Source organism: Bacteroidota bacterium (assembly GCA_016713925.1).
In the GTDB taxonomy this organism is placed as follows: Bacteria; Bacteroidota; Bacteroidia; order AKYH767-A; family OLB10; genus JAJTFW01.
This window is the reverse complement of the sequence record JADJOH010000007.1, coordinates 412,844-470,514: the sequence shown is the minus strand read 5'-3', so window position 1 is coordinate 470,514 and position 57,671 is coordinate 412,844. Positions and strand designations below refer to the sequence as shown.

Here is a 57,671-nt window from a genome sequence, read left to right as displayed (position 1 = left end):
TCTTCGGCTAAACGCTGAAGAGTATCGAGGTTGATGCCTGCGTATTCTACACGGTTAATATTTTTAAAACCGAATTTAGGAAGACGGGCGTTGCAGGGGCATCTGACCACCTTCAAAACCTATCTTTCGGCTGTTACCGCTGCGTGAACCAGCGCCTTTATGACCACGGGTGGAAGTACCACCATGACCGGAACCCGATCCACGTGCTATGCGTTTCCGGTTCTTCGTTGAACCTTTTGCCGGCTTAAGATTGCTCAAATCCATAATCTGTATTGTTTCTCTTTTTCAGATGGATAATTAATTCTCTACTACGCGAACGAGGTGCTGAACTTTAGCTACCATTCCTTTTATCTGAGGAGTCGCTTCTACTTCTATTGTTTTATGCATGGTCAGACCGAGCGCTTTCAGCGTACGTTTCTGAACTTCTGAACGGTCGATTCCGCTCTTTACCTGTGTGATTGTAAACTTTGCCATGACTCGCGTGCTACTGGTGGAAATTATCCGTTAAATACTTTACTTAAATCAACATTTCTTTGTAGTGCTACAGCACGTGCATCGCGCATTTTCAATAATGCATCAATAGTTGCTTTCACCACATTATGAGGATTGGAAGAACCTTTCGATTTTGCCAATACATCTGTAATACCTACACTCTCTAACACTGAACGCATCGCACCACCGGCGATTACTCCGGTTCCGGGAGCGGCAGGCTTGAGGAACACACGTGCACCACCAAACTTTCCATCCTGTTCATGCGGCACGGTACCTTTTCTCAAAGGAATACGAACCAGGTTTTTCTTGGCGTCGTCAATGGCTTTCGTCACTGCGTCGGTTACTTCTTTCGCTTTACCAAGTCCATGGCCTACCACACCTTTTTCATCTCCAACTACCACGATGGCAGCGAATCCAAAAGCGCGACCGCCCTTGGTCACTTTGGTAACACGATTTACTGCCACGAGTTTATCGTGTAGTTCTGTATCGGTTGACTTAACGCGTTTACTGTTCTGAATCATTTGATATATCGTAACTATCTGTTCGTATTAAAATTGTAATCCTGCTTCACGGGCACCATCAGCCAATGCTTTTACTCGTCCATGATAGAGGTAACCACCACGGTCAAATACTACGGAAGAAATACCCGCAGCCTTCGCTTTCTCTGCCAGAATTTTACCGACAGTCACCGCCTGATCTACTTTATTTGTTTTTACATCCACTCCACTTTCACGTGAAGAAGCTGCTACGATCGTAAGACCTTTCACATCATCAATCACCTGTGCATAGATGGCTTTATTACTACGGAACACAGAAAGTCGTGGACGTTCAGCAGTTCCTTTTATTGCTTTACGAATACGGTGACGTATTTTAGAGCGGCGGATTAATTTTTGTTCTTGAATGATAAACCGTGTACTTATTCGGTTAATTAATATTATTTCTTAGAAGCGGACTTACCGGCTTTTCTGCGTAATTGTTCACCCACAAACTTGATTCCTTTTCCTTTGTATGGTTCAGGAGTTCTCAGGGAGCGAATTTTAGCAGCCACCTGACCTAACAATTGCTTATCGTGACTTTCGAGGGTGATGATCGGATTCTGTCCTTTATCCTGACGGGTAGCCACTTTAATTTCAGAAGGCAATTCGAATACCACGTGATGAGAATACCCCAACACCATATCCAGCATATTTCCCTGGTTCGTGGCACGGTAACCTACACCCACCAGTTCTTGCTCTACTTTAAATCCGGTTGAAACTCCCACCACCATATTGTTGATGAGGGCACGGTACAAACCATGCAGGGCACGATGACGCTTTTGTTCAGTTGCACGGCTCAGTACTACCTGAGTTCCTTCTATGGCAACACTGATTCCATCATCTACATCCTGAGTAAGTGTGCCTTTAGGTCCTTTAACAGAAACCTCACGGCCATTTACATTAATCTGCACCCCACTGGGTATATTGATCGGGTTTTTTCCTACGCGTGACATTTTATCGTCGTAATTTATTTAACTATTAATAAACGAAACAGATGACTTCTCCACCAACATTCATCTGACGAGCTTCTTTATCGGTCATCAAGCCGTGAGAAGTAGAAACAATCGCAATACCAAGACCATTAATAACTCTTGGAATACGATCAGCTTTCACATACTTACGCAGACCGGGTTTTGAAATCCGGCGGATGGCTGAGATAGCGGGCAGTTTAGTAACGGCGTTATATTTCAAAGCAATTTTGATATTACCTTGTTTATTATCCGAATCTTCAAACTTATAATTTGAAATAAAACCTTTATCGAAAAGGATCTTTGTCATCTCCTTTTTCATGTTCGATGCAGGTACTTCCACTACACGGTGATTTGCTTTTACCGCATTTCTGATACGGGTTAAGTAATCTGCTATTGGATCGGTATACATGGACTAATTAATTCTTTTTAAATAATGATTAAACGTGAGGATTACCAACTTGCTTTTGTTACCCCGGCAATTTTTCCTTCCAGTGCAAGTTTTCTGAACATCACACGGGAGATTCCGAACTGACGGATATAACCACGAGGACGACCGGTAAGCTTACAGCGGTTTCTTACACGTACTGGGCAAGAATTCTTTGGTAGTTTTTGCAAGCCAACAACATCTCCGGCTGCCTTTAACTCCTTCCGCTTTTCAGCATACTTTTCTACCATACGGATGCGCTTTAACTCACGCGCTTTGATCGATTCTTTTGACATCGTTCGTCAGATTATTTTGTTTGATTCTTAAAAGGAATACCAAATTCTTTTAATAATTCCAGGGCTTCGTTGTCTTTCTCTGCAGTAGTCACGAAGGTGATATCCATACCTTGAATTTTATTCACCTTGTCAATGTCGATTTCAGGGAAAATGATTTGTTCAGTGACACCGAGTGTATAATTCCCACGTCCATCAAAGCCTTTATCATTCACACCGCGGAAATCACGGATACGAGGCAAGGCAACTGCAATCAGTCTGTCTAAGAATTCATACATTCTGTCGCCGCGCAAAGTCACTCTTGCACCGATTGGAACACCGGCACGCAATTTAAAGTTCGAAATATCTTTACGGGACTTGGTAGATACTGCCTTTTGTCCTGTAATGGTTGACATTTCACTGATAGCAGATTCAATAATCTTCTTATCTGACACTGCATCACCCAGACCCTGGTTGATACAAATTTTAGTCAGACGAGGTACCTGCATTACACTCTTATATTGAAACTTATCACGCAGAGATTTAACCATCTCGGTGCGGTATTTCGTTTTCAGGCGTGGTTCGTAATTCATATCTTTTTCCCTCCCCTGTTATTTCTTAGTTTTTATATAACGAACGAGTTTCCCATCTTCCAGACGGCGGCCTACTCTACCGGGCTTTCCGGTTGCCGGATCGATCACCATCAGTTTGGAAATACGCACAGGAGCTTCCTGCTTGATAATTCCTCCCTGCGAATTTTGCGCATTAGGGCGGGTATGCTTGGTGATCATATTCACTTTTTCAACGATCGCTCTCTGATCGGCAGGAATTACTTCAAGTACTTTACCTTGCTGACCTTTTGAATCTCCACTGATCACCTTCACGAGGTCACCTTTGCGGACATGGAGTTTCTGTTGTTTATTTTTTACGTTCCATTTCTTAGAGCACCTCCGGGGCTAAGGATACAATTTTCATAAATTGTTTTTCACGCAATTCACGTGCTACGGGTCCGAAAATACGGGTGCCACGTAATTCATCCTGGTTATTCAATAACACTACCGCATTATCATCGAAGCGAATGTAGGATCCGTCATCACGACGTACTTCTTTATTCACTCGCACTACTACGGCTTTTGATACCGTACCTTTCTTCACGTTACCGGAAGGAAGTGCATTTTTTACGGTCACTACAATTTTATCACCCAGGGAAGCATAGCGTTTGCCTGTTCCTCCAAGCACACGAATGCAAAGTACCTCTTTGGCACCGCTGTTATCGGCTACTATGAGCCTTGACTCTTGCTGTATCATTTTATATCGTTACTGGATTGTGTTCTCCCCTTTCAGGAAGGATACAGATTATTTCGCTTTTTCAATAATCTCAACCATGCGCCAGCGTTTCAGCTTACTCAATGGTCGTGTTTCCATTATTTTCACTGTATCACCCACTCCGCATTCGTTCTTTTCATCATGCGCCATAAACTTCTTGGTGATCTTGATGAACTTACCATACATCGGGTGCTTCTCTCTGGCTTCTACTGAAACCACGATCGACTTATTCATTTTTGTACCGGTCACTAAACCGATACGCTCTTTTCTTAGACCTCTTTCTTCCATGATTATTTTTCTGCAGCTGGGGTTTGAGTCAAACGTTTACGAAGCTCGGTTTCGAGACGCGCAATCGCACGACGGGAAGCACGAAGCTTCATAGGGTTTTCGACAGGAGATACTGCATGCGCCATCTTCATCTTAGTGTAGCTGGCACGCTCATCTCTCATCTTTTCACGGACTTCATCCGTTGTAAGGTCCTTAACGATGGACTGTTTCATGGCAAATATTTAATATTATTCTTGATAATCCGGACGCACAACGAATCGTGTCGTTACCGGCAATTTTTGAGCTGCGAGACGCAAAGCTTCCTTAGCAATGGTCATTGGTACACCTTCTGCTTCGAAGATGACGGTTCCGGGTTTCACGGTGGCTACCCAATATTCGGGGGCTCCTTTACCTTTACCCATACGTACCTCTAAAGGCTTTCTGGTGATAGGTTTGTCAGGGAATATGCGGATCCAAATCTGTCCTTCACGTTTCATGTAACGGGTTACCGCTACACGAGCTGCTTCTATCTGACGGGATGTAATCCAACACGTCTCCAGTGATTTTATTCCAAAAGTTCCGAAGGCCAATGAGGTACCTCTGGTGGCACTGCCACTCGAAACCATCATATGTTGTTTCCGGAACTTGGTTTTTTTAGGCTGTAACATGATTCAGCTACTTTATCTAGTATTCGTCTTTAAATTAGTATTAACCTCTTGGTGATTTACCGCGACCACCGCCGCCTCCGCTACCACCACGTCCGCCTCTTCCGCCACGGTCACCACCTCTGTCACCGCGATCGTTGCGATCAGAACGCTCACTGCGCTCTTTTCCGCCTTTTGGTGTGCTTGCTATTCCAATATTCGGAGCTAAGTCACGCTTTCCGTAAACTTCGCCTTTGCATATCCAAACTTTAATTCCAATGATTCCGTAAGTTGTTAATGCTTCTGACAAGGCATAATCGATATCAGCACGGAAAGTATGCAATGGAACACGTCCTTCTTTGTACTGCTCAGAACGTGCGATCTCTGCACCACCTAAGCGACCTGCACAAATAATTTTAATTCCTTCAGCACCCATTCTCATGGTAGAAGCAACAGATTGCTTCATGGCACGACGGAAAGAAATCCTCGCTTCCAACTGACGTGCGATACCATCTGCTACTAACTGTGCATCCAGTTCCGGACGTTTGATTTCATAGATGTTAATCTGAACATCCTTCTTGGTAAGCTTCTTTACTTCTTCCTTCAACTTATCTACTTCAGCACCGCCTTTTCCGATAACAATACCCGGACGTGCAGTGTGAACAGTTACGGTGATTAATTTCAATGTACGCTCGATAACAATACGCGATACTCCGCCTTTTGCCAGTCGGGCGAGAAGATACTTGCGGATTTTTTCGTCTTCCACCAGTCTGTCGGCATAATTTCTTCCTCCATACCAGTTAGAATCCCATCCGCGGATGATACCTAAACGATTACCAATCGGGTTAGCTTTTTGTCCCATTCTTCTTTGCTTAATTAGCAGTATTATTTTCAGCAGCAACAAAAGCGTTTTTGTTGTCCACTATAAGTGTAATATGGTTTGAACGCTTGCGGATACGGTGACCGCGTCCTTGCGGGGCCGGGCGAAGACGTTTCAACTGACGTCCTGCGTCAACATTCACTGACTTCACTACTAGTTCCTGCTCCTCTATTTTCAAGCTTTCATTTTTCAATTGCCAGTTGGACAAAGCCGACAGCAATAGTTTTTCCAACCTTCCGGCTGCTTCCTTGGTACTCAGGCGAAGCATAGCCAAGGCCATGTCTACCCTTTTTCCACGGATCATGTCAGCTACCAGTCGCATCTTGCGAGGTGAGGTCGGACAATCATTCAGTTTAGCGTATGCAACACTCTTGAGTGCAGCTTTGCGCGCTGTGGCGACGTTACGTTTTCTGGCTCCCATGATTATTTAGATCCTTTGTCTTTGTTACCGGAATGCCCTCTGAAAGTACGGGTGGGAGCAAATTCTCCGAGTTTGTGTCCAACCATATTCTCAGTCACGTATACCGGAATAAATTTATTCCCGTTATGTACTGCGAAAGTGTTACCAACGAAATCAGGTGATATCATCGATCTGCGCGACCATGTTTTAATAGTAGCTTTCTTTTTGCCATCATTCATCTCAAGCACTCTTTGCTCAAGCTTGTAATCGATGAAGGGCCCTTTTTTAAGCGAACGACTCATGTTTTATATTCTTCAGAATCCTTTTAACAATTATTTCTTACGACGTTCGAGAATGTACTTGTTCGTCGGATTGCTCTTTTTACGTGTTTTATAACCTTTTGCAATGAGGCCCTTACGTGAACGTGGATGTCCACCTGAGGCGCGTCCTTCACCACCACCCATCGGGTGATCTACAGGATTCATCGCTACTCCGCGTACTCTTGGACGAATACCGATCCAACGGTTTCTTCCTGCTTTACCTTTACTTTGCTTATCGTGATCAGCATTTGATACTGAACCTATGGTTGCCATGCAGGTCACCAATACTTTTCTGGTTTCCCCTGAAGGCATTTTAAGAATCGCATAACGGTCTTCACGAGCTGCCAGCTGCGCATATGATCCTGCGCTACGGGCAATCTTTGCACCCTGACCCGGACGCAATTCAATATTATGAACAGTTGTACCCAATGGCACATCTTTCAATGTCATTGCATTTCCTACTTCCGGTGCTGCAGTTGGTCCTGAAATAATGTTCTGACCTACTTTAATTCCATTAGGCGCTATAATGTATCTTTTCTCACCATCGGTATATTTTACCAGAGCGATGAAAGAAGTACGGTTTGGATCGTATTCAATCGTCTCTACTACTGCAGGGATATCGAATTTATCACGCTTGAAATCTATGATACGGTAAAGTTTACGATGACCACCGCCCATATAGCGCATAGTCATTTTACCGGTATTGTTACGACCACCACTACGCTTCATTGAAACGATCAATGACTTTTCAGGCTCACTTGCTGTAATCTCTGAATAGTCGTTCCTTGTCAGGTGGCGCTGACCCGGTGTCATCGGACGTATTTTCTTAATACCCATTGCTCTTTGCTCTTGTCTTAATTAGATATTACTGAAGAAATCAATTGATTCACCTTTCTTAAGGGTAACGATTGCCTTTTTGATATTAGGGCGCTGACCGCTAACGAATCCTGTTTTGGTTCCGCGTGTCTTGGTTTTACCACGATAAATCATAGTATTAACAGATTCTACGTTAACACCATACATCGCTTCAACAGCCTTTTTTATCTCCAGCTTGTTCGATTTTCTATCCACAATGAAACCGTATCGAGGTTGTTTCTCGGTAATCCGGTTCATTTTTTCTGTTACTACTGGCTTCTTCAGAATTTCCATGTTACTCTATAGGTTTATCGTGCCTATGCACTTAATTTATTTTAGAGGATCAACCCGACAGGAAGTCTGTCCGTTTTACCGGACTTTTTTTCAACCGGGCTGTTTATTACTTGAGCAATGTGCTTTCGATCACCGGAAGCGAGCTCTCCGTTACAATGATGTTTGTGGCGTGTACAATATCGTAAGTATTTAAATCACTGGCTGTTACGACTTTACTGCGCTCCAAATTTCGGGACGACAAATATACATTTTTATTCGATTGAGGGAGAACCAATAAGGGTTTTTTATCGGCTACCTGCAGATTTTTTACCAAATCAGCCATTTGTTTAGTTCGTGGCTGGTCAAAATTGAAATCTTCAAGCACCATAATACTATTTCCTTTTGCCTTATGAGAAAGTGCAGAAATACGCGCCAAACGCTTCAGCTTCTTATTAAGAGAGAAGGAATAATCGCGGGGACGTGGTCCGAAAATACGACCTCCACCAACGAACACCGGGCTTTTCATAGATCCGGCACGAGCACCACCGGTACCTTTCTGACGCTTCAGCTTCTTCGTAGTACCTGAAACTTCATTGCGTTCCTTAGATTTATGCGTTCCCTGACGCTTATTCGCGAGGAATTGCTTCACATCAAGATAGATGGCGTGGTCATTCGGAACAGCTCCAAAGACCTGGTCATTCAAAGACGCCTTGCGTCCTGTTTCCTTACCTGAGATATTATAAACTGATACTTCCATGATTATTTCGTCACCGTTACAAATGAACCTTTATGACCGGGGATTGCTCCTTTTATCAGCAGCAGATTTTGCTCCGGCAGAACTCTTACTATTTTAAGATTTTGCAATTTAACGCGCTCATCTCCCTGATGGCCGCCCATGCGCATTCCTTTCATAACCCTTGAAGGCCATGAAGAAGCACCGAGTGAACCTGGAGCACGCTGACGATCATGCTGACCGTGGGTTTGTCCGCCAACTCCACCAAAATTGTGACGTTTAACAACCCCCTGAAAACCTTTACCTTTAGAAGTACCTACGACATCACAAAAGTCGCCTTCCTGAAACAGGTCACACTTCACCAAATCGCCGATTTGAAATTCCTGCTCAAAGTCACGGAACTCCAAAAGCCTGCGCTTCGGTGTTGTACCTGCTTTCTTAAAATGTCCCAGCATAGGCTGAGGCGTATTTTTTCTTTCTTCTCGCCAAAGGCAAGTTGAACGGCACTGTAGCCGTCTTTTTCGACCGTCTTCACTTGAGTTACTACACAAGGGCCGGCTTCAACTACGGTGCAGGGGATGTTTTTCCCGTCTGCATCGAAGATGCTGGTCATGCCGACTTTTTTTCCGATGATACTCGCCATCTTAACTAGGGTTTAGTTGTTTTGGACTAAATAATGATATGTTTACAAGGCAAGATGAACTTACCTGCTTTTTCTTTTTTTAATTCGGATAGGATGTAAAGAACGTTGTTGTACTCTTCCGGTTATCCCTAAACTTTGATTTCTACTTCCACTCCACTGGGAAGTTCAAGTTTCATCAGGGCATCTACTGTTTTTGCTGTTGAGCTGTAGATGTCCAGGAGACGCTTGTAAGAACATAACTGGAACTGCTCGCGCGCCTTTTTGTTAACGTGCGGGGAGCGAAGAACCGTGTAAATTTTCTTTTCGGTTGGCAGTGGAATTGGACCACTGACGATTGCACCTGTAGGTTTCACGGTCTTTACGATTTTCTCAGCAGATTTATCCACGAGATTGAAATCGTAAGACTTTAATTTAATTCTGATTCTTTGGCTCATTTTATAAGAACGAAGTTGTGACTTTCTTTTGTTGACTTAAACTTTTTCAGCTGCTGCTTTACCTTTTGCTTTTGCAATCACTTCTTCAGCGATAGCACGGGGTGCTTCAGCAAAATGAGAGAATTCCATGGTAGAAGAAGCACGTCCGGAAGTAATAGTACGCAACGCAGTTACATAACCAAACATTTCCGAAAGTGGCACCTTCGCTTTCACGACCTGAGCACCTGCACGGGAATCCATTCCTTCCATTTGTCCACGGCGACGGTTAAGGTCACCTACAACATCACCCATGTTCTGCTCTGGTGTAATCACTTCCAGCTTCATGATGGGTTCGAGGAGGATTGGTTTTGCTTTTGGCAATGACTCACGGAATGCAGTACGGGCACAAATCTCAAAGGAGAGCGAATCGGAGTCAACGTTGTGATAAGAACCATCTATCAGACGAATCTTCATCGTTTGCATCTGATAACCGGCAAGAACACCATTCACCATAGCTGCTCTGAATCCTTTCTCCACTGCAGGGATAAATTCACGTGGAATATTACCACCTGTAATTTCATTCACGAATTGTAATCCGCCATTTTTATCTGTTGGCTCAAAATCCGCATCGGAAGGAGAAATGAAAAACTTGATATCGGCGAACTTACCGCGACCACCTGTTTGCTTCTTATATACTTCACGGTGCTCGTAAGTACCTGTGATTGCTTCTTTATAGTTCACCTGAGGAGCACCCTTGTTCACTTCTACTTTAAACTCACGACGCAGACGATCAACAATGATCTCCAGGTGTAATTCACCCATACCACTGATGATAGTTTGTCCGCTATCTTCATCCGATTTCACTCTGAACGTTGGATCTTCTTCCGCCAATTTACCTAAAGCAACACCCAATTTATCCATGTCGGCCTGCGTTTTAGGCTCGATGGCGAGTCCGATTACCGGCTCCGGGAAATTCATGGCTTCGAGTACGATAGGATGATCTTCTGAGCAGAGGGTATCTCCGGTCTTAATATCTTTAAATCCAACTGCAGCACCGATATCACCCGCTTCAATAGAAGGGATCTGGTTTTGCTTGTTGGCATGCATCTGGAACAAACGGGAGATACGCTCTTTATTTCCTGAACGTGTATTCAGTACATACGAACCCGCATCCAGTTTACCTGCATAGCAACGGAAATAAGCGAGACGTCCTACGAAAGGATCGGTAGCGATTTTAAATGCAAGCGCAGTAAAAGGCTCCTTTACATCCGGACGACGTGTTACCTCTTCACCGGTATCAGGATTCGTTCCTGTAATATTATTCTTATCCATTGGTGATGGCATTAATTCCATCACATAATCCAACATCGTTTGAACACCTTTGTTCTTGAAAGCGGAACCACAAAGCATCGGCACCACTTTATTTGCAACGCAAGCCTGACGCAAAGCTGTTAAAATCTCCGATTCTGTAATTGATGCCGGATCTTCGAAATACTTCTCCATGATCTTATCATCAAATTCAGCACAAGCCTCCAGCAATTTCACACGGTATTCAGTGGCTTCTTCGAGCATATCTGCAGGAATAGGCACCTCTTGAAAGGTCATACCCTGATCGTGCTCATTCCATACAATTCCACGGAAGTTCACCAGATCAACCACACCTTTAAAAGTCTCTTCCGCACCAATCGGCAACTGAAGGGGAAGTGCGTTACCACCTAATACTTCACGCACCTGACGTACTACGTTCAGGAAGTCAGCACCGGCACGATCCATTTTATTCACAAAACCAATACGGGTCACATTATAGTTATTGGCGAGGCGCCAGTTCGTCTCCGACTGAGGCTCCACACCATCTACTGAAGAAAAAAGAAACACCAGACCATCCAATACACGTAAAGAACGATTCACCTCAACAGTGAAATCCACGTGACCGGGAGTATCAATGATATTCAGTTTGTAATTGTTTTTTCTGTATGTCCAGAAAGCGGTTGTTGCAGCAGAAGTAATTGTTATACCACGCTCCTGCTCCTGCACCATCCAATCCATGGTAGCAGCACCATCATGCACCTCTCCTATTTTGTGATTAACACCGGTATAATACAAAATACGCTCTGTCGTTGTCGTTTTACCGGCATCGATATGCGCTGCGATTCCGATATTTCGCACAAATCTTAAATCTTTTACTTCCTGTGACATCTTCTCTTGATGATATTACTCTTTAATTTTATCTTAATTTATTAAACGCGAAAGTGTGAGAAAGCTTTATTTGCATCCGCCATACGGTGCGTATCATCCTTCTTCTTCACAGCAGCACCTTCACCTTTAGCAGCAGCGATAATTTCACCGGCCAATTTATCCGCCATACTCTTTTCGTTACGCTTACGGGAATAAAGAATCATCCATTTGATACCTACTGATATTTTACGATCAGGACGTACTTCTGAAGGAATCTGGAAAGTAGCACCACCTACACGACGGCTTTTTACTTCTACAGCAGGCATTACATTATTCAATGCTGTGCGCCATTGCTCCAGTCCGCTTTCTTTAGTACGTGCTTCTACTTTATCCAACGCATCGTAGAACAATTTAAATCCTGTACCTTTTTTACCGGAGTACATGAGCATGTTCACAAAACGTGTTACGAGTGGATCGTTGAACTTTGGATCCGGTAATATTGGTCTCTTCTTTGGTTTAGTCTTCCTCATGGATCAGAATGCTATTGTCTGAGTCTTTATTATTAATTCAATTATTTTTTACCTTTTGTTGCAGGAGCAGCACCCGGTTTCGGACGCTTGGTTCCATATTTTGAACGACGTTGGTTACGACCATCTACACCGGAAGTATCCAAAGCGCCTACGTATAATATGGTAACGAACACCCGGAAGATCTTTCACCCTTCCGCCGCGAATCATTACAATACTATGTTCCTGAAGATTATGACCTTCTCCCGGAATATAAGCAGTCACTTCGAATTTGTTGGTTAAACGTACACGAGCCACCTTCCGCATCGCTGAATTCGGCTTCTTTGGAGTAGTGGTGTACACACGTGTGCAAACACCGCGGCGTTGCGGACAAGAAGTCAGTGCAGGTGATTTACTTTTATCGACCAGCGCCTCGCGTCCCTTACGTACTAACTGTTGAATTGTTGGCATTCTTAATTTTTTACGATTCTGGATCAGTGATTTAGATACACTATACCCCTAAAAAGGGAGTGCAAAGTTAACCAAGAAATTGATTTAAGCAAGATGTTTTTCAAAATATTTATGAAACAAGTGATTAACGCTATTTCTAGGCCATCCAAAATCATGTAAAACCGATACTATTAAAAAATAATCTCGCTTAATTTCAATTACTTATGATTTATCCTGGTTCTATGACAAGCAGTTAAAAACTTAACATTAATTTTAAAAAAAATACGTTCAGCCATTTTTTGAACATTTACACCATTAACCACCGATAACCTCAAATTTTAAAAACATGAAACACCTCTTCAGACTCTTTGCCATCACTTTAACTTGTTTACCTTCAATACTTTTTGGCAGTCACTTAATGGGTGGCGAGATCACCTGGAGGTGTGATGGAAACGGGGCTTTCATCTTTCAGGCAAAACTATACAGAGACTGTAACGGTGTAAATGGTCCCGGTGGAATGATTCTTCAATCAAATAGTCCGGTAACTTCTATTCTATGCTCACTAATTAGCCAAACTGACATTTCGCCTCAAGGGATAGGATGTGCAAGTTGCTCAATTCCAATGGGACTGGCCAATTCTGTTGAAGAATTTATTTATGAATCAGCCCCCATTCAATTAAATGGTACTCCTCCTGCAGGCGGTTGGTATTTCAGTTATACCGACTGTTGCAGAAACGCGGTTATTGCCAATTTAAGCCCAGGAAGCGGATGGTTTACTTTAAGAGCGATCATGTATCCTTTTTCAGGTCAAAATACGAGCCCCTGTTTTGATAACTCCCCGGCTTTTGCTGAACCACCTACTATCGGATTATGTACCAATTCACCATTGAGTTATAATCATGCAGCGTTTGACCCCGATATTGATTCTCTTACTTATAGTTGGGGAGTCCCTTTGGATGGAAACGGGTTTCCGGGTACTCCCTACCCTTATTCTCCGGGATATTCCTTCCAGTCTCCTTTGCCCGGTACTGCCCAAAATCCGCTAAACATACCCGCAACCCTTGATACTGCACAGGGAATCATTTCCTTCTTATCTTATACCCAGGGTGCTTTTGTGACCGTTACAAAAGTCTCTTCTTATAAATGTGGACAATTGGTTGCTGAAATTTTCAGAGAAGTACAAATTGCACTGCTTTCAAATTGTTTAGTCTCATCTTCACCAAATGTTTATAATACAGCACCTGATATGACTCCTGCACCTGCTGTCGAAACTTTTACCCTATTGGCGGGTGACACATTCTTTTATTCTTTCACAGCTTCTGATTTCGAATTACTACCTGTAGCAGCCGGTGGGACTCCTCAGGTGATAACGGTAGAGGCTATGGGAATGGAATTAGGTCTTGGTGATACTTCTTATACGACTGGTTGTTTAGTTCCTCCCTGCGCAGTACTTTCCAATCCTACCCCGTTTTCCTCACCACAACAGTTAACTGAAAGTTTAACCTGGCCAACGTCCTGTGCACATGCAGGTTTTTATAATGGATGTCTGCAATATCAACGAAACTTTCAATTTATATTCAGGATGGATGATAATTTTTGTCCGGCTCATGGTATAAGTATTAAAAGTTTAAATGTATTTGTAACCGGTCCTGAAGTATATGCAGTAGGAAATAGTCTTGCCGTGAGCTACCCCGGTGTATCCATTCAATGGTATCTCAACGGTGTTCCAATTCCAGGTGCAACGGACACCATTTATACACCTTTGCAAAACGGTATCTATACCATCGTTGCTACCACTTCATCCGGTTGCTCCATGCTCTCCAATCCGGTGAACAGGGTATTATCAGGGCAACAGGAAATAGTTTCAAACGAAAGCAGTTTTACTATTTTCCCAAACCCCGGAATGACGAATGGTGTTGTAAATGTATTGTTGAGAAATGTGCCAACGGGTTCAAATCTTATACGCATCTATGATGTTACCGGACGGTTGGCGAAACAGTTTCCAATTGTTATCAATAATGAAAACGAACACCTGATGCTTCAGCTTGATGATTTAAAGAAAGGCATTTACAACATCAGCATCAATGGAAAAGCAGGGATGCTCGAACAAAATTTAATTCTTAACTAACATTCACCGGGGTCTGCAGAGTGAATTAAGTCCTATTTTTGCGGCGGGAACATTAGTTTCCTTCCCTATAAAATATGACCCCTCCTACTCCTGTCTATTCTTCCGCTGAAATTGCACTTCGACATATTCAATCCGGGCAACGTGTCTTCATTCATGGCAGTGCGGCCACACCTACCTATTTAATAGACAAACTAACAGAAAGAGCTTCTGATCTTTCAGACGTTGAACTGGTATTTATCAGTGTATTGGGAGATTTTGCTCCTGCCCGACCTGAGTTTAAAAGTAATTTCAAAATCAATTCCCTCTTTGTCTCAGCACCGATTCGTGAGGCAATTCATGACGGGAGAGGTGATTATGTCCCGGTTTTCCTGAGTGAGATTCCCGAACTTTTCAAAAACAATATTTTACCCATCGATGTTGCAATTGTACATGTATCCGTTCCGGACGAACATGGTTATTGCTCTCTCGGCACTTCGGTAGATATCGCGCGTTCAGCTGTCAACACCGCTAAAAAAATCATCGCACAAGTGAATCCGCGCATGCCCCGGACACATGGAGATGGTATGGTACATGTCTCGCGGTTTGCCGCCATGGTATTCCATGAAGCTCCCTTGCATGAGTCAAAGATGGCGGAAGTTCTCTCTCCGGAAGAAAAGGCGATCGGTAATCATATTGCCGGACTCATAGAAGATAAAAGCACTTTACAAATGGGGATTGGTAGTATTCCGGATGCTGTACTGCATGCACTCACCAATCATAAAAATCTGGGCGTACATACCGAGATGTTTTCAGATGGCATCATTCCCTTAATTGAAAATGGTACCATCAACAATGAATACAAACGAAAACATCCCGGAAAGACCGTCACCGGCTTTTGCATCGGCTCCGAAAAGTTGTACCGTTATATCGATGACAATCCTTCCTTCGCCTTCCTTGATATCGACTACGTGAATGAAACCAAAGTAATCCGGGAAAATCCATCTGTTGTTGCTATCAACAGTTGTATTGAAATTGATCTCACCGGACAAGTCTGCAGTGACTCTATCGGCACCTATCAGTTTTCCGGTGTAGGTGGACAAATGGATTTTATGCGTGGAGCAGCATTATCAAAAGGCGGGAAGCCCATCATCGCACTTACCTCGAGAACCGGAAAGGGAATTCCGAGAATCACCCCCTTCCTCAAACAAGGGGCGGGTGTTGTTACGACCAGAGCACATGTGCATTATGTAGTGACGGAATATGGTATTGCCTACCTTTTCGGAAAAAACCTGCGACAACGGGCAAAGGAGTTAATTGCTATTGCCCATCCTGAGGATCGGGAGATGTTGGAGAGAGCGTTTCATGAAAGATTTAGAGTTATCTAATTACACTTTTGAAAGTGTTTCGTCTAAGATTATTAAATTTTAGATGAGTAGAGATTGCGGTAGCAATAGCAATTTTGCTTCCGGCTTCCGGCTTTGGGTCTTAATGGTGATAATGACTTAGGTTAACCGCAAAGACGCTAGGAATACGCAGGGTACGCAAGGGTTTACCATAACAAATCATAATAATCCTAACAAATCTGCGGCCCATCAGAATTTTATTATTTGCCTGCTATTTCAATGTTTTTCCGTAATTTTATTGTGATGAAAAAATTCTTTTGCGCTTTGTTGTTGATGACTGCGGTTGTTGGGGGTGGGAAGGTATTCGCCAGTTAATACCTTGGTGTTCGGGATAGTGCAGGAATTCACTTCATTAGTCAACCTACAAATTTCAAGTCAGTAATGAAGATGAGAGGCTCTTCATCCACTATCTCGGATAGTAGTGGTTTAATTTCGTATTTCTTTTGTTAAACAATATTTTTCCCTTAAATAATGTATTAGTTAATAAATATGATAGTGTAATGAGCAATGGAAGTGGGTTGTTGGTGGAGGATGGTATCACGATCGTATAATTATTCCAAACCCAAGCAATGATTCCTTGCTTTATATTTTTTCAGCAGGTGTTACCGCTAGTGGTCCTTATGGACTTTACTTTCCACCGCAAACACAGCGCTTGTCATCCAAAAAAATGTAATGTTAAATAATCTTCCTGCATTCGATGCCTTGATGGCTGTTCGCCATGGGAATGGTAGAGTTGGTGGTTGATTTTTCAGCGATGGTTTGCACCAAATGCAACGACTCCCACTAACGCATACTTTTTTTATTTAATAGACCCTTCAGGTATTTCAGGGCCATTTAACCAAAATACTGGATTAGATCATACAACAAATGGTGGGCATTTGATTTTTAGTTCTGAAGGAAATAAGTTTGCAATGGTTTCACTAGCTGGCTTAATTCAACTCTGCGATTTCGACAGATGCAGCGGTCAGATCACTTCCTTTACTGCAATTCAACCGGAAGGAGCCGGACCATTTCCATTGGTATTGACAAGCTGCGCCTTTTCACCCAATGAAAGGTTCTTATATGTTTGTGAAGCCTCACTTAGCACGCAGCCATCTACCATTTGGCAATATGATTTAACATCAAGTAATATTGTTAACTCCAAAGTCGCAGTAGGTGTTTTTACTGATCCGAATATGGGTGTTTGGTCAATACTTAAAGCACCTGACGATAAAATATATATTTCCACCTTTGATGAAAACTACGCCTGGCCTTACCCGGATAAGTTACCACCATCAACTCTAACCTCTCGCATCAACCAACCCGATTCACTCGCCTCCTTCGATTTCAGCCTTTTAGTTTTTACTTGGTGCCCACGTACTGCCTCCCAACAATCCTGATTACAACTCGGTGCCTGGGTGGGCTCGCCGTGATACTTGAGTGTGGGGTGGATGATAATGTACCGCAGCAGGAGGTGTTTTTCAGCCTGGTACAATAGTGAATGGAATATGATTCACGTCAACGCCTCCAAACTCAAAGGCAGAACGGGGAGTTTGCGGTTATTTGATATGGAAGGGAGGTTGGTGTACGAGAAAAAAATTGAGGTGATTGCGGGAGGGTATGTGACGGGAGAGATTTCGATGAATGCGGTGGCGAATGGGGTTTATTTTGTGAATTTAATTACTGAGGCGGAAAGTGTTTCGTCGAAAACTATCAAATTGTAGGTGCATAGAGATCATCGTCATCGAAGGATTTTTTCTTTTTAACCACTAAGGCACAAAGAGCACGAAGAATCACGGAGGAATTTTTTTAAAACAATAACTTTATATTTATTTCAAAATTCAACCCTTCATTCAAAACATTCATCAATTCATCAACTCATCAATTCATTAATTCCTCCTTGGTGAAGAGAAATTCGATCGCAATTAAAATTACTGATCAATGGTAAGTTTCTGATGCGACGCGTAGGCTCTCCATTTTTCGATGACGGATTGGAAATCGGGAGGGAGGATGCTTTCGAAGAACATGAATTTGCCGGTGGTGGGGTGTTCAAAGCCGAGGGACTTAGCATGGAGGGCATGGCGGGGTATCATCTCAAAACAATTTTCAACGAATTGCTTGTACTTGGTAAAAACGGTTCCCTTGAGGACGCGGTTGCCGCCGTAGGTTTCGTCGTTGAAGAGCGGATGGGCAATATGTTTGAGATGGGCTCTTATCTGATGGGTCCTCCCGGTTTCGAGTTTGCATTGGATGAGAGTGACGTATCCAAATCGTTCCAATACTTTGAAATGAGTGATGGCATGTTTACCATGTGTGCCATCAGGAAATACATCCATGACCTTTCTGTCTTTTAAGCTTCGCCCGATATGTCCGGTGATGGTTCCGGACTCTTCCGAAAAATCACCCCATACCAGCGCTAAGTAAAGCCGCTCAATGGTACGATCAAAAAATTGTTTGGAGAGATGCGTCATCGCCTGCTCTGTCTTGCCAACAACCACTAATCCCGAAGTATTTTTATCGATGCGATGCACCAGGCCCGGACGAATAGATTCTGATTTTATCGGCTGGTCGATGAGATCAGGATACATGATATGCACGAGTCCGTTGACCAGGGTACCACGATAATGTCCGTAAGCAGGGTGAACCACTAAGCCGGCCTGTTTGTTAATGACGAAGAGCTGATCATCTTCGTATACGATATCCAATGGAACATCATCCGGATACAATTCAATATCGCGTGGTGGATGTGCAAGCACAACGGTTACTGTATCCCCGGGCTTCACCTTATAACTCGACTTCACCGCTTTCCCATTGACCAAAATGGAACCTGCTTCTGCCGCTATCTGCAAGCGGTTTCGGGAAACATTCTGTAAACGGTTGATGAGAAATTTATCGACTCTCAGCAGCGATTGATTCTTATCTGCTACAATCCGATAATGCTCGAATAATTCATCCTGCTCCTGCTCACTCGCTTCTTCCGATCCCTCAGGCAAGGTATCGTCCAACTCATCTCCTGTAACGATCATTATCTTGAAATTATTAAACGGCGTTGTGCCAATATTGCTTGCTGATTGCGTACCCGAACGATATAAACACCCGGAGAAAATGCATTTGTTTCCAGACGCGTAACGAGAGAAGAGGAATGCACCAATCGTCCATCCACACTCCAAACCTCCAACTGCTCACTTCCATTCGATTTGCTGAAGATAAAATTCACCATACCATCAGCAGGGTTTGGAGCAACTGTGAAATTATAGTTGTCCGGATTCTCTTCAGGTACTCCTACAAACAACGTGGTATCGCCCATCACCGGACGCATCATGAATGTACCGGGAGTGATGGCAGTTTGTATCCAGCCCGCACCCACATTGTAAAACATTCTTGAGTTTGAAGCCGTATTCCTGTCGTAGCCCAGGTGTAATCCATCTCCAAGTACTTGCTGGAAGCCGATATAAATTGTTCCACTAACAGGGACAATCTGATCAAGGACGTATGTCGCATATCCATTGATAACACTGGTATAAGCGGGACGTTGGGCCGATTCCTGGTAGATCACCGTTTCCGGATTCAGGCTACTCCATACTTTAATTGAAAACAGTTTATTACTCACGTTAGGGCCTTGCTGAAGAAAGAAATAGCGAATGGCCCGAAGTGTATCCGGCTTCATGATTTCGAACTTCAGTGCGACTTTACCATTTGGAGCATTGATGAGATCGTACCCCACTTCCGCACTGCCATCGTCGAAACTATAATAATTATAAAACTCCTGTGTATAGGTAACGGTATCATTCGATTTTAATCCACCGAAGGCATTACCATTGGTGAAATAATTTTTTACTGTGAATCTGTTGCTGTCTGCTGCCAAAGAAGGGGTGTTCGGAAAGATGGAATCCACTCCAAAATCATATTTCAATTGAATATTATTGGGTCGGCCCGGAAATATATTTCCATTGTCGGCTCCAAAACCGGAAACATAATTCCCGTTATAGTTATATATCCTGTTGTTAAAACCCACATCAGCAGGTGATGGGTCGTTCACACGGTATTGCATAGCCGAAGAATCTCTCAATAAATTTTGCTGATCAATGGATGAGAGGGAAACAAAATGATCCCATGGAACGGATGAATATTCCTTCATGAGACTGGTGGCGGGCAGCGTCATGGCTACATCTGAGAGAACGGTATCCATTTGTCCGGTAAACTGATTGTAGGCCCTGTACATGCGAATATAATCAATATGCCAGTGATCCAGACTTCCTGTTCGGGAGCCATAGTTCCTAAACCGGAAACGAAAACCATCCTGCAGCCAAACGGCATTGGTTACCCTCACCTGCACATTGGTAAAAATGGTATCCTGTCCGCCGGAAATCAATCCACGTAAAAACCACTGACGACTCCATTGATTGGTAGAAGGATTATAAAAATCGAGCACCAATGAATCTCCTGAATCGGGACCATCGCCCCAGCCTTTCTTCTGCCAATAGAAACTCAGTGTAATACTGTCGGAAAGTGAATATACTCCCCCACCCTGGGAAGAAGGACGGGTCAATAAGCGGATATACTTCGACGTGAGTGTATCACAACCGCCCTGAATGGTAGAAGCTGAATTATCGTAGGGGTTTCCTTCCGCATTTAATCCATCAAAAGTGGCCACACCAATGGTGAGCGGATTACGAGGGAAGGTACTGTTGATATAAACATAATTATCGGTCCATAAATCGGTAGAAGGATAAACGGCAGTGGTAGAGAAATCATCGATAAACGGAAGATCAACAGTATCTGTTAAATTGGCCATTCGGAAAGAAGAGGCAGGATGATCGGTGAGATATTTCTGAATGACCGGATTATTTCTCAGCGGCACCAAACGTTCATGTTGGGAAAACACATTTGTAACACAGAGCATAGTGGCGAATAAAAATATCAGGGAGTAGAACTGCTTATTCTTCATTTCGAATTATTTTAACTTATCAGGTGTTTGGGTAAAGAAAAGATCAATGGCTTCACCCTGTTTTATATAGATAGAATCACCGGGTTCAGGAACCTGGCGATACACTTTTGCTGCTGCTGAATCTTCCACACTCTCATCATAGACCATGGCGCCGGGATTGAGTGAAGAACCTTGCAATACGAACAAGGCTTCATCAACTGTCAGCCCTTTAAGCGATGGCACTTCCACTTCTGTATTTCCAATTCCATCTCCCAAAACCAGATCAATGACAGCACCCTTGGTGATATCAGCACCGGCTTTTATTTCAGCACCATTATACATTAAGGATAAGACCGCGTTTTTTGCAAGATCGGGTTTGTAGATGATCTGTCCGACTTTTAAACCGTATGAAGCCAGAATTGCCTCGGCTTGTCGCTGCGATACATCAATGAGATTCGGAATTTTCACTTGTGGTGGAACGGTACGGGTAACGGTTACATAAATCGTTCTCCCTTCCTTCACATTCATATTCGGAGCGGGATCCTGATCGATGACTACTCCGGGAGGTTTATCCAGAATGAATACAGAAGAATCGGCCACTTTCACCTGAAACGATTTTCCTTCGAGAAATGCTTCCAGTTCTTTAAACTTCATTCCTTTTAAATCGGGAACTGTTATTGTTTCTCCATGGTTAGTATATCCATTTAGCCATTTATAAGTGCCAAATAAAATAACAAAGATGAGCAAGGTGGCCAATGTAAAATTGATGACGAAAACCCGGGAGCAGATGAATTTGAATAGCTTCTTCATGAAATTATTTATGCCGGTTGACTTTGTTTACGTTTTCTACCGAAGTCCAGAATTTTATCAATGAACTCATAAGGCCGGTAATGTGCTATGGCCGCCTGATGGAAGATACAGGTGGCGGGTGTCATACCGGGGAGGGAATTCACTTCGATAAAAATGACTTCTACTTTTTCTGGAGAAAAAATCCGCACGAAGGCATCAATGCGTGCATAGCCTTCAATTTTCAAAAGACGAGCTGCCTTTTCAAATTCACGTTTTACATAGGATGAAATCAATTTATTCTCTTCCTGATCACGACTGTACCGGGCGGAAGTGATATTCTGCCCCTGCCCTGCCAGGAATTTTTCTTCCAGCGAGAGCACATCTCCCTCTGATAAAGCCTCGGAAGCTTCAAATACTTCGTATTCCAATTGACCGGCTTCGTTGACAGCTGTGAGCATACCTCCGGTAATTTCGATAAACCGGCTTGCACCATTGGAAGTGATCAAATCTTCGAACAAGATATTTTGCTTTATCGGAAACTCTTCCTTCGGTTTAATTTTTAATATTTCCGCCAGATTTGCCTCCAACTCCTTATTGGTTCTAAAGACGAGACGCACATAGGCTTCCAACTCTTCCCTTGAACGAATAATCTTCACGGCTGAGCTGCAACCATCGTCCACCGGCTTGGCTATAAAGGGGAACGTAAATTTTTCGGAAATCGTATTTAAGAAGAGGGCGGGATCTGCCAGCCAGTCAAATTCATTGGCCAGATAATGCTTAGCTACTTTAAAATTATTCTTTCCCAGCAGCTCATTCGTCCGGTATTTATCAATGGTGATTTGAGAAGAGGCCGGCCCGGAACCATTGTAAGGAAGTCCCACTTTTTCGAGTTCCACCTGCAGGGAGCCATCCTCACCGGGACGACCGTGCAAGGCGATAAAGACTACATCGCAACGCTTCGAAAGTTCATCATAGGATAGACGTTGAGGGGCTTCGAGGTTGCGGGAATTGGCAAAGCGGTCAGTAAGTTTACTGCAACGCCCGATAATTTTTTCAATGACCGGATGAATATGGAAATCGAGGATTTTCTCGCGAATATCATCGGCATTATCCTTCAGGAGGACATTGATCGGAATGGTATAGAGCTCGTGCTGTTTTTGATTTCCGGTTAAGAAGACGGGGAGCACTTCGTACTTATCACTGGAAGCCAGTTTCTCATAAATATTTCTTCCGCTTTCCACAGAGATGTGTCGCTCTGAAGAATAGCCGCCAAGTATAACGGCCGCGCGGGTACGCTTTTCAGAAGCATGGTGATTCGTATCGATCAACTTATCGAATTTACGTAAAAGAGCAGGCCCCTTATCGTATTGTTTCGTATCGCTGATACGGTTGCGGAGAGAGGTGTAGAGAATATAAGTGATAAATTGAGAGGGATTCATTCCGATCTCTGCTGCCTGATGGAAGAAAAAAGAACTCGGCATCATTCCCGATGTGGTATTGGGATCATTGAGGAAGATCTTTCCCTGATCATTGATAAAACCATCGATACGGGCATATACATCAAAATGCAATGAAGTAAATAGCTTTTCACACAAGATGCGAATGGCTTCTATTTCATTATCGGGCAACTGGATGGGTGTGATTTTACGAGACAAACCCGGCAGATATTTCGAACGATAGTCGAAGAGTTCTTTCCCTTTACGGATCTCGGTTGGAGGAAGTGCAACAGGCAATCCCATCTCATCTTCCACCACAATACAGGAAAACTCCTTTCCCTGGATGAATGCTTCCACCAGCACTGAACTTTCTCCATCTCTTGCAACAAGCACCAGTTCCGGATCGTTTTCAGAAAAGAGGTCGAGCATCACACTCAGCAACTCCTCCGGATGGTAAAATGTACGGTTACCGATCATCAGCGGCAGCCCTACTCCTTCACGAATATCCGATACTTCCCTCACCCAGACCACCTTCGTCTGGAAGTCCATGGTATCCCATTCACATTTAGTTATACGACGAATGAAGAAAGCGCGGTTCATTGCATTCGTAAAGGAATCTATTTCGTCCTGCTGCAAGATACTAACGCCGATGGATGAACCCTGATTGGCGGCTTTCACTACAAGAGGCAATCCTGCTGTCTGCTTTGCCTTCGAATAAATTTCTTCCCGATTTCCTTTGAGCCATTCTTCCCGCTGAATGGTGCAATACTCAGGAACATCAAACCCGGCATTCTTCATCAACTCCTTTTGAATCGCCTTATTCATCCCGATAGAAGAAGATAAAATTCCGGAACCGGTATAGGGTATTCTCAGATATTCCAACAAACCCTGGATGCGACCGTCTTCTCCGTCACTGCCATGCAGGCATAAAAAAGCCATATCGATAATGGAAGAGAGTGCTGTCGGTTCAATTCTGGAACCTACTTTATTGACGAGTTTCACTTGTTCCTGACGATCGAGGTCGCCCAATGATTCTGCATAGACCTGGAAAGCATGCGCTGAAGGAGGAATCAGCTCTGCGGGGGGATAAAAATCGCGGATGCTGCCTTTGTAGATGAACTCCCAGGTCAGAAGAATGAGATTCCCGAAACTATCCACAAACAAGGGGATAGGTTCGAAGATTGACTTATTGAGATTATCATAAACTGTCCGACCGCCTGCAAAAGAAACCTCTCTTTCACGGGAACAGCCACCAAAGACGACTCCGATACGCAATTTTTCCATGGAGAACAAAGGTAGGAAATTAGAATCGGCTATAACCGGAGGCGATGAACAGATTTCAGGTATTCACTGTTGAAAATAAATTCCAAATACCCTTCAGGAAAATTACCGTTTAACGATGAAATCATGAAATAATTTCAATGCATTTGCTCTATGAGAAATCGAGTTTTTCACTTCGGCAGGCAATTCTGCGAATGACTTCTCATAGCCCTCCGGAACAAATACCGGATCGTATCCAAAGCCACCTGTCCCTCGTTGCGCGTTGGAAATTACACCCTGAACGGTGCCTTCAAAGGTAAAGACCTCTCCATTTTGAACATAAGCGAGTACCGTTCGAAAGCCGGCTCGACGATTTTGAACACCTTCCAGCTGATCCAGTAAAAAAATTACATTTCGTGCATCGTTTCGCGGGAGACCGGCAAAATGCGCTGAATCAACACCCGGCTTACCGCCAAGGACTTCCACCTCCAGACCACTATCATCCGCAACACATTGCATACCAGTCAATTCCCAAACTCTTAATGCCTTTTGAATCGCGTTACCCTCAATCGTACCGGAAGTCTCGGGTAATTCCTCTGTCACACCGGCCTGCTTTAAGTCGAGCAATTCGAAACTTTCGGGGAGGATTTTTCGTATTTCTTTCACTTTGTGCGGGTTATTTGTGGCCAGCACCAAACGGATCATATGCATACTCTTATCTTTGACTTACCAAACACCAACAAGATGAACAGAATATACGCAGTAATTATCTTCATCTTATCACTATCGGGAACTGAAATGGCGGCACAATGCCCGACTCCATCGTTCACTGCTCCCGACTCCGCCTGTAAAGGTACTTCTGTTTTATTTTCAAATGCCTCTACCGGAAGTAATTTATCCTATAGTTGGGATTTTAATGCTGCAGATACGCGTTTTGTTCCTGCGGGAGGAATCACGGGAACATATCCGACAGAAATTGCTACAAGTACAGGGATAGACTTCATGAAAGAAAACAATAATTATATTGGATTCAACTTAAAATCATTTGCAAGTTTAGTCAGGATTGAATACGGAAATTCCCTCTCCAACACTCCTGTATTTACAAGTCTCGGCGATGTGGGCGGAATGATTGGCTCCGGTAACCAGGACTTCATATTATTTCATGAAAATGGAAATTACTATGGCTTAATAAATACCGTCTTTGGACAATTGACAAGAGTTTCATTTGGAAACAGTCTTCTAAATACACCTACAGCTACTGCGGTAACATTACCGCCGGGATTATTTGCATCACCTTCCAATATGGCCCTTAAAAAAATGGGAAACGATGTTATAGTACTCATAGCAAATATTTCAGGTGGCAATGTCACGGTGATCAATTTCGGAACATCCATTACCAACAATACTCCGGCCGGCTATAATATTGCTGTTCCCGGAACCAGCCCAATAACTACTGCATTGGTGAACGACTGCGGACATATGTACGGGTATGTTGCTTATGTAAGCGCATCACCAATAACGATAATTGATTTCGGAAATGCGGTAACTTCAACACCTGTTCAAATTTCTGATTTCACGTTTAGCACGCAGTATGCTTATCGAAAAATCAATATGATCAATGAAGCCGGAAACTGGATACTGCAATGCAACACCTACGGTGGTGAGTTGTTCCATGCTTTTCATCTTGGTACCAATGCGGGAAACACAACGCCCATCTATCAAAACCAAGGAACCATTGGAGCCTTTGGATCCGGTTTTTGGACATATGCAATTAAGAAAAACGAAAGTGAAATTGGAGGTATTGCCTGTAATTACAATACCGGCGAACTTTCCTGGTTTAAATACCCACAAATAGGAAATGTAATTTCTGAAGTTTCTTCAGATGAAAACCCCATGACAATTTTTAATGATTCGGGAAACTTTGTTTATAGTTTAACTATAACCGACACGGTAAGCGGTTTTGCCACAACAATCAGGGACTCCATCTACATTAGTGAAGCACCCTCTTCTTCTTTTACCAGTACAGCTGCTTGTACCTCTGCTCCCACTTCTTTTGCCAGTACAAGCACCGGAAATCCTACTATCTATGATTGGAATTTTGGAGATGGTCAAACAGGGAGTGATAGTACTCTTTCAAATATCTATACAACTTCAGGCAACTATGATGTGACGCTGATCTCCATTAATAGTGCAGGGTGTCGCGATACAGCAACCAGTCAAATCACAGTAAATGACCCTCCCGTTTCCGATTTCCTATTTGCAAACAATTCTTGCGCTGGCGCATCTATTGTATTCACAGATAACTCCACCACTTCAGCGGGGTCACTTACCAGTTGGTCATGGGTTTTTTCACCTCTTGATACATTAACAGGAAATCAGGTAAACTATAGTTATAATTCAGATGGTTCTTTTCCTGTACAACTATTTATTGAAGCCAGTACCGGTTGCATAGATTCTACTTTAAAATATGTCAATGTTGTTCCGGGTCCAATTGTTTCGTTTTCAGTTTCCAATACTTGTCTGGGAGACACCGTTAATTTCACTAATTCTACCGTAATAACAGGTGGAATTAACATTGACTATGTATGGAATTTTACTTCAACCGATACCAGCTCACTTGTTCATCCAACTTTCGCTTTCTCACCATTACAGGCCGGTGACTATCCGGTGGTATTGACTGCAACTGCTACTAATGGATGCATCGACACCATGACGGATACTATTCATATTGGTCCTCCGGCAACCACTTATTTTCACATTGACGATGATACCATTTGTGCTAATAGTGGTGTAGTATTAACGGATTCCAGCAGTATAGCAAATGGAGAAACCGTCATTCGCAGAACATGGGACTTTGGTGATGGACAAAGCGACAGTTTACTTTCCACCATCAGTCATACCTATGCTACCGCAGGGACCTATTTCGTTACTCTTACCTTACAAACTAAAACGAACTGTTCTTCCTCTCTAACAAAAACTATTCATGTAATTTCAAGTCCGGAAGCCGACTTCAGTTTCACCGATATTTGCGAAGGTGGAACGGCAGAGTTTGTAGACCTAAGCCTTAGTGGATCGTCACTACCTATCAGTAACTGGAGTTGGTCCTTTGGAGACACCAACACCTCTGTATTACAGAATCCGATGAATCAATATACAGACACCGGCAATTATTCTGTTGCATTGACAGTATCAGACAATAATGGATGTAGCGATACTATTTCCAAAACGATCATTGTGTATCCAAATCCTACAGTGTACTTTACTACCAGCAAGGCCTGTACGTATAATGAAATCACCTTCACTGACAGCAGTACAATAAGTTCCACACAAATCATTGACTGGACATGGAATTTTGGCGATGGAACTATTTTAGGAGGCGTTCAGGATCCTCAGCATATATTTACCCAATCAGCAGCTTATCCTGTTCAGCTTATTGCCACTACAGATCAAGGGTGTAGGGATAGTATCATTAAATTAATAGCTGTAGATGAGTCGCCGGAATTTCAATTGTTAACTTCTAAAGCATGTTTTGGAAATCCCAACAGTTTCAACTTTACTCCTATTGGTAGTGTGGTAACAAACCCGGGCTACAATTGGGATTTTGGAGATTCAACTTCATCCTTGCAAGCGCAACCGTCGCATACCTATACATTCTCAGGTCTAAAAACTGTTATATTCACCTACACCAATTTAAACAATGGATGTTCTTTAAATGACACTCTTATAGCAGAAGTGATTCCCAATCCGGTTTCTGATTTCATAACCGATTCGACTTGTGTAGGTGATACCATTTTTTTAAACGACAACAGCAGTTCGGCTATAGATCCCATCAATCAATGGAAATGGAAATCAACAAATTTCCCGGTTCAGGCAACCTTGCAAAATCAATCCATAGTAACAACGACATCAGGGATTTTTAACGTACAATTAGAAGTCATCAGCAATTATGGTTGTAAGGACTCTATAAGTAAAAACGTAGTTGTTTTTAACTTGCCTCAAACCAGTTTTACCACTGACCCTGACTTTGGCTCACCCCCACATCAGGTAACATTTACTAATACTTCAGATTCCGGTTTTTATTTATGGGATTTTGGCGACGGTTCACCGATAAGCACAAATGCCTCTCCGATACATGTGTTTTCAGACACCGGCACCTTTACCATACACCTTATCACCACTTCAGGTAAAGGATGCATAGACAGTGCACAGTCCACGGTATTAGTCTTACTTCCTTATCTAGATATTGCTGTAGAATCCAGCAATTACCTGGAAACTGTGGATGCTTATGAGGTAACTGCTACGTTTAGAAATTTAGGAAATATAACGATAGAAAATTTTGATATAAATGCATTTCTCCAATCGAAGAGTCCTGTTTCAGAATACATTGATAATGTCAATATTCTTCCGGGAAATCAGACCAACATAAAATTAAAAACCAGATTCCTGAAAGATGCCAGTGCACCGGAATTCATTTGTGTAAAAGTGACCAACGTCAATCATACCACAGATGCTATAAGTGCAAATAATGAAGATTGTTCCTCTACAGCAAAATCACAAGAAATCCTGGGAGCATATCCAAATCCAAATGACGGAATTTTTATTATACCTGTAAACTCGATTGATGAAAAAGAAATAAATATTCAAATTACTGATGTTTATGGGCAATTTGTCAGAGAAGCTCAACTCTTCTCATTAGCCAAGGGATTTAATCGTCTCCAGATGGATATCAGTGATCTTCCATCAGGATCTTATATTTTAAGTATTATTGATGGAGAAGATACGTATTATCAGAAAATCATAAAAAGATAAAAACCGGGATCTTTAACTTATCATAACTTTACAGGATAAACTATGTATTTCCGTAGGTGGCGATAATATCATAATGTTCCAATCCGGTGGAATCCATTTCCTTTTCGTCCACTTTGTGAATATGGTAACCATATGAAACAATCAAGTTAATTAAATCTTTTGATGTCACTCCCTGCCTGGAAAGATTCAGGCTATTCACCTCAATGAATAATACCGGTCTGAATTTCTTACAGGAATTTACTGCGCCTTTGAGTACATTCAATTCAAATCCTTCCACATCAATTTTAAGAAAATCCAATCGGGTGATGCTATTTCTTTCCACAAATTCATCTAGTGTAATAGCTTCTACCATTCCTCCTTCCTGGTCTGCATCCTTACGCATGTAGATACCCCCACTATTATTATAAGTCAATGGATCAAAAAAAAGTTTTTCAGCTCTATCAGAAAGGGCAATATTCTCCACTTTAACGTTCGAAAAAGAGTTGAGAGCAAGGTTATCCATACACTTAGCATACGTAAAAGGCACCGGCTCAAACCCGTAAACGAATCCGCCTTTTCCAACCAAATGGGCAAAACTCATTAATGTTTCACCGATATTGGTACCTACATCGAAAATAACAAAACCGGGTTTAATGAGTGGATATAATTCATTACGATGTTCCACATTCAAATCAAAATAAATCACCCACTCCATGTACTCTGAAATATCCAAATTATAACCCACACCATGTCGGACCACCTTTCTGAATGTACGAGGTGGGTATTGATAATTTTGAGGAATACATTTGACGAAAAAATTAGTATAGCCCTTTCCACTTGTCAAAAATGGTAGTGCTCTATCCATAGAAAGCAATCTCAGGATATTCCTGAAGAAATTAAAAAAAATCAACTTTCCGGGTTTCATCTGCGTGAGTTTAAAGATTCACCATTACGATAGCAGCTCGATTTTTCGATCAAAGACCAAATAAAATCACATCTTCTTTTCATACTTTTCACCATTCAATATAACCAATGATACAATCCATCTATACAAAAATAGTAATAGCCACATTTAAAACAAAAAGACTTTCACTACCCTAGTGATAAAAGGAAGGGAAATAAATCATATTGTTTTAATTCAACTAACCACACCTGATTGACGATCTATCCCCCAAGCTTCCAGCAATGGCTCATGATTGTTTTCTATAGTATGATACTTTTTCACCCATGCAATATTTGTTTCGATCTCAGATGCTGCTAACCGCCTTTTCTCGTTAATTAATTTGGTTAGAGTTTCTTTAAGTGTAATAGCATTTACATTGATTACCGGGCAACCCGGGTATCAATACTGCTCAAGTCCACTTTCCAAATAACAAAGAACTACATCTCCACTCAAAAGAGCTTCCATACTTTGAAGTCCGTACCATCCAATCACGAGTTGATCAATCAACACATCTGATTTCTTCAGCAATTCAAACAATTCATATCTGGATACACTATACAGCTTCTTTGAATTTAATATTCTGATACCGGGTGTAATTGTCTCGACTTCTTCCCCATACTCCACTTTCAGTTCCTCCAATGCGTCATGAATAAACTTAGTACCTTTCACACGTGCGTTAGAAGGCGAATGCAAAATTGTATATTTTCTATCATTAGCATCATCCTGACGACTTATACTTAAACCACCGGACTCTCTTACAAATTTATCAAAATCTATAAGAACCGGATAATACTTCGCAGTAGGTATAATTGATAATAAGTCAGGAGTTGAAACCAAAATTTTATCAGCAAAGTCCATAGTATCCTTTATCAAAGCATCCTGCCAGGGCAATGTTAAAGGAAAACCACGATTGCCATTCAAAAATTCCACCAGGTTCTTATCCTTCCAAAACAAGTACTCAGGACTTCTGATATCCGAACCGACAAAATGCATCACTATTCTCTTCCCAAATAATTTATACATTCTAAATTCAAAGCGACGCAATTTCCTCGTCAACAATGTTTCACCGGAAAAAAAATGAAAAACATCAAAACGAAAGAGACTATAAAGAAAAAAGAAAAAAGTATAGAAATAAACGTATACTTTACTGTGCTTATCCACTGCGCATACGTAATCATAACTGGTTTTATAATGTGATTCAGCTAATTTAAACTTCGTAAAGGATTCCGGCTGTAATTGATCCGAAAGATGGGTCTGAATAAATTTAGTATACAATTCAATCCGATAACCTATATCCAATGCGGCAAATAAAATTCTCTTCTTCTTCATGAAAACAGCTTTGAGATTTGAACATATTCCCACGACAAACTCTCCAGCGCACTCTTTCTATTCAATAAATTTCTACCGGCAAGCATTTCGATTCCCAACTGAATACTTTCGGCATTTATCGACTTATAGGCCGGTGGCTCAAAGCCTACCTTTTCCTTCCTCCAGCAAATCTCTTCCGGCAAGATATTCTTCATCGACTCGCGCAATAAAAACTTTGTCCAACCGTCTCGTAATTTAAAATTATCAGGGAGGCTAAAAACAAACTCCACGAGTTCATGATACAGAAAAGGCAACCTGACCTCTACACTATTTGCCATTGCATTACGATCAGCATAACGCAATAAATTTTGCAGTCCTCCTTTAAATAGTATGAAATACAAAGATTCATTCAAGTCATTAGAATGTTCATATCTAAAAGTTATATTTCTATATTCATGAGAAAAATCGGAATGAAATTGCTTCAAATATTCTGATGGAACCCATTTATTTTTAACCTCACGTAGAAAAGGCTTTGCCTTGGGTAAAAAAGTATCCAACATCATAGAAGCATTTAAGCTATGTTTTCTGCCGTAAAGTTCTTTGAAACAACTTCTTTGTCGAAAGAATTCACTTTTATCATTTCGAAAAAGAGAACTAAAGAAACTATCAAAATAATAGAAATACCCTGCAAGCACTTCATCGGCACCTTGACCATCCATTAAAACAGTGACATCATTTTTCTTTGCGAGTTTCATCACTTCCCACTGCGCAATCACGCTCGTACTTCCAAAAGGTTCTTCCTGATAGTAACATACTTTATCCAATTCACCTATCAGTCCTTCCGGTGTCAAAAAAACATGATAAGGTTGTACGTTAATTTCTGCAAGCACTTTTTCAATGTATTTACCTTCGTCTCTCACAAACCCTTCAAATCGGGCAGAGAACGTTTTTTTGAATCTGCAGACCTGACTTCATACGATCAATAAACATTACTATAGCTTGATGAATCCAGACCACCTGACAAACTTGATCCCACAGGCACGTCAGATCTAAGTCGACGGGTAATAGATTTGGTAAAAAGTTCAGTAAATTTTAATGCAGCTTCATCGATAGAGATTGTGGTATTTCGATTTTTTAAATCAATATCCCAATACTTCTTTTTAACGATTTTATGATCCTTATCGATGAACAAACAATGCGAAGGTTCGAGTTGCCATATATCCTGATAAAAAGTTTCATCAGGTTGCTTTAAATTATGCTGCGTATTATATGCCAGATACAAATAAATCATCCTGTTATTCGGAATTTTTGGCACACCTGCTGCCCACAACGCTTTCATCTCTGAAGCGAAAAGAAACATTCCATTCTCTTTAAAATAGTAAAATGGTTTTTCACCAAAACGATCCCTGGCACAAAATAAAGAACCTGCTACATTATCATAAATAACAAATGCAAACATTCCATCCAGATCCTCGAGAAGACGCTCTCCTTTAAAATCATATAATGCGAGGAGCACTTCAGTATCTGAACTTGTTCTGAACGAATACCCTTTGTTCTTTAAAACTCTCTTAACTCAATATAATTATAAATCTCTCCATTAAAAACTATTGTATAGCGATTTAAATAGTGCATAGGTTGATTGGCCGAAACATCCAGATCAATAATAGATAATCTACGATGCGCAAAACCTAATTTCCTATCCTCTGAAATCCAAAAGCCAAATCCGTCAGGTCCTCTGTGTTTAATCTTCTCGGACATAAGTGTGAGCTTTGCTTGACTTACATCGTCTTCATTCTTACTAAATATTCCCGCAATTCCACACATAGAGTTAACTGATCACAACAAAAATATATAAAAGACATCAAATTTACATCTTAAAACAGGCATCATTGTCGCAGGCCAACTAACATAAGCCTATTCTGTCAACCTTGCATAAAAACACCTGTAATCATTCTGAATCTCATTCGCATCACAAATGAAGGAGAAACAGTAAAATTCAACAAAATTCTCGTTAACGGGTCACAACGCAATTCATCTAACTAAACCACTTTTTCAAAATCTTTTCGCGTCGGTTCAGGAAAAACTCTTCGACAGAAATGGTCATTATAACACTAATTGAAAAAGAAAGCACCAAATAAATGAGCAATCCAAGTGGGGTATATCCGAAATTATCGTAAATAAAATAGACAAAAACGGGATGCCATAAGTACCAATTATAACTGTAGTAGGCTATAAACCGGACCGGCAACCACCTTGAAAAATCCATAAAGTATACCGCCATCAGCATCAGGAAATATGCGATCGGCACAAGAGATGGAAGAAAGACACGATTGTAGAGCTCGCTATTAAACACACTTGAAATATAAATTACTACTAAAAAGAACATTAAACCAATTAAGAATATCCCTTTCAAATAGGGGTAAGACTTAATTCGATGGCCATGGTCATAAATAATCAAATTCAATAAAACTCCCCATGCTAATCCATCTAGTCGATTATGGGTAGCCGAATATGTATCTTTCCCATCCGTAAAATACCATGATAAAGCTTTAAACCCTACTCCGGCGAAATATGTAGCGACCACAAGGAGTAAACCATAATTTTTCTTTGTTTCTCTGCAACAAATCTTTGAATAAACAAAAACATCAGCGGCAAAAGAATATAAAAATGTTCTTCAACACAAGTGACCAAACGTGATCAAAACTCCAATGAAAAGGCAAACCTGTATAATTCTGATAAAAAAGTAAATACCTTTTCATATCCCAAAGGGGAATAATTTGATCCGGATGCGAATTCCTGTAGAAAAAATAAGCAAGTATAGACCCCAAAAGAAAAAACACATAGTAAGATGGCCAAATTTTAAATCCACGTTGCAGAATGAATCTAAAAAAATGTATACGACCATTGGCAAAAAATCCTTCGTCAACAATCCACCAACAAGTAATCCGGAAACCACAAAAAACAAATCCACCCCTAAGTAACCAAAAGGAAGTGATCCATTAAAATGATAAAGCACAACTGCCAGAATAGCAATTCCTCGAAACACATCAACACCCTGATTCCTTTTCTGACTTTTCAGAACCCGAACTACTTCAAATCCCCTCATAATTCTTACTATCTAAAAAAAACATCTCTCCATATTATCCAAACACCAGCTTGCAATCCCTGACCATCATAAACAAAACCCGGTCTACAAAGATCCATTTCCAACCTCCTTAAGAATTTTTGCAGGCACTCCACCAATTACCACATTTGGAGGAAATGATTTAGTCACAACAGCATTTGCACCGACCACTACATTATCTCCTAAAGTGACCCCTGCTGTAATTACGACTCCATTACCCAACCAGCAATTACGACCAATACTAACTGACCCCCGCTCAAACTTTGAGAGATCTCCTGCCACATGATTTACAGTTTGATGCAGACATTACAGGCCCAAATAGTTCCAGCCCCAACATGCAAAGAGGTTCCCCTCAAATGCTGCGATATAGGCTCCGGTACTGACACATAAGTTTGCTAATGCAATATCGTCTTCAAAATGGCAATACTGCCAACCAGTAATTTTATTTGTAAAATGAACGGAATAGGGAACTTCAGCATTCTGTCTGAAAATTCGTTGTACTATCCAATTTAACAACAAGAGTCCCCAACCAAACCGAATATAATAAGGCCTGTCAATAGACTTAAAATAATAATTAAGTATTCCTAAGCCCATTTCAACAGCTTCATTATTTTTCCTAACCTCAATTTCAAATTCTCAAGTAATGCGGGATGCAATAAGTTCAGTTTAACACCTGTAAAAAAGACAATCAGCGCATACACAGGAGCAACAAATATAATGAACCAAACTCCCTTAAAGAAATAAAAATGAAGGGAATACACGGCTAAAACCAGAGCGACTGAAACGATTGATATTTTAATAATCAATTGTAAATCAAACAGATCAGTGAATTTGCAGTTCATAATGCGTATAGATTTCCAGGTGAGTAATCCTGCAAAAATTACAAGGCAAATTATAAATGCCATGGCACTACCTTCTACACCAAACAGTTTAATTAGAACATAATTTAAAATCAAATTTAAAATTGTTGTAAATACCACTGACTTGAAAATAAATCTACTATTTCCACTCACAATCAGTACATCCTGATAATCATTAATTCGAATGAGCAAGGACAAATTAAAAATTGAAAATACTAAAACACTATTTATATACTTCTCAGAAAGATAAAAGAAACCAGAGGGTAGGAAAAGAACAAGAAGTATATCAAAACCGGGTAAACAAAAAAAACGGTGGTTGAAATAGCACTACTTTTCAATCTAACTATTTCCTTATAATTCTTATCCGCAAAGTACTTGGCTACCTCTGGCATTACAATGGTAGAAACCGCACCATACAAAGTTGCAATGAAAGGCACTTCAATCGCGCCGGCTCTGTAAAAAGCATAAGCAGTAGTACCTAACATTGCTGAAATCATGATACCATCAATGTAGAACAATGATTTCTCAATTAAAGAGGAAACGGCTAAAGGGGTTGCCATTTTAAAAAATTTCCCTGCAAGAGGTTTATTATAAAAATTTAGTTTTCGAACTTCCGTTGGAACTGAATAAAATAACAATATGACTTGTATTAAACTGGCAATGCTTAATCCTATCATCATGAGTTCAATTGAATCGAAAAATTTAATTGAGCAAAACATGACCGCTACTTTAAAAATATTTGAAAAAATTAAAATAGCTGCAGTATGCTTCACTCTGCCAAAATAAATCAGTACGGATATGAGAATAGGAATAGGAATTTGACTAAACAAATTCAATAACGACAACAATAACAATCGTGGAATTAAATCATTCGAAAAAACCAATTCAACAATAGGAATTGATACAATCATAAAAACAGAACCTAATACACTCAACAGAATGGTAATTCTAAACAAAGTTGAAAATACTTCCTTTGATTCGTAGTTTCTGTCGGAAAAGTAAATATTCGCGACCTGATTCAGATTAAAAGTGAAAACTCCTGAATCAATCCAAGAATCATTAAGACCTGTCCATAAGACCCATAATTTAAATAACTTAATGTACGTACGAGATAAGGTAGTGTCAAAAAATTAATCAGCACATTAATTCCATTGCCGATTGTAAGAATTAAAACTTTTGTTGAACGTGCTGAACTCATCAAATTGCTAGCAAATATCTAAACATCTAATTACCGTAAACCAATCCATATTTATTGCTGCAATTTTTAATGTTGAATGGAGAAAGTCCCAAATTAGATATTATTAACACCTTACAGTCAAGACATTAGTATGATTTGACCTCTGCAACTGGTGATCTATAAAGCCCTATCACGTTAAGAATTGTTAATTAATACCAGCGAAATTATACATTTAACTATAATAAACAACGTCGCCATTTTTGATCAATGGAAAACTCAGCACCCAATTTCAATTAAACGTTTATGAAACCAATGACCTCCCTGAACTTTACAAATACTTGATTTTACACCGGTTATGTAAACGAAGAACACAAAGGATATGTTGAAAATTCTATACAACCGTACTCCTGTGGTTCCGGTGATATTTCCATCCATAGAATAGATAAGTTAGAGGGGCTTTTGATACGATGCTTTTAGCGTAATTCCAATACCTGTCACAGAAAGAAAGAAATTAGCCATTCTTTTTATTAATAACATCATTCTGTTTTTGGACATAGTAGCTCTTATCGATTCATCTCTTGGTATCAATTTAACAGGAACAACAGCTGCTGAAGTCCCGGCATTTTTACTATAACTTGCGCGGTCCAGACTTATTCCGGTCGTAAGCAATTTCCGCTTTACAAAACCAGTGGCTTTTAAGGCGAAATTCAGGGTTGACTTAGTAAAATAACCGAGATGTTCGGGGTACTCAATAATATTATAATCTGCTTTAAACTTAAACCTTAAATAGCAGTTAAAATTTGGTGTTGTTAAATACAACAGCCCACCGGGACGCAGAATAGCAAACATTTGTTGAAATTGTGTACGGGGATTATTGACATGTTCAATGACTTCCGATGAAAAAACAACATCAAACTGTAAACCTTCAAACGCATCCGCTCTCAAGTCTCCTTTTGTCATCTCAATACCTGCAGCCGTACAAATCCTGATTGCTTCATCCGAAAACTCTGTCCCGTACACTTTCCAACCTCTTTTCCGCGCTTCAATTAAAAACCAACCTTTGCCACAACCCACATCAATAAGTGTATTCAACTTACGGTACTTCTCCATACCATCCAATAGCTTATTGTACGAATCAATAGTCAGGGGTGAAACGGTGCGGTCTGACGCATAGGAATATAATTTATAATGATCATGAAGTTCATCAATGCTTGGTATTCTTGACATAAACACAAAACCGCAGGACTGACATTTACTCAATTGGTGCCTTTCATAACCTTCCAATTCTGAAATATCTTTTGAATTACATAAAATACAATGACTATGGTTCATTTCGTTAAGATTTTCTCTATTGATTTGAAAATTTAATCTTTACAAATATACATTTATCACGAAAGTCTCAAGTGATAATACCAATGGCAACCGGAAAATTGGTTTACGACCATCAGCATTCGCTTTTAACCTCATAAGGTGAAATCATAATCCAATCACAATTCAAAAATTTCAACTGAATATCAACCATATATATATATAATTCAAAATAACTATCTTTGAAATTGCCAAACAACAAAATAGACAATAGAACGTACTTATTTTTTCTAATATAATATTGTGAATCAATTGTTTAAAACACACTTAAGGCTTCCTGTAAAGGAATGAAGGATAAAATTAAGATAACGTTTGTTATTTCCGGAGTTGATTATTCGCTCGGTTTTTTATGGCTTTCAAAATATATAGATACTACAAAGTATGATTCTAGTTTTATCTTTTTAAGTAAGTCATCTCCGGCACTTCTTCAGATACTAAGGAGTAAAGGAATAAAATCTACATTTTTACCCTGCAGAAATAAGTTCGATTACTTTAAAATATTTTTACGTCTGATAGTAAAATTTGTAAAAGATAAGCCGGATATCGTTCATGCACATCTGCTGGAAGCAGGATTAATTTCTCTCGCTGCAGCAAGAATAGCATTTATAAAAAAGAGGATATATACAAGGCATCATGCTACCTATAACCGGATTTACTATCCGCACATGGTAAAATTTGACAAATTCATTAATACGATCGCAACACATATCATTGCTATTTCCAATAATGTAGCTGAAGTACTGATAAAATCCGAAAATGTTCCCCCATCCAAGGTCGTTGTTATTCCACATGGATTCGAATTTGAAAACTTTATACACATCAATAAAACAAGCTCTGCTTTACTGAGGGAAAAATACAATAATAGAGGGAAGCGCCCGGTCATTGGAGTTATATCGCGATTTATTGAGTTAAAAGGTTTGCAGTATATCATTCCTGCCTTTGAAAGAATACTTAAAACTCAACCCGATGCTTTACTTATCATGGCTAATGCATCCGGTGATTACAGCAACACAATTAATGATTTACTCTCAAAACTGCCATCCGACAGTTACATAAAAATTGAATTTGAAAGAGATCTTTTTTCACTCTACAGTATTTTTGACTACTTCATACACGCTCCAATAGATCCGTCTGTTGAAGCATTTGGTCAGGTATATATAGAAGCTCTTGCTGCAGGAATTCCGTCGATCTTTACGTTATCCGGTATTGCTCCGGACTTTATAGTTGATGAAAAAAACGCCTTAGTTGTTCCATTTCAAAATTCAGAAGCGATATACAGTGCTTTGAAAAGATTATGTGAAAACAATTCGCTTAAAGAGAAATTAGTTTTACAGGGAAGAGAAGATGTGTTGAACTTATTTAGTTTTGAAAAATCACTACTCAAAATGTACAGTATTTATGAAGGATAATCTCTTTTTTTCAATTGTGATACCGACCTATAACAGGGCGGCATTTATATTAAAATCTCTTGATTCCGTCTTTCAACAAGATTATACGAATTTTGAAGTTATTGTTGTCAATGATGGTAGCACAGACAATACATTGGAAGTATTAAGAAGCATTACTGATTCCAGACTCAAAATACTAAACATTACAAATTCTGAAAGAGCAGCTGCACGCAACAGAGGCGTAGAAATTGCAAAAGGAGATTATGTGACATTTTTGGATTCAGATGATAAATATTATTCAAACTATCTTTCGAATGCGAATACTGTCCTCTTAAATAAAAACAGACCCGTATTTTATCATCAGGCGTATGAAGTGAGAAACACGAATGGAAAAAAACTCAACTATGACATCAACTATGGTGATGGCATAAAATTTCTACTGGATGGAAATCCATTAAGTTGTTTGGGAGTTTTTATTAAACGTGAGGAAGCCTTAAAATTTCCATTTGTAGAAGACCGCAGATTATCAGGATCTGAAGATTGGGAACTATGGATTCGGCTTTCTGTACATTTTGGCTCAGTAAAAGATACAACGCTTACCGCATGTTTAATTGCTCATGATAAAAGGAGTGTAATTCAAATAGAGCTGGAAAAACTACTAACCAGAAAAAAACTGCTGTTACACTATATTTTCCAGGATAAAAAAGTACTTGAAGAATTTGGGAAATATGAAAACCGCATCATTTCACATTCTTACACCTATATAGCATTACATTTAATTCTCGATGGACATCCATTTGAAGGATTTAAATTTCTTCTTAAAGCCATTGTACTTCATCCTCTATGTATAATAGACAGAAGAATGCTTGGGAATTGGAAAACATCTCCTCCTATCACTCTTTAATTTGATTTTTGCCCGAAAAATGAGCATATCCATCCTGCGATCTCAAAAGTAAAAGCACCCATCAAAATAAACTTCACTATATTTATTAATCATTTGCAAATTCAAAAAGAAAGTCTACGGAAAGAAATCTCTTAATAAATCTAATTATGCCTAAACATTCAACTTTCTTAAAGTAAAACTCAGCATGTGTGGAATAGCAGGATTTCTATATTATAATTCAGTGTATAATGAAGATCAGCTTCATACTATGACAGACAAACTTGTTCATAGAGGACCTGATGCAGAAGGATACTTCTTTGATGGCATTTGCGGACTTGGGCACCGCAGACTTTCTATAATTGACCTATCTGTAAATGCGAATCAGCCTATGTACTCTTCGAATAAGAGGTACGTAATGGTTTACAATGGGGAAGTGTACAATTTTGAAGAAATCAGCAATCGCATTTTACAACTTCCCGGCAACAAAGACTTTAAATTCGCTACTACTTCCGACACAGAAGTTATTTTAGAGGCATTCTTACATTTCGGGGTTGATTTTGTAAATCATTTGAACGGAATGTTTGCCATTGCTATTTATGATACAATTGAAAAGGAACTCTATCTTTTCAGAGATCGGCTTGGCATTAAGCCCTTGTTTTATTTTTGGAATGGCAAAAATATAGTCTTTGCGTCCGAACTCAAATCTATAGAAAGTTTAAGTGAAATAACCCTGAATATAAATAAAAATGCGATTGCCGAATTCCTCCATCTTGGTTTTATACCTGCACCTAATACTATTTATGAAAATGTATTCAAACTAAATCCGGGTTGTTATCTTCAAAATAGCAAAAATGGTTTGAAAAGAATTAAGTACTGGAATTTATCAGACAAACTACATTCAACCGTCGTTACAAACAAAGCTGAAGCCATTTCAAAGTTGAGTGATTTACTGATTAGTTCTGTTCGATATCAACTTCGAAGCGATGTTCCGTTTGGCGTTTTCCTCAGTGGCGGTATAGACTCCAGTCTCATAACTGCCATTGCAACAACTTTATCAGATAATAAAATTAATACGTTTTCCATTGGCTTTCTCGAAAGCAAAGTCAACGAGGCAGTATATGCCAAAGCGGTAGCTGCTCATCTTGGAACTCAACATCATGAATTTATCATTTCACACAAAGAAGTGATAAACTCCATTGAATTAGGTTTTGAAGCCTATGATGAACCCAATGCTGACTCCTCAATAATTCCAACTCTGCTGGTTTCAAAACTGGCAAAGGAGCATGTTACTGTTGCACTTTCAGGAGAGGGAGGGGATGAGTTATTTTTAGGATATGGTTCTTATCAATGGGCTCAACGACTTTCTTCTCCCATTTATAAACTATTAAAAAAACCTGCATCAGAAATCTTACGGCATATGTCATCGAGATATCAGCGCATTGGCAAAATGATAGACACCTCAGCCTCCTACAATTTGAGGGGTCACATATTCTCACAGGAGCAATACTTTTTCTCTAACAAAGAAATTTCTAATCTTGCGTTCACTCCATTTTCCTTTCCGGGATATCTGAATGACTTTATAGAAAATGAAAATAATTTTTCTAAACCAATTTCAGAAATTCTGAATAATAAATCTAAAACTTCCAGGCATCTCAATGCTATGGAACAACAGGCACTTTTTGATATTATATATTATCTGCCTGACGACCTACTTACAAAAGTAGATCGGGCCAGTATGCAATATTCACTTGAAACCCGTGTTCCTTATTTAGACCATAGAGTTCTTGAATATGCTCTTAATATTTCTCCTGATCTGAAATTCAGAGATAATACACCGAAATATATTCTAAAAGAAATTCTTTATCAATATGTACCTAAGCAGCTTTTTGACAGACCTAAACAAGGCTTTTCCATTCCTTTAAATAAACTATTAAAGCATGAATTGAAATATTTAATCGACGACTATTTACATCCCGATCTTATCAAAAAAACAGGATTTGTAAAAGCTGAAGAAGTGAAAATAATTATTGACAATTTTCTATCCGGAAACAATTATTTATTCAATCGCCTATGGTTACTTATTGTTCTCCACAAATGGGCCAAAGACCATCATGTTCAAGCATAAAGTTATTAAGTCAACTAAAATGCGATTTATCAACCCAATCTCTTCTTTCCAGATTTAATTTTTCGTTTTCCTTTAATTTTAAATGTCGAATTAAATACATAGAAGCTACAAAATAAGGTATACATGGTATTTTGTATCGTACAAGGCTACCGAAATTGCTTGTTGATAATCCAACGGAATATGCAAAAAATATAGAAAAGAAAAGTGAAAAAGTAAGCAAATGATTTCTGAAAAAGAACCGGAATATTCCCAAAAATCGGACAAGAATAAGAACTCGTATAGCGAAGATGAGTAATATCAGATTTTCAAGCCCGGAGAAAAACATAACGAGGTTATTACTTTCTATGATTAATGGCCGGAAAATCGCAGAAAAAGTTGCAATTGGAAATTTACCTAAAATACTGGGAAGTGTGGAATCAAATTCACCTATATCAAACGAATTCCCCTGATAATAATCACTTTTCAAGTCTCGTTGAGTCACTTTAGCTTTTTCAAGAATAGAATCCACTTGATATTCCGCCAATGAATCTCCCATAAATTGCATGATTAAATAGGCGAATCCAATACCTACCAGCATTACAAATGGAATCGCAAGGACTCTTAAAGTTTTTGCATTAATTTTTCCTACATTCAATTGCACCAACCAAAGTATCATTGCCGGAAACAACCCCACAAGTATATAAGGTTTAATTGCTGTGATTACATATCCGGCAATAAATAGAACAATGATTGAACCGAATACTTTTTCTTTACGAACCAATATATTGTATAAACTTGAAAAGAAAAAACCTAACGCACTTAATGTAAAAGTATCTTTCAGTAATCCTGATCCCCAAAAGAAAACAGAAGGAATGAATAAAAATGAAATAGCCATTTCCTTTTTTCAAGTCAGGAAACTCAGTTGCAAACACCTTAAAAAGTCTCCAAATACCTGCAAAAGAAATAGTTGCGCACAATACTGTTGTCACTAAAAAACTTTGAAGTGACGCTGCAACAATAAAAAAGGCCAGCTTCACTACAGCCCAGGCTTTTGGATCCCTGCTATAAACTGCATAACCGGTTTCATTATTAAAATAATATAAGTGAGAATTAGTTGGGGGCTCTGTCATTACATGCCAAAAGGAATCGAAATCTATAATGGCCAAACGTTGTACAGCGATTACATTACGAAAGTACTCAGTAGTATCGCCTCCCGGGTAGTAAATAGTATACACAAATGCAAGTCCCAAACCACCAACAATTTTAGCGAGCAATCCCAACATGAAATAATTATATATTGGATTCTCCTCTTTTTTCTTTCTAGCATAAATATTCGCAGCCATCAAGATAACAAGGAGATATATTGGCAATAAAATAAAGTCTAAGACCGAATAGTGCTGCATGGTTTATTTGATACGAACTTACGAAATAAAGTAATTTCCACTACTTTTGAGAAGATATAAAATTCAACCTTTCTGTGTTAAAGCCAAACATCCTATACATTTCATATGACGGAATGACAGACCCTTTAGGGCAGTCTCAGGTTCTACCCTATTTATGTGGACTGGCATCAAACGGTTACAGCATACATCTGATCAGTGCTGAGAAACCTGAAAACTTCAAAATATTAGAGAAGCATATTTCCTCCATTTGTAATGCAAATAACATTATTTGGCATCCTATTCCATATACTAAAAAACCACCTGTACTCAGCACGATTCTTGATATTTATAAAATACATCAGCTAGCGCGGAAATTGCAAAAGCATTATCATTTCAGTTTAATTCATTGCAGAAGTTATATTGCAGGGCTAGTTGGAATAAAAATTAAGAAGGAGTTTTCTATCCCCTTCCTATTTGACATGAGAGGCCTTTGGGTAGATGAGAAAGTAGATGGCAACATCTGGAATTTGAAGAATCCTTTGTATCGATATATTTATAACTATTTCAAAGGAAGAGAAAAAGACTTATTTGGAAATGCAGATGCAATTATATCTTTAACGAATAAGGCCTGCCCTGTAATCAAGGGGTTGAATCCAAACACAACTAACCCACCAATGATTCAGGTTATACCTTGCTGTGTTGACACAGATCATTTTAATCCTGCATTAATACTTGCATCAGATGCAGATAACTGGAGAAAAAAACTTGGGTTAAAAACATCAGATTTCATACTTGCCTATTTGGGAAGTTTCAGTACCTGGTATCTCCCGCTGGAAATGATTGCCTTTTTCAAACGGCTATCCTTAATTAAACCTGAAAGCAAATTTTTGGTTATTACTCACGAATCTCCTGAATTATTTAGGACTATGGCATCAACATGCGGAGTTGATTCAAGCAAATTAATAATCACCAAAGCAAACCGGTCAGAATTACCGGCGTTATTAAGTCTTGCAGATATTTCAATAAGTTTTATTAAAACCGGCATACTCTAAAATTGCAAGTTCCCCAACAAAGATTGGTGAATTACTCAGTATGGGCATTCCTGTTGTGTGCAATAAAGGGATAGGCGATACTGATGAAATCATTTTAATTTCGGGAACAGGAGTCATCTGTTCTTCAAATGATAATGAAGCGTATGATCAATCGATCCACCAAATTCTTAAATTAAAAACAAATACTTCACCTGAAAAAATACGGGAGAAAGCAATCGAATTATTTAGTCTTAAAAAGGAGTATCGCATTACCTTTCTGTGTATAAAAAGTTATTGCATCAGGAATGATGATAAGGTTCGTTTTTCAAAATCGTCATTGCCCGATACAATTGTTCTGTAAAGAACAATCTAATCATCTGATGTGTATACGTCATCTCCGACAATGATAATTTTTCGGAAGAACGGGCTTTGACTGAATCATGAAAACCGTATGGACCTCCAATCACAAAAACAATATCTTCCTGAACGGAAATGAATTTCTTATTTAACCAGGCAGCAAATTCTTCCGAACGATATTGCTTTCCCTTCTCATCAAGCAATACCACATAATCTGAAGATTTAATGCAGGCTAGAATTTTACCAGCCTCCAGTATCATTACCTCCGCCTTACCTTTTTTAGCGTTTGAATTGAGCTCAATTTCCTGCCATTCTATCTTTAAATAACGCTTCACCCGTTCCAAATAAGTTGTCAGGCCTTCTTTTAACCAGCCAGAATCCGTTTTACCAATTGCTATTATTCTGATTTTCAATTGTTTTTATATATAATAATTTTAATTACTCCTGTTGAAAACCCTGTAAGCAATTTATGTTAATTCCTTCCAAAAACCTTCTAATATTGTGTAAAATTGAATAATAATTGAATTGTATCCCGCCTTTGGCAAGAATTTTGCCAACATGCGGAAGATAAAATACCATGAAAAGTCTAATAACCATCCTAAGTTTATTTCTGTTGAGTGTAAACATTGCTTCGGCTGAACTTGACTTATTGGATGATATTGCAAATGCCTTGAGGTCCGGAGATGCTAAATCTGTTTCTAAGTATTTCGGCAACTCTGTTGATCTCACCATTATTACTCAGGAAGAGGTGTATAGCAAGGTACAAGCGGAACAAGTATTGAGGGATTTCTTCTCAAAGAATCAACCCCGTTCTTTCACAATAATACACAAAGGGGAATCTAAAGAAGGCGCACGATATGCTATTGGAAGTCTGATTACTACTCAGGGAGTAAGTTATAGAACTTATTTTTATATCAAACAGCAAGGCGGGAATGCCATCATTCAGGAGTTGAGATTTATGAAAGAATAAATAAAAACCCCCAATTAAAAGGGCTGATTTCCACAAAATTCAGCCCTTTTTTATTCGATAAACCTTAAAAATCCCTTTTAAATCAGTTATAATGGCTGTATAATATGCACTTTTGCATATTATGAATTTAGAAAATTTTATTCATGCTGCATTAGCAGAAGATGTTGGTGATGGAGATCATACTTCCTTATCTACTATTGATCCGAAACAAACCGGTACCGCACATTTGCTGGCAAAAGAAAACGGTATATTGTCAGGATTAATACTCGCAAATACAATTTTTAAGATTGTTGATCCCGAGCTTTACTTTTCCTGTGAACATGTTGATGGAAAAGCGGTGGAGAAAGGAGAAAGTATTTTTAAAGTTTCCGGAAGCATCCAGAGTATTTTAAAAGCAGAGCGACTTGTTTTAAATTGCATGCAACGCATGAGTGGAATAGCAACAACTACGCGAAAATATGTAGATGCCGTGAAAGGCACCTCTGCGAAGGTCATGGATACGCGTAAGACGACCCCCTTGCTTCGCTCACTTGAAAAACAAGCCGTATTAACAGGAGGAGGCCACAATCATCGGTTTGGTCTTTTTGATATGATATTAATTAAAGATAATCATGTGGATAGTGCCGGAGGTATATTGCCGGCTTTGGAGAAAGCAAAAAACTATCTTAAGAAGAACCATCTGCAATTGCCGATTGAAATTGAAACAAGGACACTTGCCGAAGTCGAGGAAGCACTTTCTGCCGGAATAGCTAACCGTATTATGTTCGACAACTTTACTCCACCACTGGTAAAAGAAGGAGTGGATTTGGTAAATAAGAAAACGGCGACGGAAGCTTCCGGTGGAATTACACTTCAAAACATACGAGATTATGCATTAACCGGTGTCGATTGCATCTCTGTTGGAGCCTTAACACATTCTGTAAAAAGTCTTGATCTGAGTTTGAAAATAAGAAAATGAGTGATAGTAAAATTATACGGTTTATCCTCAACAACTGGCCGGTAAAACCCCTTTTAGTTATTTCAAAACACTTGCGTCTTCCCGGATTTGAAGGCTTGCCTCTTTATGATGTTGGAGAATTCTTTTTCACCCGTTTGAATGAAGGGGAATTGCAAACAAGAGCACGATCACTGGCATTCAGTTTTTTTCTTGCCCTATTCCCTACTATCATTTTCATCTTTACTCTGATACCCTATATACCAATCGAATCATTTCCAGAAAGGTTGTTATCACTTATCAAAGATTTCTTACCGGCAAACACATTCGATAGTGCAAGAGAGACAATAGAAGATATCATTCTTCATCAACGCGGAGGCTTGCTTTCATTTGGTTTTTTATTTGCATTATTTATTTCTGCAGATGGTATTATGGCTTTGATGACATGGTTCAACAAAAGTTATCATGGAAAAGAACAACGGTCTGCATGGAAATTTCGAATGATGGCAATTGGATTAACCATTACTCTTGCATTATTAGTCTTTCTGGCAGTGGGACTTATAGTAACAACAGAGTTTGTATACTACTACCTGGAAGAAAAGCAAATATTGGCAAATTTCATGCAACTGGTATTGCTTTCCCTTGGAAAATGGATTATTCTACTGGCGCTGTGTTTTTCAGCAATATCTCTTCTCTACTATTATGGACCTTCCAAACATGATAAATTAAAATTTATTTCAGCCGGATCATCCTTAGCCACTTTACTAATAGTCTTGACCTCACTTGGATTTAATTATTTTATCACCAACTTTGGACAATACAATAAGGTATATGGATCAATAGGGACCTTAATCGTAATCTTAGTTTGGTTGTACATCAACTCGTTTGTGTTACTGGTCGGATATGAATTAAATGTCTCGATCCGAAAAGCCAGAAAAATCACTTCTCTTCCCATTCAGTGACAGTGCCCGGTAGTCTTTCAATTTCTTCCCAAACACCATTCCCATTCAGTTTTTCAATGACATACGTTTCCACTCCGGAATTCCATTGTTGATACTTGGTCCATTTTAAAATATAATCTGCCCCCATCTCTAAGCGCTGCAATAAAATAGAGGATCCGATGAAACCTTCTTTTGCTTCGACATTGCAAATATTTTGTACAATAATTTTATAATAATAATCCTGTTGATCGACTGAAACATCAAAATCAGAATATTCATGAGCAGTTCCCGGCACAGAGGCTATAAGTTGGTAATTAACTGCATCGGTTGATCTGTAAACATCAAATCTATCCACCAATGAAGGCAATATAGACGGCTCTCCCCCCTCTGTTAAAACAAATTCATCATCCACAACGGTGGAACGTACAATATCTACAAATTGATCATCCACATCGCTGGTAGGGGTTGCCGTAGATGAATTACTTGATGATTGATACAATGGGTCACCACAAATATTCAATCCCACTACTTTGTAGGCATATGGAACCGGACAACCGGCGGTAGTATCCACAAAATTATGAACTAAACTATCCACAATCGCTATCAATTGAAAAACCCCATTGCCATTATCTTCTCTATAAATTTCATACCCGGTAACTGAACATCCTCCATAAGGATTCCAGGTAAGAGCTACCTGCTGATGAGCACCCACTGCATTTAGTAAAATAGTTTCATGCGCGCGAAGAGCAGAGAAATCAACACGAAGTCCACATTTATCTACTGCCTGTACTTTATAAGCATATGTTGATGTATTCGTATTCAAGCCGGAATCTTCGAAAAACGGTATATTGTTATTCACACCGGTATTGGATTGAAACACCTGCCCTATACTATCATATACCATGGTCATCGCATTTCTTCGATAAACGACATAATAGTCAAGATCATTCACCATTGTCTTTTGCCATTCCATAAAGACTTCATCCGGTGAATTCACCGTTACACGATAGATGTCGGATACAGGAGGCGGGTTTTGATCATAAACATCAATATAGTCTGTTTTAACCAAAGTATCAGAACACCCCTGATCATTTGTAACAATCAAGGACACTGTATACACACCTTGGTTCGTATAGGTATATGAAGGATCAGAAAGCATCGAGACATCTCCATTACCAAAATCCCATTCATAAACAGGATTCGATAATCCGGAAGAGTTATTCGTAAAAGTAATTTCAACCGGACTGCAGCCTTCGAGTATATCAGCCGAAAAATCTGCTATCGGTTGAATATTGACAATGATAGTATCAGCATATACAAGTGTATCAGAACATCCTTCTGCATTAAATGCGATCAGGGTAATACTATAATTTCCCGGCTGGGTATAAGTATGTGTTGGATTATTTCCTGTAATAACCGTTCCATCTCCCATCCACCAAACAAGACTATCGGCAACAGTGGATGTATCCGTAATTTGAATGGTATGTGGTGTACAACCCACGATATTATCGACTGAATAAGATAGCACAGGACTTAAACTTACAGTTATAATTTGAGGGTAAGTGTAAATTGTAGAACACCCGGAGGAATCAAATGCATATAAAGAAACCGTATAGGTACCGGGTTCAGTAAAGACATGCACAGGATTACTGCTTGTATCCTCTGTACCATCGCCAAAATGCCATTCATAGGCTACACTATTTTGTGATACATTGGCAAAACTTATTGCATGTGGAGCACAGCCTGAAACAGATGAAACAGTAAATAATGGGACAGCACCTCTCACCAACACCAGACTATCTATTAATATACTATCTAAGCAACCAAACTTATTTTCTGAAATCAATTGCACATCATAATAACCCGGATTTGTATAAATTAAAGAAGGATTTTGATTCGCTGAATAACTTCCATTTCCGAAATTCCAATTCCATGCCACGGCATTTAAACTTAGATCAGTAAAATTAACAAACAATGGAGAGCATCCTTCCAAAGTATCGACCGAAAAATTTGCAACAGGAGTATTCACTTCGATCATCGAGTCTACGACCAGTGTATCCTTGCACCCTGATGCAGACGTAACAATTAAAGTAACATCATAATAACCGTCACTTGCATAGGAATTGGTTGGTTGTTGTACATTCGAAACAGCACCATCACCAAACTGCCAACTCCAACTCACGGCATTACTACTGGAGTCACTAAAAGTCACATTGAATGGGGCGCATCCACCATCTCCGGAAATAGAAAAAGCTGCAGCCGTCAACTGAGGAGAAGGAAGTGATTTCGTCTTGACACAGCCATACATATCCCGAACTGTCAAGGTAATTGAATCAGCAGGGTTCGTATTATAGACATGTACCGGATGTTGGAGTGAAGAAGTATCGCCATCACCAAAATCCCAGAACCAACTTACTGCATCAATACTCACATCCGTAAATTCCACAATTGCCGGAACACAATTCACACCGGATGTATAATTAAAATCTGCCACCAGTGAAGCACCATAAACAGCATTCACAATGGTCATAGTGTCACTACAAATATTCTTACTGGCGATTAAAGTAATCCCATAGTATCCCTGGAAGCCCGGTAAATAAAAATTATGAACCAAAGGATCAAACAAACTAGAGGTAGTATTGTCGCCGAACTGCCATAACCAGGAAGTGCTTCCTGTTGACAAATTTGATAAAAGTCCAACTACTGTTCCTGTTTCGCAATTTGAGAGTGGGGTTGTATATGTAAAATCCGCTTTCGGATTAAAAATCTCCACGGCATAAGACAGTGGAAAATTCTGAACACATCCATTAATATCTGTAACCTGTACGCTAACAACATAGATACCACTATCGCTATACGCGTGGAGAGGGTTCTTTAAATTGGAAACATTTCCATCACCAAAATCCCATAAATATTGATCGTAATTAATATTACCTGCATTAAAAGCGATAGAATCATTCGCACACCCTCTTCTCACATTAGATGAAAGGGGGCTGGTAGCATTTACAGAAAATGATTTCGCAACAAATGATTCACAATTAAAAGTATCCGTTATATTTAAACTTATCATATAACTACCGTTCAAATTCGGATAGGTATAAGATGCTGTCGCGGTTGTATTAGTAACACCATTTCCGAAATTCCAGAGATAATTTAATCCGGGTGTATTTGTACTGACATCCACTAATACGCCTGCACATAAATTTGTAGAAACAATATTAAAATCTGAAACCGGCTTTACAACGTAAAAGGTGTCACTAAAAATAAAAGTATCAACAACTCCAAATACATTTGTTAAATACAATACCGGCACAAAAGCTCCACTATCCGAATAAATATGCTCAGGTGAAGATAAATTTGATGTTTGACCATCCCCAAAATCCCATAACCAGGCCAGGGCGGTAATATCCGGATTCGAAAAAGATACCGTATAGGGAGCGCAATGATAAACGCGCGGAGGAGGTGGAAGTACCCCACCGCCTAATCCACCGCTTGTACCTTGCGAACTACCAAATTTTATTGGGGGATAAGTATAAGTATATACACAACTATCATTTCCAATAGTTAGTGAAATTGTAAATGGTCCTGCGGTAGTATAAGTATGAAGTGGATCACTTACGAAAGCAGAGTCGCCATCTCCAAAGCTCCAGATCCACCAAGTAGCACCTGTAGCATTTGCATAAAACTGTACATCTAATGGAAGAACTGTATCTGTACAAATTGCTGAGGCACTTGCCCCCAATCCTGTAATGACTACACTATTGTTTGCCTGTAATGTTGTAGTACATCCTAAGGGTGTAGTTACAACAAGAGTTACATTATAAGAACCCGGACCGGGATAAAAATGCGATGGATTTTGTAAAGTTGAGCTTCCTCCATCTCCAAAACTCCATTGCCAGCCTGCTGCATTTAATGATGTATCCGTAAATATAACTTCATAGGGAGGACATGGCGAAATGGTATAAGTAAAACCTGGTTCAGCACCGTCGATTCTAAAAGTTTGAAAATTTGAAATATGTTGTTCGCACCCTCCATTAGGCATCCATGTTGTTAAGGAAACCACATAAATTCCCGGTGCAGTATATACATGATACGGATTTGCAGATGTCGATGTTGTCCCATCACCAAAATCCCACAAAAATGAGGCAGCACCTGAAGCATCAGAAAAATTCACAGGGTATGGAGCACATCCGTTTATATCAGGTGGTGTTTGATAATTAACGGTGGCTGCCGAAACAGTAATTTTATTCACCACGATTAAGGTGTCCTTACAACCTCCCGCGTCAGATGCTATCAATTTAACAGTGTATGTTCCCGGCGAGGTATACACATGGGTTGGATGAATCTGAGTCGATGTTGTCCCATCTCCAAAGTCCCATTGATAACCGGAAGCCATAGTAGAATTATTACTGAAATTAACGGATAAAGGAGGACAACCTGATGAAACATCTGTAGAAAAAGCTGCATTGGGAGAAAACACATTAATTTTCAAACTCTGTGTATAGGAATAAGTACATCCGTTGACACTTGTCCCTGTTAAGTTGACACTATAAACTCCTTGCGCTGTATATACATGAGACGGAACCTGCTGAGTAGAAGTGGTACCATCACCAAAATCCCATAACCAGGTGTAATTTCCAGCGGGTTGATTCACACATTGTACATTCAATGGTGCACAGCCGGTATGGTTAGTCATCCAAAAAACGAAAACCGGTCTTGGATGAACAACTACAGGACCTGCATTCACCTGTCGCTGACAACCATTGGAATAAGTTGCAGTTAATGTAACCGGAAAAATTCCACTATCCGGGTAGTTATAATAGACGGTGGAGCCTGTTTTTGTTATTCCATTGCCCAGATTCCAGCTATACAGTGTATTTGAGTAGTAGGTAGTATTCAAAGAAAGATTAAGAGGCATACAGCCTGTATCCTGACTAATATTTGCAACAGGGAGTGGATTCCATTTTATATGAACAGGAGTTGGAGCATACACCTTATCCACACAACCGTTGGAACTGGTAAGAATAAGTGAAACATTAAAATAACCTGTATCAGTGAAAACATGCATTGGATTCATAGCCGATGAAAAACTACCATCATCAAAATCCCAATTCCAGCTTACTGCATTATTCATTAATGCCGTGAATTGAAAATTAAAATTGTTATCACATGTTGAAGTATCATTTACACTTATCATTGCAGACGGAGCCGGCAGAATTGTGATAAATGATCCTTTCACCAATAGGTCACTGCAACCTAAAACCTTGTTATAAACTACGAGTGTTACATTAAATGTTCCCGATAAATTATAAATATGTGTTGGATTCCACTGATTACTTGTTGTTCCATCACCAAAATCCCAGTTACAAGAATCAAAGTTTGTAGATAAATTCGTAAAAGTGAAAATCTGACTATTCTGACATCCTGAATTGATATCCACAGAAAAGTTCGCCGCAGGTTTTGGCTGAACAATAATCTGACTTGAGTATGAATTGGAGCTGCCATTTGAACTAAATGCCGTCAATGTTACAGTATATGTTCCGGCAATTGTAAATACATTACTCGGATTTGCCAATGTAGAGGTATTGCCATTTCCAAAACTCCATTGATAGGAAACAGCATTGATTGAGGTGTTGTTAAACTGCACATTAAAAGGTACACAGCCTTGTGAAGATGGCACCGAAAAGGAAGCTACAGGATTCTGCGCATGCACCTTTGAGACAAATACAATTATCATCATCAGCAATAAGCGGGATGCCTTGCCGATGAGAGTGTTATGCCTAAGAAACAGAACCTTATCAGAAATCATATGGCATTCATACGACTTCAGAAGTATTAAGTTCCCTGGCATACCATAATTTAAGTATTGGCGTTTAAATACTTATCAAATAATCAGCAAACATTTCAACTGTAAGATCCACCGGATATATATATGATTAAATCAGAGTCACTTAGCCAACAGATTGTTAAACAAAAGTTTACAAATTCAAGGAATCATATTCTACCTTTGCAGTTCAATTATAAGTGTAAGGTTTCCTTATGAAGTTATCAGAAGAAGAATGGGTTGAGGTATATGGAGCAAGAGTTCATAACCTGCAAAATATAGATGTCACCTTTCCGAGAAATAAATTGGTTGTCCTTACCGGCCTAAGTGGCAGCGGAAAAAGCTCTTTGGCATTTGACACCATTTATGCAGAAGGTCAGCGGCGATACATGGAAACATTTTCGGCCTACGCTCGTCAGTTTCTTGGAAACATGGAAAGGCCGGATGTGGATAAAATAAAGGGCTTAAGTCCGGTCATCTCCATCGAGCAAAAAACCACCAATACAAATCCCCGATCAACTGTTGGAACAGTGACGGAAATTTATGATTTCCTTCGATTACTATTTGCACGAACGGCGGATGCTTACTCCTACCTCACCGGAGAAAAAATGATCCGTATGTCAGATGAGCAAATTCGTGAAGTGGTCATGAATCAATATGACGATCAAAATATTTTATTACTTGCACCTGTTGTAAAAGGGAGAAAAGGTCATTACAGGGAACTTTTCCAGCAGATTGCACAACAAGGATTTGTTAGAGTAAGAATAGACGGCGAGTTGACTGAAATCAAGAGAGGTTTACAGGCCGATAGATACAAAACGCATGATATTGAAATTGTCATTGACAAATTACATATCAATGAGGACGCTTCCTTCCGAATTTATGAAAGCATTAAAACCGCATTAAAACAAGGTAAAGGAACCATGATGGTTTTAAATGAAAAAGACAAGAAAGTCCGTCATTTAAGTCAGCATCTCATGTGTCCCACTTCCGGTATTTCTTATGATGAACCGGCACCGAATACATTTTCATTTAACTCCCCCTATGGTGCTTGTACGAAATGCAATGGCATGGGCACTATTCCGGAAATCGATATTAATACTGTGATCCCCGATTTTTCAAAAACTATTAAACAAGGAGGAATAACTCCGCTGGGAGAATATAAAGACTCCAGGATATATCAACAGATTCAATCTATCGGCAAGCGCTTCGATTTCACCATGGCGACGCCGATAAAAGATATTTCAGAGGAAGCATTGAATGTTATACTCTATGGCTCCAACGAAATTTTCACCGTTGAAAAAGATTTTACACCCGGCTCAGTAAACAGCTACACGATGAGCTTCGAGGGAATAGCAAGTTTTATCTCCGCACAGCTAAACGAATCGAATTCATCGGGAAAACTCAAAAAATGGGCACAGGGATTTATGGCTTACATCCCCTGTTCTGATTGCAATGGTTCCCGACTTAAAAAAAGAAGCGCTTCACTTTAAAATAGACGGAAAGAATATTGCCGAACTCGCCGAAATGGATATACTTCTTCTTTATGAATGGAGTTTATCCATTGATAAAAAACTATCCAAAAAACAATTAACCATAGCTAAAGAAATTTTAAAAGAAATTTCCAAGAGAATAAAATTTCTTTTAGACGTCGGCCTCGACTACCTTACTCTTAATCGAAGTTCCAAGTCACTTTCAGGTGGAGAATCACAACGCATACGTCTCGCCACTCAAATTGGATCACAACTTGTTGGGGTAATGTATATTTTAGATGAACCCAGTATCGGATTGCATCAACGCGATAACACACGACTGATTCAATCCCTTAAAGATTTACGTGATCTTGGTAATTCGGTTATTGTGGTGGAGCACGATAAGGAAACAATACTGGCAGCAGACCATATCATAGACCTTGGCCCGGGTGCCGGAATTCATGGTGGAAGGATTGTAGCGAGTGGTGATGCCGATCAGCTCATTGAATCGGATTCACTTACCGGCCAATACTTATCCGGAAAGATGCATATTACTCATGGGAAAAGAAGAAAAGGTAACGGAAAAACACTGGTATTAAACGGTGCTAAAGGAAACAATTTGAAAAATGTTAGTGTCGATTTTCCATTAGGCATGTTCATTTGTGTAAGTGGTGTCTCAGGAAGTGGTAAATCTACTTTAATTAACGAAACACTCTACCCCATCCTTAATCAGCATTTTTACAGATCTCTTACCAAGCCATTAAACTATAAGTCAGTGAAAGGCTTAGAACATATTGACAAGGTCATTGAAATAGATCAAAGTCCCATTGGAAGAACGCCCAGATCAAACCCTGCCACCTACTCCGGTGTTTTCAGTGACATTCGAAATCTTTATGCTCAATTGAATGAAGCAAAAGTTAGAGGCTATCCTCCGGGATGGTTTTCGTTTAATGTAAAAGGTGGTCGTTGTGAAACATGCCAGGGAGCAGGAATGAGGACCATTGAAATGAATTTTCTACCGGATGTTTATGTCATATGTGAAAGTTGCAATGGGAAGCGATACAACAGGGAAATACTGGATGTTCGTTATCGGGGTAAATCAATCAATGACGTATTAAATATGAGCATTGAACATGCTGTAGATTTTTTTGAAAACATGCCCGGGATATTACATAAAATCCGCACCTTAAAAGATGTAGGGTTGGGATATCTTACACTTGGTCAACAAAGCACTACTTTATCCGGAGGAGAAGCTCAGCGTGTAAAACTGGCTGCAGAACTTTCTAAAAGAGATACGGGCAATACATTTTACATTTTTGATGAGCCCACTACCGGCTTGCATTTTGAAGATGTAAGAATTCTACTGGAAGTATTAAACAAATTGGTTGATAAAGGAAATACTGTTTTAGTAATTGAACACAATATGGACGTTATCCGGATGGCAGATCATGTTATTGATCTCGGACCTGAAGGAGGCTCACGGGGAGGCAACATACTATGCACAGGCACACCTGAAGAAATTATAAAAAACAAATCTTCTGTTACAGCCCAGTATCTTAAAAAAGAAATCCAATCCAATAGAACTTTAGTTAAAGTATAGCGTAAAATAAACGAATTACCTAAGTAGTATGAATACAGACGAAGCAAAAATCAGAAGAGCATTTACTGACAAAGATTGGCAGGAGATAAAAGCACAAGACACCTGGCAGATATTTAAAATCATGGCCGAATTTGTTGAGGGTTTTGAAAAGATGAGTAGAATTGGTCCTTGCGTTTCCATTTTCGGATCTGCACGAACTGAAGCCGACACAAAATACTATTTACTGGCGGAAGAAATTGCCTATAAGTTAACTGTTGAGGGATATGGTATCATTACTGGTGGCGGTCCCGGTATCATGGAAGCAGCAAACAAAGGTGCTCAAAAGGCAAAAGGTAAATCCGTCGGTTTAAATATTAAACTTCCCTTTGAGCAGTCCCCTAACCCTTTTATTGATACAGACAAAAGCATTACGTTCGATTACTTTTTTGTCAGGAAACTGATGTTCATCAAATATGCCCAAGGCTTCATTGTTCTTCCCGGAGGTTTTGGGACGATGGATGAACTTTTTGAATCACTCACGTTGATACAAACCAGAAAAATCGGAAAATTCCCGATTGTCATGGTAGGAAAAGACTACTGGAGCGGTTTAATTGAATGGATCAAAGAGGTGTTGGTGACAGAGAAATACGTCAATCCTGATGATCTCAAATTGTTTACACTCGTTGATTCTGCTGAGGAAGCTGTAAATGTGATAGACAGTTTCTATTCGAAGTATTTACTCAAGCCGAACTTCTGA

General features: G+C 39.8%; 54 protein-coding genes and 12 pseudogenes (1 of these 66 cut by a window edge). 14 read left to right on the top strand and 52 right to left on the bottom strand.

What is annotated here, in order from left to right; genetic code table 11:
• From rplO to IPJ86_09940, 24 genes and pseudogenes are all read right to left on the bottom strand, one after another.
• Positions 1–264: pseudogene (gene rplO, locus IPJ86_10055) on the bottom strand (50S ribosomal protein L15); it reaches 185 nt to the left of the window's first position.
• Between the two features lie 33 nt (positions 265–297).
• Positions 298–474, bottom strand: coding sequence for a 50S ribosomal protein L30 (gene rpmD / locus IPJ86_10050; protein MBK7887610.1), 177 nt, complete (start codon positions 472–474; stop codon positions 298–300).
• Positions 475–497: 23 nt separating this feature from the next.
• Positions 498–1,013, bottom strand: coding sequence for a 30S ribosomal protein S5 (gene rpsE, locus IPJ86_10045; protein MBK7887609.1), 516 nt, complete (start codon positions 1,011–1,013; stop codon positions 498–500).
• Between the two features lie 27 nt (positions 1,014–1,040).
• On the bottom strand, positions 1,041–1,394 hold the full coding sequence (gene rplR / locus IPJ86_10040) for a 50S ribosomal protein L18 (protein ID MBK7887608.1): 354 nt from the start codon (positions 1,392–1,394) through the stop codon (positions 1,041–1,043).
• A gap of 32 nt (positions 1,395–1,426) precedes the next feature.
• On the bottom strand, positions 1,427–1,981 hold the full coding sequence (gene rplF / locus IPJ86_10035) for a 50S ribosomal protein L6 (protein ID MBK7887607.1): 555 nt from the start codon (positions 1,979–1,981) through the stop codon (positions 1,427–1,429).
• A 25-nt stretch (positions 1,982–2,006) separates the two neighbouring features.
• Positions 2,007–2,408: a 30S ribosomal protein S8 gene (gene rpsH / locus IPJ86_10030; GenBank protein MBK7887606.1), complete on the bottom strand. Its 402-nt coding sequence runs from the start codon at positions 2,406–2,408 to the stop codon at positions 2,007–2,009.
• 41 nt (positions 2,409–2,449) lie between these two features.
• Positions 2,450–2,719 carry a 30S ribosomal protein S14 gene (gene rpsN, locus IPJ86_10025; protein ID MBK7887605.1) on the bottom strand — a complete coding sequence of 90 codons (270 nt, stop codon included), beginning with the start codon at positions 2,717–2,719 and terminating at the stop codon, positions 2,450–2,452.
• 11 nt (positions 2,720–2,730) lie between these two features.
• A complete protein-coding gene (gene rplE, locus IPJ86_10020) occupies positions 2,731–3,288 on the bottom strand; it encodes a 50S ribosomal protein L5 (protein ID MBK7887604.1) in 558 nt (185 codons plus the stop codon).
• An 18-nt stretch (positions 3,289–3,306) separates the two neighbouring features.
• Complete coding sequence (gene rplX / locus IPJ86_10015; protein MBK7887603.1) at positions 3,307–3,579, bottom strand: 50S ribosomal protein L24; 273 nt, start codon at positions 3,577–3,579, stop codon at positions 3,307–3,309.
• A 55-nt stretch (positions 3,580–3,634) separates the two neighbouring features.
• Positions 3,635–4,003 carry a 50S ribosomal protein L14 gene (rplN, locus tag IPJ86_10010; GenBank protein MBK7887602.1) on the bottom strand — a complete coding sequence of 123 codons (369 nt, stop codon included), beginning with the start codon at positions 4,001–4,003 and terminating at the stop codon, positions 3,635–3,637.
• Positions 4,004–4,051: 48 nt separating this feature from the next.
• Entirely contained in the window at positions 4,052–4,309 is a 258-nt protein-coding gene (rpsQ, locus tag IPJ86_10005; protein ID MBK7887601.1) for a 30S ribosomal protein S17, read from the bottom strand.
• Positions 4,310–4,311: 2 nt separating this feature from the next.
• Complete coding sequence (gene rpmC / locus IPJ86_10000) at positions 4,312–4,521, bottom strand: 50S ribosomal protein L29 (GenBank protein ID MBK7887600.1); 210 nt, start codon at positions 4,519–4,521, stop codon at positions 4,312–4,314.
• Between the two features lie 15 nt (positions 4,522–4,536).
• Positions 4,537–4,956 carry a 50S ribosomal protein L16 gene (gene rplP / locus IPJ86_09995; protein ID MBK7887599.1) on the bottom strand — a complete coding sequence of 140 codons (420 nt, stop codon included), beginning with the start codon at positions 4,954–4,956 and terminating at the stop codon, positions 4,537–4,539.
• 40 nt (positions 4,957–4,996) lie between these two features.
• Positions 4,997–5,794: a 30S ribosomal protein S3 gene (gene rpsC / locus IPJ86_09990; protein MBK7887598.1), complete on the bottom strand. Its 798-nt coding sequence runs from the start codon at positions 5,792–5,794 to the stop codon at positions 4,997–4,999.
• Positions 5,795–5,804: 10 nt separating this feature from the next.
• The gene (gene rplV, locus IPJ86_09985; protein MBK7887597.1) at positions 5,805–6,233 is read right to left on the bottom strand and encodes a 50S ribosomal protein L22; all 429 of its coding nucleotides are present in this window, start codon (positions 6,231–6,233) and stop codon (positions 5,805–5,807) included.
• Positions 6,234–6,235: 2 nt separating this feature from the next.
• Positions 6,236–6,514, bottom strand: coding sequence for a 30S ribosomal protein S19 (gene rpsS, locus IPJ86_09980; GenBank protein ID MBK7887596.1), 279 nt, complete (start codon positions 6,512–6,514; stop codon positions 6,236–6,238).
• 30 nt (positions 6,515–6,544) lie between these two features.
• Entirely contained in the window at positions 6,545–7,369 is an 825-nt protein-coding gene (rplB, locus tag IPJ86_09975; protein MBK7887595.1) for a 50S ribosomal protein L2, read from the bottom strand.
• 21 nt (positions 7,370–7,390) lie between these two features.
• On the bottom strand, positions 7,391–7,681 hold the full coding sequence (gene rplW / locus IPJ86_09970) for a 50S ribosomal protein L23 (GenBank protein MBK7887594.1): 291 nt from the start codon (positions 7,679–7,681) through the stop codon (positions 7,391–7,393).
• Positions 7,682–7,787: 106 nt separating this feature from the next.
• Positions 7,788–8,417, bottom strand: coding sequence for a 50S ribosomal protein L4 (gene rplD, locus IPJ86_09965; protein MBK7887593.1), 630 nt, complete (start codon positions 8,415–8,417; stop codon positions 7,788–7,790).
• A 2-nt stretch (positions 8,418–8,419) separates the two neighbouring features.
• Positions 8,420–9,036 (bottom strand): annotated as a pseudogene (rplC, locus tag IPJ86_09960) (50S ribosomal protein L3).
• 128 nt (positions 9,037–9,164) lie between these two features.
• Positions 9,165–9,470: a 30S ribosomal protein S10 gene (gene rpsJ / locus IPJ86_09955; GenBank protein ID MBK7887592.1), complete on the bottom strand. Its 306-nt coding sequence runs from the start codon at positions 9,468–9,470 to the stop codon at positions 9,165–9,167.
• A 36-nt stretch (positions 9,471–9,506) separates the two neighbouring features.
• Positions 9,507–11,645 carry an elongation factor G gene (gene fusA, locus IPJ86_09950; protein MBK7887591.1) on the bottom strand — a complete coding sequence of 713 codons (2,139 nt, stop codon included), beginning with the start codon at positions 11,643–11,645 and terminating at the stop codon, positions 9,507–9,509.
• Positions 11,646–11,686: 41 nt separating this feature from the next.
• On the bottom strand, positions 11,687–12,154 hold the full coding sequence (gene rpsG, locus IPJ86_09945) for a 30S ribosomal protein S7 (GenBank protein MBK7887590.1): 468 nt from the start codon (positions 12,152–12,154) through the stop codon (positions 11,687–11,689).
• A 41-nt stretch (positions 12,155–12,195) separates the two neighbouring features.
• Positions 12,196–12,601 (bottom strand): annotated as a pseudogene (locus tag IPJ86_09940) (30S ribosomal protein S12).
• A gap of 325 nt (positions 12,602–12,926) precedes the next feature.
• Between IPJ86_09940 and IPJ86_09935 the strand changes: the two are divergent.
• The 4 genes from IPJ86_09935 (at position 12,927) to IPJ86_09920 (ending at position 17,793) form a co-directional block, all read left to right on the top strand.
• Positions 12,927–14,708: a T9SS type A sorting domain-containing protein gene (locus tag IPJ86_09935; protein ID MBK7887589.1), complete on the top strand. Its 1,782-nt coding sequence runs from the start codon at positions 12,927–12,929 to the stop codon at positions 14,706–14,708.
• A 74-nt stretch (positions 14,709–14,782) separates the two neighbouring features.
• On the top strand, positions 14,783–16,072 hold the full coding sequence (locus tag IPJ86_09930; protein MBK7887588.1) for an acetyl-CoA hydrolase/transferase family protein: 1,290 nt from the start codon (positions 14,783–14,785) through the stop codon (positions 16,070–16,072).
• A 929-nt stretch (positions 16,073–17,001) separates the two neighbouring features.
• Positions 17,002–17,469 carry a hypothetical protein gene (locus tag IPJ86_09925; protein MBK7887587.1) on the top strand — a complete coding sequence of 156 codons (468 nt, stop codon included), beginning with the start codon at positions 17,002–17,004 and terminating at the stop codon, positions 17,467–17,469.
• A 51-nt stretch (positions 17,470–17,520) separates the two neighbouring features.
• A complete protein-coding gene (locus tag IPJ86_09920; GenBank protein MBK7887586.1) occupies positions 17,521–17,793 on the top strand; it encodes a T9SS type A sorting domain-containing protein in 273 nt (90 codons plus the stop codon).
• A 207-nt stretch (positions 17,794–18,000) separates the two neighbouring features.
• Here IPJ86_09920 and IPJ86_09915 read toward each other — a convergent pair whose 3' ends face one another.
• From IPJ86_09915 to rdgB, 5 genes are all read right to left on the bottom strand, one after another.
• Positions 18,001–19,095 (bottom strand): RluA family pseudouridine synthase, encoded by a 1,095-nt coding sequence (locus IPJ86_09915; GenBank protein MBK7887585.1) that lies wholly within the window; start codon positions 19,093–19,095, stop codon positions 18,001–18,003.
• Positions 19,095–21,017, bottom strand: a complete 1,923-nt coding sequence (locus IPJ86_09910) for a T9SS type A sorting domain-containing protein (protein MBK7887584.1) — start codon at positions 21,015–21,017, stop codon at positions 19,095–19,097. Before IPJ86_09910 ends, IPJ86_09915 begins: the two co-directional genes overlap by 1 nt.
• Positions 21,018–21,023: 6 nt before the next feature.
• Positions 21,024–21,806 (bottom strand): PASTA domain-containing protein, encoded by a 783-nt coding sequence (locus tag IPJ86_09905; GenBank protein ID MBK7887583.1) that lies wholly within the window; start codon positions 21,804–21,806, stop codon positions 21,024–21,026.
• Between the two features lie 8 nt (positions 21,807–21,814).
• Positions 21,815–24,496, bottom strand: coding sequence for a D-alanine--D-alanine ligase (locus IPJ86_09900; protein MBK7887582.1), 2,682 nt, complete (start codon positions 24,494–24,496; stop codon positions 21,815–21,817).
• 111 nt (positions 24,497–24,607) lie between these two features.
• Positions 24,608–25,183, bottom strand: coding sequence for an RdgB/HAM1 family non-canonical purine NTP pyrophosphatase (gene rdgB, locus IPJ86_09895; protein ID MBK7887581.1), 576 nt, complete (start codon positions 25,181–25,183; stop codon positions 24,608–24,610).
• A gap of 42 nt (positions 25,184–25,225) precedes the next feature.
• Here rdgB and IPJ86_09890 point away from each other — a divergent pair, with 42 nt between their 5' ends.
• Positions 25,226–29,290, top strand: a complete 4,065-nt coding sequence (locus tag IPJ86_09890; GenBank protein ID MBK7887580.1) for a PKD domain-containing protein — start codon at positions 25,226–25,228, stop codon at positions 29,288–29,290.
• A gap of 40 nt (positions 29,291–29,330) precedes the next feature.
• Here IPJ86_09890 and IPJ86_09885 read toward each other — a convergent pair whose 3' ends face one another.
• From IPJ86_09885 to IPJ86_09830, 12 genes and pseudogenes are all read right to left on the bottom strand, one after another.
• Positions 29,331–30,134: an FkbM family methyltransferase gene (locus tag IPJ86_09885; protein MBK7887579.1), complete on the bottom strand. Its 804-nt coding sequence runs from the start codon at positions 30,132–30,134 to the stop codon at positions 29,331–29,333.
• Positions 30,135–30,611: 477 nt separating this feature from the next.
• Positions 30,612–31,541 (bottom strand): hypothetical protein, encoded by a 930-nt coding sequence (locus tag IPJ86_09880; protein MBK7887578.1) that lies wholly within the window; start codon positions 31,539–31,541, stop codon positions 30,612–30,614.
• Positions 31,538–32,440 carry an asparagine synthase gene (locus IPJ86_09875; GenBank protein ID MBK7887577.1) on the bottom strand — a complete coding sequence of 301 codons (903 nt, stop codon included), beginning with the start codon at positions 32,438–32,440 and terminating at the stop codon, positions 31,538–31,540. Before IPJ86_09875 ends, IPJ86_09880 begins: the two co-directional genes overlap by 4 nt.
• A gap of 59 nt (positions 32,441–32,499) precedes the next feature.
• Positions 32,500–33,084: pseudogene (locus IPJ86_09870) on the bottom strand (asparagine synthetase B).
• Complete coding sequence (locus IPJ86_09865) at positions 33,078–33,278, bottom strand: hypothetical protein (protein MBK7887576.1); 201 nt, start codon at positions 33,276–33,278, stop codon at positions 33,078–33,080. Before IPJ86_09865 ends, IPJ86_09870 begins: the two are co-directional and overlap by 7 nt.
• 277 nt (positions 33,279–33,555) lie before the next feature.
• Positions 33,556–34,104, bottom strand: coding sequence for a hypothetical protein (locus tag IPJ86_09860; GenBank protein MBK7887575.1), 549 nt, complete (start codon positions 34,102–34,104; stop codon positions 33,556–33,558).
• A gap of 606 nt (positions 34,105–34,710) precedes the next feature.
• Entirely contained in the window at positions 34,711–34,947 is a 237-nt protein-coding gene (locus IPJ86_09855; GenBank protein MBK7887574.1) for a hypothetical protein, read from the bottom strand.
• Between the two features lie 3 nt (positions 34,948–34,950).
• The gene (locus IPJ86_09850; protein ID MBK7887573.1) at positions 34,951–35,238 is read right to left on the bottom strand and encodes a hypothetical protein; all 288 of its coding nucleotides are present in this window, start codon (positions 35,236–35,238) and stop codon (positions 34,951–34,953) included.
• Positions 35,229–35,696 (bottom strand): polysaccharide biosynthesis C-terminal domain-containing protein, encoded by a 468-nt coding sequence (locus IPJ86_09845; protein MBK7887572.1) that lies wholly within the window; start codon positions 35,694–35,696, stop codon positions 35,229–35,231. Before IPJ86_09845 ends, IPJ86_09850 begins: the two co-directional genes overlap by 10 nt.
• Before the next feature lie 35 nt (positions 35,697–35,731).
• A complete protein-coding gene (locus IPJ86_09840; protein ID MBK7887571.1) occupies positions 35,732–36,460 on the bottom strand; it encodes an oligosaccharide flippase family protein in 729 nt (242 codons plus the stop codon).
• Between the two features lie 62 nt (positions 36,461–36,522).
• Positions 36,523–36,702, bottom strand: a complete 180-nt coding sequence (locus tag IPJ86_09835) for an oligosaccharide flippase family protein (protein MBK7887570.1) — start codon at positions 36,700–36,702, stop codon at positions 36,523–36,525.
• A 426-nt stretch (positions 36,703–37,128) separates the two neighbouring features.
• The gene (locus IPJ86_09830) at positions 37,129–38,013 is read right to left on the bottom strand and encodes a class I SAM-dependent methyltransferase (GenBank protein ID MBK7887569.1); all 885 of its coding nucleotides are present in this window, start codon (positions 38,011–38,013) and stop codon (positions 37,129–37,131) included.
• 323 nt (positions 38,014–38,336) lie between these two features.
• Between IPJ86_09830 and IPJ86_09825 the strand changes: the two genes are divergently transcribed.
• From IPJ86_09825 to asnB, 3 genes are all read left to right on the top strand, one after another.
• On the top strand, positions 38,337–39,458 hold the full coding sequence (locus IPJ86_09825; GenBank protein ID MBK7887568.1) for a glycosyltransferase family 4 protein: 1,122 nt from the start codon (positions 38,337–38,339) through the stop codon (positions 39,456–39,458).
• Entirely contained in the window at positions 39,448–40,341 is an 894-nt protein-coding gene (locus IPJ86_09820; protein MBK7887567.1) for a glycosyltransferase, read from the top strand. Before IPJ86_09825 ends, IPJ86_09820 begins: the two co-directional genes overlap by 11 nt.
• Positions 40,342–40,561: 220 nt before the next feature.
• Positions 40,562–42,445: an asparagine synthase (glutamine-hydrolyzing) gene (gene asnB / locus IPJ86_09815; GenBank protein MBK7887566.1), complete on the top strand. Its 1,884-nt coding sequence runs from the start codon at positions 40,562–40,564 to the stop codon at positions 42,443–42,445.
• 10 nt (positions 42,446–42,455) lie between these two features.
• On the opposite strand, the gene IPJ86_09810 is transcribed toward asnB, so the two are convergent.
• On the bottom strand, positions 42,456–43,079 hold the full coding sequence (locus IPJ86_09810; GenBank protein MBK7887565.1) for a hypothetical protein: 624 nt from the start codon (positions 43,077–43,079) through the stop codon (positions 42,456–42,458).
• A 115-nt stretch (positions 43,080–43,194) separates the two neighbouring features.
• Positions 43,195–43,827, bottom strand: coding sequence for a hypothetical protein (locus IPJ86_09805; GenBank protein MBK7887564.1), 633 nt, complete (start codon positions 43,825–43,827; stop codon positions 43,195–43,197).
• 113 nt (positions 43,828–43,940) lie between these two features.
• Between IPJ86_09805 and IPJ86_09800 the strand changes: the two genes are divergently transcribed.
• Entirely contained in the window at positions 43,941–44,858 is a 918-nt protein-coding gene (locus tag IPJ86_09800; GenBank protein ID MBK7887563.1) for a glycosyltransferase, read from the top strand.
• 278 nt (positions 44,859–45,136) lie between these two features.
• Here the strand turns inward: IPJ86_09800 and rlmH are convergent, their stop codons facing one another.
• Entirely contained in the window at positions 45,137–45,607 is a 471-nt protein-coding gene (rlmH, locus tag IPJ86_09795; protein MBK7887562.1) for a 23S rRNA (pseudouridine(1915)-N(3))-methyltransferase RlmH, read from the bottom strand.
• 164 nt (positions 45,608–45,771) lie between these two features.
• Here rlmH and IPJ86_09790 point away from each other — a divergent pair, with 164 nt between their 5' ends.
• The 3 genes from IPJ86_09790 (at position 45,772) to IPJ86_09780 (ending at position 48,060) form a co-directional block, all read left to right on the top strand.
• Entirely contained in the window at positions 45,772–46,164 is a 393-nt protein-coding gene (locus IPJ86_09790; GenBank protein ID MBK7887561.1) for a DUF4783 domain-containing protein, read from the top strand.
• Positions 46,165–46,285: 121 nt separating this feature from the next.
• Positions 46,286–47,122 (top strand): carboxylating nicotinate-nucleotide diphosphorylase, encoded by an 837-nt coding sequence (nadC, locus tag IPJ86_09785; GenBank protein MBK7887560.1) that lies wholly within the window; start codon positions 46,286–46,288, stop codon positions 47,120–47,122.
• Positions 47,119–48,060 (top strand): YihY/virulence factor BrkB family protein, encoded by a 942-nt coding sequence (locus IPJ86_09780; protein ID MBK7887559.1) that lies wholly within the window; start codon positions 47,119–47,121, stop codon positions 48,058–48,060. Before nadC ends, IPJ86_09780 begins: the two co-directional genes overlap by 4 nt.
• On the opposite strand, the gene IPJ86_09775 is transcribed toward IPJ86_09780, so the two are convergent.
• The 8 genes and pseudogenes from IPJ86_09775 to IPJ86_09740 all read right to left on the bottom strand — a co-directional run bounded on the left by IPJ86_09775 (position 48,038) and on the right by IPJ86_09740 (position 53,890).
• Positions 48,038–49,471, bottom strand: a complete 1,434-nt coding sequence (locus tag IPJ86_09775) for a PKD domain-containing protein (GenBank protein ID MBK7887558.1) — start codon at positions 49,469–49,471, stop codon at positions 48,038–48,040. The genes IPJ86_09780 and IPJ86_09775 overlap by 23 nt on opposite strands.
• 144 nt (positions 49,472–49,615) lie before the next feature.
• Positions 49,616–49,978 (bottom strand): annotated as a pseudogene (locus IPJ86_09770) (PKD domain-containing protein).
• Between the two features lie 126 nt (positions 49,979–50,104).
• Positions 50,105–50,569 (bottom strand): annotated as a pseudogene (locus tag IPJ86_09765) (PKD domain-containing protein).
• A gap of 276 nt (positions 50,570–50,845) precedes the next feature.
• Positions 50,846–51,109: pseudogene (locus IPJ86_09760) on the bottom strand (PKD domain-containing protein).
• 711 nt (positions 51,110–51,820) lie between these two features.
• Positions 51,821–52,081 (bottom strand): annotated as a pseudogene (locus IPJ86_09755) (PKD domain-containing protein).
• Positions 52,082–52,090: 9 nt separating this feature from the next.
• Positions 52,091–52,384, bottom strand: a pseudogene (locus IPJ86_09750) (PKD domain-containing protein).
• 183 nt (positions 52,385–52,567) lie between these two features.
• Positions 52,568–53,116 (bottom strand): annotated as a pseudogene (locus IPJ86_09745) (PKD domain-containing protein).
• A 441-nt stretch (positions 53,117–53,557) separates the two neighbouring features.
• Positions 53,558–53,890, bottom strand: a pseudogene (locus tag IPJ86_09740) (PKD domain-containing protein).
• Between the two features lie 188 nt (positions 53,891–54,078).
• On the opposite strand from IPJ86_09740, the pseudogene uvrA reads away from it, so the two are divergent.
• Together uvrA and IPJ86_09730 are read left to right on the top strand one after the other, a co-directional pair.
• Positions 54,079–56,935 (top strand): annotated as a pseudogene (uvrA, locus tag IPJ86_09735) (excinuclease ABC subunit UvrA).
• Between the two features lie 28 nt (positions 56,936–56,963).
• Complete coding sequence (locus tag IPJ86_09730) at positions 56,964–57,671, top strand: TIGR00730 family Rossman fold protein (protein MBK7887557.1); 708 nt, start codon at positions 56,964–56,966, stop codon at positions 57,669–57,671.

Excerpts from the sequence above, each read along its gene's own strand:
- IPJ86_09935 (MBK7887589.1), top strand. The coding sequence starts at position 12,927 with ATGAAACACCTCTTCAGACTCTTTGCCATCACTTTAACTTGTTTACCT.
- rpsE (MBK7887609.1), bottom strand. The coding sequence starts at position 1,013 with ATGATTCAGAACAGTAAACGCGTTAAGTCAACCGATACAGAACTACAC.
- rplD (MBK7887593.1), bottom strand. The coding sequence starts at position 8,417 with ATGGAAGTATCAGTTTATAATATCTCAGGTAAGGAAACAGGACGCAAG.
- IPJ86_09915 (MBK7887585.1), bottom strand. The coding sequence starts at position 19,095 with ATGATCGTTACAGGAGATGAGTTGGACGATACCTTGCCTGAGGGATCG.
- IPJ86_09930 (MBK7887588.1), top strand. The coding sequence starts at position 14,783 with ATGACCCCTCCTACTCCTGTCTATTCTTCCGCTGAAATTGCACTTCGA.
- rplN (MBK7887602.1), bottom strand. The coding sequence starts at position 4,003 with ATGATACAGCAAGAGTCAAGGCTCATAGTAGCCGATAACAGCGGTGCC.
- rpsS (MBK7887596.1), bottom strand. The coding sequence starts at position 6,514 with ATGAGTCGTTCGCTTAAAAAAGGGCCCTTCATCGATTACAAGCTTGAG.
- IPJ86_09820 (MBK7887567.1), top strand. The coding sequence starts at position 39,448 with ATGAAGGATAATCTCTTTTTTTCAATTGTGATACCGACCTATAACAGG.
- IPJ86_09890 (MBK7887580.1), top strand. The coding sequence starts at position 25,226 with ATGAACAGAATATACGCAGTAATTATCTTCATCTTATCACTATCGGGA.
- rpsQ (MBK7887601.1), bottom strand. The coding sequence starts at position 4,309 with ATGGAAGAAAGAGGTCTAAGAAAAGAGCGTATCGGTTTAGTGACCGGT.
- fusA (MBK7887591.1), bottom strand. The coding sequence starts at position 11,645 with ATGTCACAGGAAGTAAAAGATTTAAGATTTGTGCGAAATATCGGAATC.
- IPJ86_09925 (MBK7887587.1), top strand. The coding sequence starts at position 17,002 with ATGGTTTCACTAGCTGGCTTAATTCAACTCTGCGATTTCGACAGATGC.
- IPJ86_09865 (MBK7887576.1), bottom strand. The coding sequence starts at position 33,278 with ATGTCCGAGAAGATTAAACACAGAGGACCTGACGGATTTGGCTTTTGG.
- IPJ86_09800 (MBK7887563.1), top strand. The coding sequence starts at position 43,941 with ATGACAGACCCTTTAGGGCAGTCTCAGGTTCTACCCTATTTATGTGGA.
- IPJ86_09850 (MBK7887573.1), bottom strand. The coding sequence starts at position 35,238 with ATGGGCTTAGGAATACTTAATTATTATTTTAAGTCTATTGACAGGCCT.
- nadC (MBK7887560.1), top strand. The coding sequence starts at position 46,286 with ATGAATTTAGAAAATTTTATTCATGCTGCATTAGCAGAAGATGTTGGT.
- IPJ86_09835 (MBK7887570.1), bottom strand. The coding sequence starts at position 36,702 with ATGAGTTCAGCACGTTCAACAAAAGTTTTAATTCTTACAATCGGCAAT.
- rpsC (MBK7887598.1), bottom strand. The coding sequence starts at position 5,794 with ATGGGACAAAAAGCTAACCCGATTGGTAATCGTTTAGGTATCATCCGC.
- rpsH (MBK7887606.1), bottom strand. The coding sequence starts at position 2,408 with ATGTATACCGATCCAATAGCAGATTACTTAACCCGTATCAGAAATGCG.
- rplV (MBK7887597.1), bottom strand. The coding sequence starts at position 6,233 with ATGGGAGCCAGAAAACGTAACGTCGCCACAGCGCGCAAAGCTGCACTC.
- rpmD (MBK7887610.1), bottom strand. The coding sequence starts at position 474 with ATGGCAAAGTTTACAATCACACAGGTAAAGAGCGGAATCGACCGTTCA.
- IPJ86_09790 (MBK7887561.1), top strand. The coding sequence starts at position 45,772 with ATGAAAAGTCTAATAACCATCCTAAGTTTATTTCTGTTGAGTGTAAAC.
- IPJ86_09805 (MBK7887564.1), bottom strand. The coding sequence starts at position 43,827 with ATGCAGCACTATTCGGTCTTAGACTTTATTTTATTGCCAATATATCTC.
- rplP (MBK7887599.1), bottom strand. The coding sequence starts at position 4,956 with ATGTTACAGCCTAAAAAAACCAAGTTCCGGAAACAACATATGATGGTT.
- IPJ86_09730 (MBK7887557.1), top strand. The coding sequence starts at position 56,964 with ATGAATACAGACGAAGCAAAAATCAGAAGAGCATTTACTGACAAAGAT.
- rpsG (MBK7887590.1), bottom strand. The coding sequence starts at position 12,154 with ATGAGGAAGACTAAACCAAAGAAGAGACCAATATTACCGGATCCAAAG.
- IPJ86_09910 (MBK7887584.1), bottom strand. The coding sequence starts at position 21,017 with ATGAAGAATAAGCAGTTCTACTCCCTGATATTTTTATTCGCCACTATG.
- IPJ86_09780 (MBK7887559.1), top strand. The coding sequence starts at position 47,119 with ATGAGTGATAGTAAAATTATACGGTTTATCCTCAACAACTGGCCGGTA.
- rplE (MBK7887604.1), bottom strand. The coding sequence starts at position 3,288 with ATGAATTACGAACCACGCCTGAAAACGAAATACCGCACCGAGATGGTT.
- rpsN (MBK7887605.1), bottom strand. The coding sequence starts at position 2,719 with ATGTCAAAAGAATCGATCAAAGCGCGTGAGTTAAAGCGCATCCGTATG.
- IPJ86_09880 (MBK7887578.1), bottom strand. The coding sequence starts at position 31,541 with ATGAAGAAGAAGAGAATTTTATTTGCCGCATTGGATATAGGTTATCGG.
- rpmC (MBK7887600.1), bottom strand. The coding sequence starts at position 4,521 with ATGAAACAGTCCATCGTTAAGGACCTTACAACGGATGAAGTCCGTGAA.
- rplF (MBK7887607.1), bottom strand. The coding sequence starts at position 1,981 with ATGTCACGCGTAGGAAAAAACCCGATCAATATACCCAGTGGGGTGCAG.
- rplW (MBK7887594.1), bottom strand. The coding sequence starts at position 7,681 with ATGGAAATTCTGAAGAAGCCAGTAGTAACAGAAAAAATGAACCGGATT.
- IPJ86_09885 (MBK7887579.1), bottom strand. The coding sequence starts at position 30,134 with ATGGATAGAGCACTACCATTTTTGACAAGTGGAAAGGGCTATACTAAT.
- IPJ86_09775 (MBK7887558.1), bottom strand. The coding sequence starts at position 49,471 with ATGGGAGATGGAACGGTTATTACAGGAAATAATCCAACACATACTTAT.
- rplB (MBK7887595.1), bottom strand. The coding sequence starts at position 7,369 with ATGGGTATTAAGAAAATACGTCCGATGACACCGGGTCAGCGCCACCTG.
- rpsJ (MBK7887592.1), bottom strand. The coding sequence starts at position 9,470 with ATGAGCCAAAGAATCAGAATTAAATTAAAGTCTTACGATTTCAATCTC.
- IPJ86_09825 (MBK7887568.1), top strand. The coding sequence starts at position 38,337 with ATGAAGGATAAAATTAAGATAACGTTTGTTATTTCCGGAGTTGATTAT.
- IPJ86_09920 (MBK7887586.1), top strand. The coding sequence starts at position 17,521 with ATGATAATGTACCGCAGCAGGAGGTGTTTTTCAGCCTGGTACAATAGT.
- IPJ86_09905 (MBK7887583.1), bottom strand. The coding sequence starts at position 21,806 with ATGAAGAAGCTATTCAAATTCATCTGCTCCCGGGTTTTCGTCATCAAT.
- IPJ86_09830 (MBK7887569.1), bottom strand. The coding sequence starts at position 38,013 with ATGAACCATAGTCATTGTATTTTATGTAATTCAAAAGATATTTCAGAA.